This window comes from Chryseobacterium taiwanense, from assembly GCF_000813825.1.
GTDB classification, from domain to species: domain Bacteria; phylum Bacteroidota; class Bacteroidia; order Flavobacteriales; family Weeksellaceae; genus Chryseobacterium; species Chryseobacterium taiwanense.
Map to the genome: position 1 here is coordinate 1 of NZ_JWTA01000012.1, position 57,671 is coordinate 57,671.

The 57,671-nt window shown below is 33.8% G+C and carries 50 protein-coding genes and 1 tRNA gene (1 of these 51 running past the window's edge); 11 read left to right on the forward strand and 40 right to left on the reverse strand.

Translation table 11 applies throughout. The annotated features are described in order from the left end of the window. Positions 1–16 precede the first annotated feature (16 nt). The 5 genes from bglX to RM51_RS13375 form a co-directional block, all read right to left on the reverse strand. Positions 17–2,344: a beta-glucosidase BglX gene (bglX, locus tag RM51_RS13355; protein WP_039370465.1), complete on the reverse strand. Its 2,328-nt coding sequence runs from the start codon at positions 2,342–2,344 to the stop codon at positions 17–19. Positions 2,345–2,512: 168 nt separating this feature from the next. Next, the gene (locus RM51_RS13360) at positions 2,513–3,220 is read right to left on the reverse strand and encodes a carboxylesterase family protein (protein ID WP_039370586.1); all 708 of its coding nucleotides are present in this window, start codon (positions 3,218–3,220) and stop codon (positions 2,513–2,515) included. Positions 3,221–3,289: 69 nt separating this feature from the next. After that, positions 3,290–4,678 carry a glucoamylase family protein gene (locus RM51_RS13365; RefSeq protein WP_039370467.1) on the reverse strand — a complete coding sequence of 463 codons (1,389 nt, stop codon included), beginning with the start codon at positions 4,676–4,678 and terminating at the stop codon, positions 3,290–3,292. Between the two features lie 71 nt (positions 4,679–4,749). Continuing rightward, positions 4,750–6,174 (reverse strand): RagB/SusD family nutrient uptake outer membrane protein, encoded by a 1,425-nt coding sequence (locus tag RM51_RS13370; protein ID WP_052248506.1) that lies wholly within the window; start codon positions 6,172–6,174, stop codon positions 4,750–4,752. An 11-nt stretch (positions 6,175–6,185) separates the two neighbouring features. Then, on the reverse strand, positions 6,186–9,014 hold the full coding sequence (locus tag RM51_RS13375; RefSeq protein ID WP_084111129.1) for a SusC/RagA family TonB-linked outer membrane protein: 2,829 nt from the start codon (positions 9,012–9,014) through the stop codon (positions 6,186–6,188). 413 nt (positions 9,015–9,427) lie between these two features. On the opposite strand from RM51_RS13375, the gene RM51_RS13380 reads away from it, so the two are divergent. After that, positions 9,428–10,105, forward strand: a complete 678-nt coding sequence (locus RM51_RS13380) for a DUF4197 family protein (protein WP_039370473.1) — start codon at positions 9,428–9,430, stop codon at positions 10,103–10,105. A 41-nt stretch (positions 10,106–10,146) separates the two neighbouring features. Next, entirely contained in the window at positions 10,147–10,452 is a 306-nt protein-coding gene (locus tag RM51_RS13385) for a DUF493 family protein (protein ID WP_039370476.1), read from the forward strand. A 44-nt stretch (positions 10,453–10,496) separates the two neighbouring features. On the opposite strand, the gene RM51_RS13390 is transcribed toward RM51_RS13385, so the two are convergent. From RM51_RS13390 to RM51_RS13490, 21 genes are all read right to left on the reverse strand, one after another. Next, positions 10,497–10,847 carry an ArsC/Spx/MgsR family protein gene (locus tag RM51_RS13390; RefSeq protein ID WP_039370479.1) on the reverse strand — a complete coding sequence of 117 codons (351 nt, stop codon included), beginning with the start codon at positions 10,845–10,847 and terminating at the stop codon, positions 10,497–10,499. A 42-nt stretch (positions 10,848–10,889) separates the two neighbouring features. Beyond that, positions 10,890–11,504, reverse strand: coding sequence for a deoxynucleoside kinase (locus RM51_RS13395; protein WP_039370480.1), 615 nt, complete (start codon positions 11,502–11,504; stop codon positions 10,890–10,892). 25 nt (positions 11,505–11,529) lie between these two features. Further along, positions 11,530–12,447: a hypothetical protein gene (locus RM51_RS13400; protein WP_039370483.1), complete on the reverse strand. Its 918-nt coding sequence runs from the start codon at positions 12,445–12,447 to the stop codon at positions 11,530–11,532. A 108-nt stretch (positions 12,448–12,555) separates the two neighbouring features. Then, positions 12,556–13,584, reverse strand: a complete 1,029-nt coding sequence (locus RM51_RS13405; RefSeq protein WP_039370486.1) for a glutaminyl-peptide cyclotransferase — start codon at positions 13,582–13,584, stop codon at positions 12,556–12,558. A gap of 100 nt (positions 13,585–13,684) precedes the next feature. Then, positions 13,685–14,707 (reverse strand): glutaminyl-peptide cyclotransferase, encoded by a 1,023-nt coding sequence (locus RM51_RS13410; protein WP_039370489.1) that lies wholly within the window; start codon positions 14,705–14,707, stop codon positions 13,685–13,687. A gap of 36 nt (positions 14,708–14,743) precedes the next feature. Next, the gene (locus RM51_RS13415; RefSeq protein ID WP_039370492.1) at positions 14,744–15,127 is read right to left on the reverse strand and encodes a VOC family protein; all 384 of its coding nucleotides are present in this window, start codon (positions 15,125–15,127) and stop codon (positions 14,744–14,746) included. 1 nt (position 15,128) lies between these two features. After that, the gene (locus tag RM51_RS13420) at positions 15,129–15,596 is read right to left on the reverse strand and encodes an SRPBCC family protein (RefSeq protein WP_228375817.1); all 468 of its coding nucleotides are present in this window, start codon (positions 15,594–15,596) and stop codon (positions 15,129–15,131) included. Next, positions 15,589–17,202 carry a Na+/H+ antiporter gene (locus RM51_RS13425; RefSeq protein ID WP_039370494.1) on the reverse strand — a complete coding sequence of 538 codons (1,614 nt, stop codon included), beginning with the start codon at positions 17,200–17,202 and terminating at the stop codon, positions 15,589–15,591. Before RM51_RS13425 ends, RM51_RS13420 begins: the two co-directional genes overlap by 8 nt. 54 nt (positions 17,203–17,256) lie before the next feature. Further along, the gene (locus RM51_RS13430) at positions 17,257–18,261 is read right to left on the reverse strand and encodes a bestrophin family protein (protein WP_039370497.1); all 1,005 of its coding nucleotides are present in this window, start codon (positions 18,259–18,261) and stop codon (positions 17,257–17,259) included. A gap of 53 nt (positions 18,262–18,314) precedes the next feature. Beyond that, positions 18,315–18,989: a DUF2490 domain-containing protein gene (locus RM51_RS13435; RefSeq protein WP_052248507.1), complete on the reverse strand. Its 675-nt coding sequence runs from the start codon at positions 18,987–18,989 to the stop codon at positions 18,315–18,317. Positions 18,990–19,215: 226 nt separating this feature from the next. After that, positions 19,216–19,668, reverse strand: coding sequence for a VOC family protein (locus RM51_RS13440; protein ID WP_039370499.1), 453 nt, complete (start codon positions 19,666–19,668; stop codon positions 19,216–19,218). 77 nt (positions 19,669–19,745) lie between these two features. Beyond that, the gene (locus tag RM51_RS13445) at positions 19,746–20,288 is read right to left on the reverse strand and encodes an SRPBCC family protein (RefSeq protein ID WP_039370502.1); all 543 of its coding nucleotides are present in this window, start codon (positions 20,286–20,288) and stop codon (positions 19,746–19,748) included. Between the two features lie 10 nt (positions 20,289–20,298). Continuing rightward, complete coding sequence (locus RM51_RS13450; RefSeq protein WP_039370504.1) at positions 20,299–20,670, reverse strand: VOC family protein; 372 nt, start codon at positions 20,668–20,670, stop codon at positions 20,299–20,301. After that, a complete protein-coding gene (locus tag RM51_RS13455) occupies positions 20,667–21,071 on the reverse strand; it encodes a hypothetical protein (protein WP_039370507.1) in 405 nt (134 codons plus the stop codon). The genes RM51_RS13450 and RM51_RS13455 overlap by 4 nt, the downstream gene beginning before the upstream one ends. Positions 21,072–21,073: 2 nt before the next feature. Further along, positions 21,074–21,544 carry a hypothetical protein gene (locus RM51_RS13460; RefSeq protein WP_039370511.1) on the reverse strand — a complete coding sequence of 157 codons (471 nt, stop codon included), beginning with the start codon at positions 21,542–21,544 and terminating at the stop codon, positions 21,074–21,076. Between the two features lie 62 nt (positions 21,545–21,606). Further along, entirely contained in the window at positions 21,607–22,062 is a 456-nt protein-coding gene (locus RM51_RS13465; protein ID WP_039370514.1) for a DUF1569 domain-containing protein, read from the reverse strand. Positions 22,063–22,209: 147 nt separating this feature from the next. Beyond that, the gene (locus RM51_RS13470; RefSeq protein ID WP_039370516.1) at positions 22,210–23,418 is read right to left on the reverse strand and encodes an ABC transporter permease; all 1,209 of its coding nucleotides are present in this window, start codon (positions 23,416–23,418) and stop codon (positions 22,210–22,212) included. Positions 23,419–23,420: 2 nt separating this feature from the next. Next, complete coding sequence (locus RM51_RS13475; RefSeq protein WP_039370598.1) at positions 23,421–24,374, reverse strand: HlyD family secretion protein; 954 nt, start codon at positions 24,372–24,374, stop codon at positions 23,421–23,423. Positions 24,375–24,392: 18 nt separating this feature from the next. Continuing rightward, entirely contained in the window at positions 24,393–25,802 is a 1,410-nt protein-coding gene (locus tag RM51_RS13480; RefSeq protein WP_039370518.1) for a TolC family protein, read from the reverse strand. A 152-nt stretch (positions 25,803–25,954) separates the two neighbouring features. Beyond that, positions 25,955–26,440 carry a serine protease inhibitor ecotin gene (gene eco, locus RM51_RS13485; RefSeq protein WP_039370522.1) on the reverse strand — a complete coding sequence of 162 codons (486 nt, stop codon included), beginning with the start codon at positions 26,438–26,440 and terminating at the stop codon, positions 25,955–25,957. Between the two features lie 42 nt (positions 26,441–26,482). Next, positions 26,483–32,431, reverse strand: coding sequence for an alpha-2-macroglobulin family protein (locus RM51_RS13490; protein WP_039370527.1), 5,949 nt, complete (start codon positions 32,429–32,431; stop codon positions 26,483–26,485). Positions 32,432–32,449: 18 nt separating this feature from the next. Here RM51_RS13490 and RM51_RS13495 point away from each other — a divergent pair, with 18 nt between their 5' ends. From RM51_RS13495 to RM51_RS13505, 3 genes are read left to right on the forward strand one after another with little or no spacing between them, the layout of a single operon-like run. Then, positions 32,450–33,205, forward strand: coding sequence for a UbiA prenyltransferase family protein (locus RM51_RS13495; RefSeq protein ID WP_039370529.1), 756 nt, complete (start codon positions 32,450–32,452; stop codon positions 33,203–33,205). Positions 33,206–33,208: 3 nt separating this feature from the next. Continuing rightward, positions 33,209–34,288, forward strand: a complete 1,080-nt coding sequence (gene recF / locus RM51_RS13500; protein ID WP_039370531.1) for a DNA replication/repair protein RecF — start codon at positions 33,209–33,211, stop codon at positions 34,286–34,288. A gap of 1 nt (position 34,289) precedes the next feature. Beyond that, complete coding sequence (locus tag RM51_RS13505) at positions 34,290–34,583, forward strand: hypothetical protein (RefSeq protein WP_039370534.1); 294 nt, start codon at positions 34,290–34,292, stop codon at positions 34,581–34,583. Here the strand turns inward: RM51_RS13505 and RM51_RS13510 are convergent. The 3 genes from RM51_RS13510 to RM51_RS13520 form a co-directional block, all read right to left on the reverse strand. After that, on the reverse strand, positions 34,561–36,588 hold the full coding sequence (locus tag RM51_RS13510) for a recombinase (RefSeq protein WP_039370537.1): 2,028 nt from the start codon (positions 36,586–36,588) through the stop codon (positions 34,561–34,563). The genes RM51_RS13505 and RM51_RS13510 overlap by 23 nt on opposite strands. Positions 36,589–36,664: 76 nt before the next feature. Further along, positions 36,665–37,309: a monofunctional biosynthetic peptidoglycan transglycosylase gene (gene mtgA, locus RM51_RS13515; RefSeq protein WP_039370540.1), complete on the reverse strand. Its 645-nt coding sequence runs from the start codon at positions 37,307–37,309 to the stop codon at positions 36,665–36,667. Positions 37,310–37,351: 42 nt separating this feature from the next. Continuing rightward, on the reverse strand, positions 37,352–38,398 hold the full coding sequence (locus RM51_RS13520) for an ABC transporter substrate-binding protein (RefSeq protein ID WP_039370543.1): 1,047 nt from the start codon (positions 38,396–38,398) through the stop codon (positions 37,352–37,354). A gap of 59 nt (positions 38,399–38,457) precedes the next feature. Here RM51_RS13520 and RM51_RS13525 point away from each other — a divergent pair. Further along, positions 38,458–38,531 (forward strand) — tRNA-Arg (locus tag RM51_RS13525). On the opposite strand, the gene RM51_RS19300 is transcribed toward RM51_RS13525, so the two are convergent. The 5 genes from RM51_RS19300 to RM51_RS13545 form a co-directional block, all read right to left on the reverse strand. After that, entirely contained in the window at positions 38,497–38,745 is a 249-nt protein-coding gene (locus RM51_RS19300; protein ID WP_131667079.1) for a hypothetical protein, read from the reverse strand. The two genes, RM51_RS13525 and RM51_RS19300, sit on opposite strands and share 35 nt — an antisense overlap. 156 nt (positions 38,746–38,901) lie before the next feature. Continuing rightward, positions 38,902–39,318: a response regulator gene (locus RM51_RS13530; protein WP_039370601.1), complete on the reverse strand. Its 417-nt coding sequence runs from the start codon at positions 39,316–39,318 to the stop codon at positions 38,902–38,904. Positions 39,319–39,440: 122 nt separating this feature from the next. Continuing rightward, on the reverse strand, positions 39,441–41,693 hold the full coding sequence (locus RM51_RS13535; RefSeq protein WP_052248508.1) for a PAS domain-containing hybrid sensor histidine kinase/response regulator: 2,253 nt from the start codon (positions 41,691–41,693) through the stop codon (positions 39,441–39,443). Between the two features lie 2 nt (positions 41,694–41,695). After that, a complete protein-coding gene (locus RM51_RS13540; protein WP_039370546.1) occupies positions 41,696–42,832 on the reverse strand; it encodes an FIST signal transduction protein in 1,137 nt (378 codons plus the stop codon). Between the two features lie 11 nt (positions 42,833–42,843). Then, positions 42,844–44,187, reverse strand: coding sequence for a sigma-54-dependent transcriptional regulator (locus tag RM51_RS13545; protein ID WP_039370549.1), 1,344 nt, complete (start codon positions 44,185–44,187; stop codon positions 42,844–42,846). Between the two features lie 883 nt (positions 44,188–45,070). Between RM51_RS13545 and RM51_RS13550 the strand changes: the two genes are divergently transcribed. The 4 genes from RM51_RS13550 to RM51_RS13570 all read left to right on the forward strand — a co-directional run bounded on the left by RM51_RS13550 (position 45,071) and on the right by RM51_RS13570 (position 50,042). Then, the gene (locus tag RM51_RS13550) at positions 45,071–46,195 is read left to right on the forward strand and encodes a helix-turn-helix domain-containing protein (RefSeq protein ID WP_039370551.1); all 1,125 of its coding nucleotides are present in this window, start codon (positions 45,071–45,073) and stop codon (positions 46,193–46,195) included. Between the two features lie 158 nt (positions 46,196–46,353). Continuing rightward, positions 46,354–47,289: an alpha/beta fold hydrolase gene (locus tag RM51_RS13555; RefSeq protein ID WP_039370554.1), complete on the forward strand. Its 936-nt coding sequence runs from the start codon at positions 46,354–46,356 to the stop codon at positions 47,287–47,289. 29 nt (positions 47,290–47,318) lie between these two features. Next, positions 47,319–48,362: a serine hydrolase domain-containing protein gene (locus RM51_RS13560; protein ID WP_039370557.1), complete on the forward strand. Its 1,044-nt coding sequence runs from the start codon at positions 47,319–47,321 to the stop codon at positions 48,360–48,362. A 915-nt stretch (positions 48,363–49,277) separates the two neighbouring features. Next, positions 49,278–50,042: a response regulator transcription factor gene (locus RM51_RS13570; protein WP_039370563.1), complete on the forward strand. Its 765-nt coding sequence runs from the start codon at positions 49,278–49,280 to the stop codon at positions 50,040–50,042. A gap of 232 nt (positions 50,043–50,274) precedes the next feature. Here RM51_RS13570 and RM51_RS13575 read toward each other — a convergent pair whose 3' ends face one another. From RM51_RS13575 to RM51_RS13595, 5 genes are all read right to left on the reverse strand, one after another. After that, positions 50,275–50,793 carry a DUF2911 domain-containing protein gene (locus RM51_RS13575; RefSeq protein ID WP_039370566.1) on the reverse strand — a complete coding sequence of 173 codons (519 nt, stop codon included), beginning with the start codon at positions 50,791–50,793 and terminating at the stop codon, positions 50,275–50,277. 25 nt (positions 50,794–50,818) lie between these two features. Then, a complete protein-coding gene (locus tag RM51_RS13580) occupies positions 50,819–52,510 on the reverse strand; it encodes a sodium:solute symporter (protein ID WP_039370568.1) in 1,692 nt (563 codons plus the stop codon). Positions 52,511–52,610: 100 nt separating this feature from the next. Beyond that, positions 52,611–55,115 (reverse strand): PIG-L family deacetylase, encoded by a 2,505-nt coding sequence (locus RM51_RS13585; protein ID WP_039370572.1) that lies wholly within the window; start codon positions 55,113–55,115, stop codon positions 52,611–52,613. Between the two features lie 159 nt (positions 55,116–55,274). Beyond that, positions 55,275–55,922, reverse strand: coding sequence for a response regulator (locus RM51_RS13590; protein ID WP_228375818.1), 648 nt, complete (start codon positions 55,920–55,922; stop codon positions 55,275–55,277). Continuing rightward, positions 55,919–56,653 carry a sensor histidine kinase gene (locus tag RM51_RS13595; RefSeq protein WP_039370575.1) on the reverse strand — a complete coding sequence of 245 codons (735 nt, stop codon included), beginning with the start codon at positions 56,651–56,653 and terminating at the stop codon, positions 55,919–55,921. Before RM51_RS13595 ends, RM51_RS13590 begins: the two co-directional genes overlap by 4 nt. 287 nt (positions 56,654–56,940) lie before the next feature. On the opposite strand from RM51_RS13595, the gene RM51_RS13600 reads away from it, so the two are divergent. Continuing rightward, complete coding sequence (locus RM51_RS13600) at positions 56,941–57,147, forward strand: hypothetical protein (RefSeq protein WP_039370578.1); 207 nt, start codon at positions 56,941–56,943, stop codon at positions 57,145–57,147. Between the two features lie 112 nt (positions 57,148–57,259). Here the strand turns inward: RM51_RS13600 and RM51_RS13605 are convergent, their stop codons facing one another. Beyond that, positions 57,260–57,671: the 3' end of a hypothetical protein gene (locus tag RM51_RS13605; protein WP_039370581.1), read on the reverse strand. The gene runs 1,022 nt beyond the window's last position; only the last 412 of its 1,434 coding nucleotides appear in the window; the start codon falls outside the window, past its right edge; the stop codon is at positions 57,260–57,262.

Sequence of the window (57,671 nt, forward strand, 5' to 3'; positions counted from 1 at the left end):
TGAGTGGCTTTTTTATTTATTTTGTCCAGTTGATTTTTGAATGTTTCACATCGGAAGAATTGGTACCGATCATGATATCAAATTCTCCTGATTCCCAATCATATTTCAAGTCTCCATTATAGAACTTTAAGTTTTCAGAACTAATGTCAAAGGTAACTTTTTTAGATTCTCCTTTTTTTAACATCACTTTCTGGAAGCCTTTTAATTCTTTTACCGGTCTTGTAATACTTCCCACCATATCTCTGATGTATAACTGAACAACCTCTGCCCCGTCATAGTTTCCTGAGTTGGTTACTGTAACTGAAGCCTGAATGGTCTGGTTTCCTTTTGGATTTGCATTAGAAACCGTCATATCAGAATAATTGAATTTTGTATAACTCAATCCATATCCAAATGGATACAACGGAGTATTACACTCATCCATATAGTTTGAACGGAATCTCTGATATTCACATTTATCTACCAATGTCTGATCTAATGGACGACCTGTATTTTTAGCATTGTAATAAATCGGAACCTGCCCTAAACTTCTTGGGAACGTCATCGGTAATTTTCCTGAAGGGTTCACTTTTCCGAAAAGAACATCTGCAATTGCATTTCCTGCTTCTGAACCGGGAAACCAAGCATTCAAAATAGCATCAGGAGTATCTTTTACATTCGTTAACGCTAAAGGACGACCTGTGAAAAGAACCAGTGCGATTGGTTTCCCTGTCTTTTTCAATTCGTTTAATAAATCTACCTGAGATTGAGGAATTGTAATTTCAGTTCTTGAAGAAGATTCTCCACTCATTTCTGCTGATTCTCCGATTGCCAAAACGATAACATCTGATTTTTTTGCAACCTCAACCGCTTCTTTCAACAATTCTTCTTTTGAACGGCTATCTCTATCGGTTTTTTTACCGTGAGCCGCATAAATGTCTTCCAATTTTGCATCGTAATCAATATTCGCTCCTTTAGCTGAAAGAAATTTAACATCTTTACCATAATTTGCCTGAAGACCTTGCATTAAGTTAACTGAAATAGCGTGTTTTGTAGCTACGCTCCAAGTTCCGGCCATATTCATCGAATTGTTTACCAATGGTCCAATGACAGCGACCGTACCTGATTTCTTCAAAGGCAATACCTGGTTTTCATTTTTCATCAATACCATCGACTGAGCTGCGGTATTTCTTGCGATGTTACGGTTTTCCAGATTGTAAACCTCTTTTTCTGCCAGTTTTGCACTTCCGTATTTGTAAGGATCATCAAACAATCCTAAATCATATTTAGCTTCAAGGATTCTTCTTGCCGCCATATCAATTTCAGCCTGTGTAACTTTTCCTTCTGACAGAGATTTTTTTAATGTTGTTAAAAAACCTTCTCCTACCATATCCATATCAACACCTGCTTTCAATGCCAATGCAGAAACCTGCTGAAGATTTCCCATTCCATGATCCACCATTTCATTGATTCCTGTATAATCGGTAACAACAAAACCTTTGAATTTCCATTGATCTCTTAAAACATCGGTCTGTAACCATTTGTTTCCTGTTGCAGGAACTCCGTCAACTTCATTAAAAGAAGCCATTACAGAAGCTACCCCTGCATCAACTGCCGCTTTGTAAGGTGGAAAATATTCATTGAACATTCTCACGTGACTCATGTCAACCGTATTGTAATCTCTTCCCGCTTCTCCTGCTCCGTACAGTGCAAAATGTTTTACACAAGCTAAAATGGTATTTCCGATTGAAAGATCTTTTCCTTGGTAACCATACACCATATTTTTAGCAATTTCACTTCCTAAATACGGATCTTCACCTGAACCTTCAGAAACTCTTCCCCATCTTGGTTCACGGGAAATATCTACCATTGGCGAGAACGTCCAGTTAATTCCGTCTGCCGAAGCTTCTCTTGCCGCCACTCTTGCTGACTGCTGAATTAAGTTCATATCCCAAGAAGCCGCCAAACCTAATGGAATCGGGAATGTCGTTTCATAACCGTGAATAACATCCATCCCAAAAATCAAAGGAATTTTCAAACGGCTGTTTTCTACGGCAACTTTTTGAACGGCTCTGATCTTTTCGGCTCCTTTTATATTAAATAGTCCGCCCACTAAGCCCATTTCAACTTTTTTCCCAATATCTGAGCTTTTAGCCAAACCAGTGGTAAAATCACCTGAACTCGGTAAGTTTAGCTGACCAATTTTCTCGTCTAGTGTCATTTTAGACAAAAGATTGTCTACAAAGGCTTTCTTTTTAGCCTGATATTGAGCCGTCTGATATGATTGAACTGGCTTTGTTACCATTTCCTGTGCCGAAAACACAGGTGCCAATGCTAAGGTGGCGATTACAATTAACTTTTTCATAAATCTATCTTCTTTAATTATAGTTCTATTTTTTTGTTTTAATTTTTAATAATTTATTTTAAACACAAAGCTCGCAAAGGTTTTTCTTTATAATTATCCTGCTTATTTTTTAGTTCGCAAAGGCGTTTCACTCAGCAAAGACTTCCTGTTTGAAATATTTATACTAAATTATTTTTCTTTTCTTTTTGATAACATCCATTCATACAGTTTAGGATTTGAATAGGTTGAATCCCAAGAGTTATGGTTGTCATTTGGAAAGATTGTCAATTCTGCAGATGAATTCACCGGATGTAGCGCCTGATAAAAGTGAAATGCATTTTCAGGTAAAACTACATCATCCATTCCGCCATGAAAGATTTTCATGTTCAAATTCTTGTACTGATCGATGTTTGCATACATTACTCTATCTGTAGGTGCACAGACCGAAACTACAGCGGCAAACATTTCTGGATGCTCCATTGCCAGCTTCAACGTCCCCCAACCTCCCATAGAAAGCCCTGTAAGGTAAATTCTGGAAGCATCTATCTTGTATTTCTGCTGAATTTCTTTAATCAAATTATAAACAGTCACCGTATCCCACCAAGTGTTTTCCGGGCATTGAGGCGCCAAAATCGCCACAGGTTCCTTGATCAAATTTTTATATGTGAACGGACTGTGCGCTTTCACAACTTCCAGATTAGTACCTCTTTCTCCTGAACCATGAAGAAATACAATCAGCGGAACATTCCCTTTTACTTTCTGGGGGTAATCAAGAATGTAAGATATCTTTTCATGTCTTGTAACTTCTTTATTTAATTCTGCCTTGATTTCCTGAGCGGTTACACTCAACGAAAGTGGCAGAAATAAAAGCAGCAAATGGTTTAGTTTTAATTTCATTTTAAATATTTCAGGTTTTTGTGTGGTTTTGTTTAGCTTCAATTAAACAGACATTCAATTCTCAAAGAATTATTTAATGTTATATTTTTCAGATTTGAAACTTAGTTTCTTTAATCCCTGCTGAATTTCAGGAGCATTCATGAATAGCTTCCATAAAAATCCTGTTCTGTAGTTTTCAATCATCGGAGCAATCGTTCCCTGATCAATTGCTAAATACCTAGGCGTTGTCCAATTATTATAATTGATTGAAGTTGCATCATAAGGTCCTGCAGAACCAATAAATTCAGGTTTTTGAGTGTACATAAATCTCAGAAAATCCATAGATTCTTTTGGTGAATATGGGAAACTACTCAATGCCGCAGTCGGCGTGATTACCCCACGATCATTTTGTGGAAAATGTGCATCATACCCCACACTTCCGTCTTGATTCCTTGAATATCCTGCCGTTAATCCCCAATAATTCGGACCATACCCTTTCCATCCTTTTGGGTTTTCAACACAGTACTTATAATCAATAAGCACCTGATTTTTATTTAAATCAAAATAATTTTTAATCAACTTATCTGATAAGTTCGTCGGATCTAAACCAATATAAGAATACTGAGTCCAAAATAACGGTCCTCCGTATTCTTCGGCTCCGTTATGTTTTACATACATTGGAAGTCCATATTTTTCTTTGTCTGAAAGATAGGTTCCGTTTCTTGTCCAGCCTTTGTAATAGGTTTCAGCATCAATTGAATAAGTTGGTGATGAAGCTGCTAAAATGTAGGTAATCAAACATTCATTATACCCCTGCAACGGGAAGTTCATTTCCCATTGATATTCTGGTGACCAATGCCAGTAAAGAACTTTTTCACCGCCTTTTGTATACCAGTTCCATTGAATTCCTTTCCAAAGCTCATCACATTTTTTGGCAAGCGCTTTTTCTTCTGCATTTCCGTTTTTAAAGTATTCACGAACCATCAAAATTCCTGAAGTTAAAAAAGCTGTTTCCACCAGATCTCCACCGTTATCTTTTTTTCCAAAAGGAACCGTTTTTCCTGTTTCTCCATTGATCCAGTGTGACCATGCTCCTTTATGACGATCTGCTTTTGCAAGGAAATCCATCATATGGGTCAGTCTTCTTACTGCTATCTGTCTTGGAACAAAGCCTCGTTCAACTCCGACTAATATTGTAGCTAAGCCAAATCCTGATCCACCCGTTGTCACAACGTGTTTATCATTATCCGGATAGATATCATCTTCGTGATAACGTTCTCTTCCCAACATGGAATTGGGTTCCGCATAATCCCAAAAATACTTTAGGGCATCTTTTTGCACTCTGTCCATCAACTGCTCATCAGTAATATTGCTTTTTACAGCTTTTACTTTTGAAACTTCTTGTTTGGCGTTTTGGGTATTTTTGCAGGAAATAGCAAATAATGATGCTACAATGATGGGTAATATTATCCTTTTCATTGAATCTTTTTTAAGAGAATATAAAAGAAGAGGAGAACTTTCATTCTCCTCTAAAGTTTCATCTGTAATTATTAGTAACCAGGGTTTTGAACGAAAAGTCCATTACTTTGATTCATCGCATCCAAAGGAATTGGGAAAAGCTCATTCTTTCCTGTTTTAAATCCTTTAGGTCCTAAATAAGTAGCAGCCTGCCCTGTTCTTACTAGATCTGGAAATCTATCCATTTCCATTGCCAACTCTACTCTTCTTTCCTGCCAAATTGCATTTCTTAACGCTAACTGGGTAGAAGCTGTTGTATTTGGCAACTGAGCTCTAGTTCTTACCTTATTAATATTAGTAACAGCAACAGCTGTGTTTCCTAATTCATTCGCAGCTTCTGCATTGATTAATAGGATATCAGCAAATCTTAAAATTCTTAAATTTTGAATAGAACCATAGCCACAAGTACTATTATTTAAAGAGGTTGGAACATATACTTTTTGATTCCACATATTTCCCGCCTGAGGATCTCCTTTATGAATCAAATCTCCTTCAGGAGTTGTTTCTCCTTCTCTCAAAATAGTTAATTCTTTTCTGATATCTCCCGGCTCAAATGCACTTTCCAACTCTGTAGTAGGTGTAAAGAAGCCCCATCCAAATTGATTCCTTACCCCTTGAACCTCAGCATATTGACTACCTCCAAACGCAGCAGAACAATCACAATTCACTTCAAAAACCGATTCTGATCCAAACTCGCCAGCTGGTCTGAATAAATGATTAAAATCAGGATCTAAAGCATATCCCATTGAAATAACCTGATTAGAAGTCTCATACGCTTTTTGATAGTCTTTCATATAAAGGTAAACTTTTGAAAGCAATCCCAAAGCGCCTCCTTTGGTCACTCTTCCAGTCTCTGATGCAGAATAGGTCTGAGGTAAAACTGCAGCAGCAGCAGTAAGGTCTGAAACAATAAAGTTATAAACTTCTGCTACAGAGTTTCTTGGTTTCAAATAAATACCATCTGCCGGTAACCCATCATATATAGGAACTCCTCCGTAAATTCTTACCAAATTAAAATAGAAATAAGCTCTTAACATTCTAGCTTCAGCTACCAATCTATTTTTAAGCGTTTCATCCATTGCTATTTTAGGAACGTTTGTAATCACCTGATTCGCTCTGTTAACAGCTTGCCATTGACCAATCCAGTACCCTCTTACCCCATCATCACTTACTGTAAATGTAAAGTTATCATAGGCATTAATGAATGAGGCATCACCAGGATTAGACCCTTTTTCTACATCATCACCAGTTACTCCAAATACATATTGTGCAGGGAAACCTGTGTTTTCCCAACTTCTTAAAAAACTATAAATGGCACTAGTTGCCTGCACAGCGTCATCCTGTGTAGTAAAGAAATTTGATATATCTTTCTCTCCTTCATCTTTAATATCCACAAAATCATCATTACAGCTTACAATTAATGACAATATAGAAAGTGTTAAAAATATTTTTTTCATGATCTTTTTAATTAAAATGTTAAGTTCATACCGAATGTATAAATTGCAGAAATCGGGTAAATATTATTATCAATTCCCATCTGTACTCTATCAGTATTTGTAATCTCTGGGGAGAAACCGTGATATTTAAAGCTAGTCCAAGGATTCTGTGCACTCACATACAATCTCAATTTTGTAATTGAAAGGGCTTTAGCAAACGTCTTTGGTAAATTATATCCAACCTGAATATTTCTGATTCTGATATAACTTCCATCTTCTACATAAAAACTATTTGGTAAAATAATTGATTGATTAGATGTAATCATAGAGTTCGTATTGGAAGTTCCAGCTCCATGCCATCTGTTATTATACATATCTAAATCCCAAGTTTCATTTCCATAACGCTGTTCACGGTTATAGTTGTATATTTTATTACCAAATACACCTTGGAAATCAATCCCAATATCAAATGAATAAACATTAAAATTAACACCAAATCCATAAGTCCCTTTAGGAATAGGGCTTCCTAAGAATGTTTTATCTCTTGAGTCAATAATTCCGTTACCATCCTGATCTGCAAATTTAAACCATCCCGCTTTTGCTCCACTTTGTCCTGATGCTGCAGCTTCTGCATCTGTTTGGAAAACTCCTGCAACTTGATAACCGTAATAAGAACCCACTGCTTGACCTTCCTGCAATCTTACAATAGAATTTCCAAATAAACTAGCTCCAGTTTCTAAAAATGATCCACCGTATACTGATGTAATTTCATTCTTAAGTGATGCAAAATTACCATATACTCCAAAGCTAATATTATCATTAATCTTATTACTATAATTAACTGATACTTCAAAACCTTTGTTATTAAAAGAATAGGCATTGGTTTTATACGCATTCCAGTTACTTGCACCTGATACAGTTCCTTGAAAAACATTGTAAACAATATTTTTGGAATCTTTATCGTAATAAGCCGCATCAATTTTCAGTTTATTATTAAACAATGCCATCTCTAAACCAACATCTTTTCCTGTGGTAGTTTCCCAACCAATATTTGTATCTACAAATTGGTCTATAGTTGCAGCAGGGTAACCCGTATTTCCAAAATATGCACCTCCACCAATAATCGATACGTTTTGGTTGAATCCTCTACCTACATTAGGATTACCTAATTCACCATAACTGGCTCTAAGTTTCAATAAATTGAAAACATTTTGCTCACTCATAAAATCTTCTTTAGATATTACCCAACCAGCACTAACTGCAGGAAAAGTCCTAGATCTATCAACATTAATTTGTGAACTGGCATCTCTACGAATAGAGGCATTTAATAGATATTTTCCTTTGTAATCATAATTAACTCTTCCGAAGAAAGATTGAATTCTTTGTTGATCTTGATCAACACCGGAAACAACATTATCATCTCTATCTATACCGCTTACATATATAATATCCGTTCCGTTTGCAATGTTTAAAGAACCATTTGTTCCATCATAATGAACATTTTTTGCTGAACTATAATCTTGAGATAAAGTAGTTCTTGTTCTTGAAAAGCCCGCAAGCACTTCTAAATTATGATTTCCTAAGCTTTTTTTCCAAGTAATCGTATTATCCCAAACGTAATTTCTATTTCTAAAATTCCTTGTAATCAAAGATGAAACACCTTGACTAGCTGCTGGAAGATAGGTTTTAACTGGAGTATATTCGTATTGACTAGGGCTATAATTATCACTAGAATAACTAATTCTAAATGTAAAGTCTTTCAAAAACTTCAACTCTCCCCATATATTATTAAGCAATCTCTCCTGTCTCACCTGAGAACGATAAAGATCAAGACTAGCTCTTGGATTAGCAGTAGAGTATCCATTAAAATATTGATAATCTCCCGTATTGGAGTCCATTACTGAAAATATTGGAGGAGTAATAAAAGCTGTTAACAGAGGATTCTGTGCTACGTCAGTACGCATCTTGGAAAAACTGAAATTATCTCCAATGGTAATATTGTCCGTTATCTTATAACTAAGGTTTACTTTAGTATTAAATCTATTAAAACCACTTCCTGAATTAATTCCCTGACCTGCAGCTAGGTTTCCTTCATCCTGAAGATATCCTACACTAGCATAATAATTAAGTTTTTTCCAACTTCCTGTTGCAGAGAAATCATTAGAGTTGATGATACTTGTACGGAAAATTTCTTTGAACCAATCCGTATCAGCAGGATAATCAGCTCTTGAAATAGACCCTACACTAGAGCCATTATCATTCATCAACTTCTCATTGTACAATTCTATATATTGATCAGAATTGACCATCTTAGGAATATTCGTTACTTTTTTAATTCCAAAATAAGAATTAAAGTTATAAACAGGTTTTCCTTTCCCCGTTTTAGTTTTGATGATTATAGCTCCATTTGCTGCTTGAGCTCCAAAAATAGCCAAAGATGAAGGATCTTTCAAAACACTCATTGACTCTATATCCTGAGAACTAAGATAGGATATATCAGTAGTTATCATTCCATCTACAATGAATACTGTATTTCCTGTTAAAGAACCAACACCTCTAATATCTACTCTGGGAGAACCTCCGGGAGTACCCGAATTTGTAATATTTACCCCTGCCAATTTCCCTTGAATTGAACTGATTGGATTTGCATTAGGTTTATCTGCCAAGTCTTTTGCAGAAACAAGGCCAATACTACCTGTTATGTTTTCTTTTTTCTGAGATCCATAACCAATGAGTACCACTTCCTCAATTTTCTGTTCCTTAGTTACAGAATCTTTTTTAGGAGTAACCTGCGCATTGACATTCATACCAAAGTATAGAACAGCAATGAGACATGAATACTTTAAATCACGTTGTTTCATATAGTTTAATTTTATTCGTACAATCAAGTCAGGATAAAAACGTATTGTTTTTATGGTCTTTTATGGAAAATTCTTAATTCTCAAAAAAAGACATTATTCAAAAGTAAAAAAATATCTTAAACAATGTTAAAGTTACTTAAAAAATAATATAAATCACAATAATCAAAATAAAAACTTAAAAAAAATATTAAATCTTTAAATCATTCATTAAAAAATAACAAAATAATTAAATTATCCACACCACCAAAAACATGGAAAATCCATAAAAAACACCTAAAAACGACTATCAATGCTTCTTTTTTAAGCTTTAAGAAATTTCTCTGATCAAAAAGGGAATAAATACTGTTATTTTTTCGTTAAATCTTTACCTTTGGTGCAGTATTTGGAAACACTAAGAATAATTTAAAATATCAATGAAAAAATACATTATAGCCGCGAGTTTAATAATAGGAACAGGAGCAATACTCTCTACGATTACTCATTCTTGCACTTCTTTAGCGACAAGTGATTTAGGATTATCTATCATCAAGAATATTTTGTTGAATGGTATTGATAAAGGAGCAGGAATCTATGGAAACAGAGAGGCTTTTCTTCAAAATAATCTTGTTGACAAGGCTTTACCAAAAGAGTTAAGAGATATTAATGCTACTTTGGAGAAAATAGCACCTTCATTGGTAAAAAAAGAAAGAGAATACATTGCTGATGCAGCTGTATTTACCGTAAATATATCAAAACCAATTCTTCAAAATGCCGTTCACAGTCTGAATGCGCAGGATGTCACTAGAATCATCCAAGGAGAAAAAGGTACAGCAACGCTTATTCTAAAGGAAAAAACTTCTCAGCAGCTTATTACCGCTATTTCTCCTAAGGTAGAGGAAGAGCTTAATAAATACGGAATTGTAAAGACCATTAATACTGCTTTATCAGGAAGCAATCTATTAGGAAGCCTTTTAGGAGGAAATAAATCGAGTGTAAATGCAGGCGGATTAAGCACTTTAGCTTCTGAACAACTGGTAAACGGACTCTTCAATATTATTGAAGATTATGAAATTCAAAACTCTAAGTCGCTTTTAGGACCACTTGGTAAATAGAAAAAAAATTGCTATATTTATATATAACTTTATAACTGCAGATGGACATATTACAAGGAAATCAACACGCAAGCCCTGAAGATTTTTACAAGTCTTTAAAGGCTAAACTGGAAGATCATCACGATTTTCCGGAAGATTATTTATTCAAATTTATCATTCCTACAGATCAGTCGAAACTTACGGAAATATATAGGGTTTTTGACGGCATTAAATTTACACTGGGAAACCGTGAAAGTAAAAACGGAAAATATACAGCCTGCAATATCAATGCATTTGTTTTAGATGCTGATCAGGTAGTTGCGATCTATCAAGAGGTTGCGAAAATAGAAGGAGTAATCTTATTATAAAAAGAAAGTCAGCGTAAATGCTGACTTTTATTTTTTCGATCTTATTAAGCCTTCTCAACAAAGCTTTTCACATTTTCAAAAGGTCTTCCTAATATTGCCGAAGAACCTTTTATTAAAATAGGACGCTGAATCAGAGATGGATTCTTTGATAACACTTCAATCCAAGCATCATCAGAAAGCTGTTGCCCCACAAAGTTATCCGTATACAATTTATCTGTTGCCCTTATAATATAGGAAACATCTTTTCCTAACTTCTTCAAGACTGTTTTAATCTCTAAAACACTTAACGGCTCATTAATAATATCAATAACTTCAAACGGAATATTATTCTGTACTAAATAATCTACTGCCGCATTTGATTTTGAACAATTCCCGTTATGTAAAACTTTAATCATCTTTTCTGTTGTTGCTGTATGAAACTATTGCTCAATTAACTTTTAAAACAAACCATTTAGTTCGGCTTCTATTTTTTCCAAGATAATACCAAAGTCTTCCGGTTTTTCCACAAAATCCAAATCATCCACTTCTATAACAAGCAGTTTTCCTTCAGTATAATTAGAAATCCATTTTTCGTATTTCTGATTCAGTTTTGAAAGATATTCAATACTGATAGATGCTTCATACTCTCTCCCTCTTTTGTAGATTTTCTTTACCAGATTCGGAACATCAGATTTTAAATAAATCAATAAATCCGGAGCAGAAACAAAAGATTTCATTAGATTGAATACCGAAGCATAGTTATTGAAATCCCTGTCCGAAAGAAGATTCATATCATTCAGGTTTTCTGCAAAAATATGGGCATCTTCATAAATCGTACGATCCTGAATAATATTTTTCCCACTCTCTCTGATCTCTTTTACCTGACGAAATCTACTTCCCAGAAAATAAATCTGTAAAGCAAAACTCCATTTGCTCATATCTGCATAAAAATCTTCCAAATAAGGATTGTGATCTACATCTTCAAACTGAGCATCCCAACCATAATGTTTAGACAACATCGTAGTTAAAGTCGTTTTTCCGGCTCCAATATTTCCTGTAACTGCAATATGCATCTTTCGTATATTATTTAACTGATGATTATAAATGTTCTACACCCAATGACTGAACTTCTGAAACTTCTTCGATGAGTTTTATTAAATCCGGCTGCTCTTTTTTATCTTCAGATTCGTCAAGATTTTTATTCTCTTTTTGTATAGGTTCCGGTTCTGTTTGAGGTTTAGGTGCTTTGTTATTTTCCAGGGTGTAAAGATAAAGTTTGTTGGCTTTGATTTCAAAATAAGCCAGTGTGTTTTTATCCACAATTTGCGCATCGGGATCTTCAAAAATCTTAACTAATTCTTTACCTGAATTATAGCTGAAAATCGTATTTTTAGCGATGATCATGATGACATCGTTTTCTCTTCTGAAACGTTTTCCGTTTTCCAGATCAGCTTCAAAAAGCTTTTCAAACCTGAGTGTAAAGACTCTGAATTGCTTTTTAGTCAAAACATATACTTTATTATCGAATACTAACAGATCGATAAGATCGTCGAAATTAGCATCAAAAGGATAAGAATTGATGGTCGTTTCATTTCTGAAGTTGTACTGCAAAAGACGTTTTGTACTTTCATCCATCAACCAGATCTGCTGCAGATCTTCAGCATAAGCATATTTTATAAAGCTGAATTTTTGTTTGAAATCTATTCGCTGTATTTCGTTCAAATTCTGATCTACAAATTTCAGTTCCTGAGCATTTTCAGAAAATAGAGCAACACTTAAAGGATTTTGAACGTTTTGAGGTTTAAAAGGTACGGTAAGCATCATTTTCCCGATCTGCTTTCCGGTAGAATCGTATTTTGTAAAACTAAAGTCTTTGTTTTTATAAATATACAGGTTGCCATAGTCATCAGCAAGCATATCTCCTGCTTCTTTAAGCTTTAAGCTGTCTAACGGAAGAATTTTCTGCGCAGACAACGAACAGAACAAGAAAAATAATATAATCTGTAAAAACTTCACTCAGTTTCTTTTAATACGGTAATATACTGAAAAAATCTAACTCAAAAGATTGTCAAAGGTACTGGAATCATTTTTAAGATTCACTACATTCGGCAGAATCATTTTATGTTAATTTTTTATAGCGACTTCAAAAGTTTTTGACCAGTTTTTCCCTGTAACCATCATATTTTCTCCTTTAAAGGCAATTCCGTTCAGTACATGCTCAGTGTTTCCCGCCATATTATCTTCGGTCATTTTTGTAAAATCAAATTTCCCCACAACTTCTCCGGTATTAGGATTAATTTTTAAAATGACAGGTTTAAACCAAACATTCGAATAGATAAAACCATCATGATATTCCAGTTCATTCAGTTTGTCATACATCTCTTTATTTCCCACAACAGAAACTGTCTTTACCACTTTTGAAGGATCATTTACATCCAGAAAATATAAATTACTGGAACCATCTGTTGCAATAAGATTTTTTCCGTCGTAGGTCAATCCCCAACCTTCTGCAAGTGCATTGGGTAAAGGAAATTCTGAAATCTTTTTGAAGGTATTTTTATCATAAACGAATCCTATTCTGTTCTGATAGGTAAGCTGATAAATTTTATTTCCTATAATGGCACAACCTTCAGAGAAAATATTGTCTGCCTGCTTTTCAGTAATAATCGGATTTGTACTTCCTAAAGTATATTTTATAAGCTGAGAAGAACCTTCAAGTCCATCGCTTTCGTACACTGTGTTTCCTTCCAAAAGAAATCCTTCAATAAAACCATTTTCATCATGCGGATATTCTGCTGTTACTTCATAAGCAATGTTCTTCTCCTGATTTTTTGTAAACACATTGATGGTAGCATCCTGATTCAATGTTTCTCCACTTTTCGTTTTGATGATAAACGTAACTTCATTTTCTCCTAATTCAAAAAACTTAGGATCAATATTCAAGGCCGAAGTTTCTTTATCTCCAAAGCTGATGGTAATGGTTTCTGCATTATCTGTAATTTCTTTCGGAAGCGTCAATTGATCTCCAAAATAGTAGCCTTTTGATTCCATAGAATCGTTATATCCTTTTAGGGAACTTCGCATTTTGTCTTTATTGTTACAAGACGTGAGCAGCATGATTGATGCAAAACAGACTAACAGATTTTTTTTCATTGAATTTTTACTCTTTATTCAAAAATAGTGTTTTTCTATCACTAAAAATAGCGCTCCTAAGGAACGCTATCATTATATTTTAAAAATACTTATTGCTTTATTATTTAATAGCAACTTCGTAAATTTTCGACCAGTTTTTACCGGTTACCAACATATTGTCTCCTTTGAAAGTAATTCCGTTTAATACATCATCACTTCCTTTCGTGTTTTGCTTGGCAATTGCTGTAAAATCAAATGTCCCAACCACTTCTCCGTTTTCAGGATTAATTTTTAAGATAATTGGTTTTTGCCAAACGTTTGCGTAGATAAATCCGTTGTGATATTCAAGCTCGTTTAACTGATCGTAAGCCTGAGAACTTCCTGCAACAGCAATTGTTCTCACCAATTTTGAAGGATCATTCGGATCTAAAAAGTATAAAAGTTTACTTCCGTCAGAAGCAATCAGGTTTTTACCGTCATACGTCAATCCCCAACCTTCTCCCAATACATTCGGATAAGCAAATTCTTTAATCAATTTTAAAGTGCTTTTATCATAGATATATCCTTTTTTACTCTGCCAAGTCAGTTGGTATACCTTGTCTCCTACAATCGTACTTCCTTCAGAAAAATCTTCCTGAGCTTGTTTTGTAGAAGCAAGAGGTGTCGTAGTTCCTAATGTATATTTCAAAATCTGTGAAGAACCGTTCTGTCCGTCACTTTCATAGATGGTATTTCCTTCAATCTGGAAACCCTGTACAAAGTTTTTAGGATCATGAGGATATTCTGCTACAATTTGATAGGCAATATTTTGTTCAGGATTTTTTGCAAATACGTTGATGGTTGCATCCTGATTCAAAGTTTCTCCGCCTTTCTTTTTTATGTTAAAAGTGACGGCATTATCTCCTAATGTAAAAAATTTCGGATCTATTGTTAAATCTGAGGTTTCTTTGTCTCCAAAGCTTATAGAAACGCTTTCTGCATTGTCTGTAATTTCTTTCGGAAGGCTAAGTTTATCTCCAAAATGATATCCTTTAGCTTCCATAGAATTGTTATAATCACTTAATGTATTTAAGATTTTTTCATCTTTGTTACATGAAGCTAATAACAAAATTGCAGCAAAACCTGCTATTATATTCTTTTTCATTGAATTTCTAAATATTTCCCCCAAAAATAGCAAAATTTATTCCGCTTTTCTAATTTCTTCAATATGTTGACCAAATTGTAATATATATCCGTTATTATCATAGATCGCGAACTCTCTCATTTCCCAGTCAAAAGTTTCTATTTCGTAACAGATCTTGGTTTTTGTTTTCAAATCTTCCCAAAGCTCATTTATCTGATCTACTGTAAAATAAAACGAACCTGTAAAACCAATTCTATTAAAGCTTTCATGTTGATTCGGTTTTGTCAACATGATTTCTACTCCGTTTTTTTCCAATGAAGCCCATTCCCAATCTTCATTTCTTTCCTGTAGGGTAAAACCTAGGATTTGGGTGTAAAAACCAATCGTATCATTGAAATCTTCTGTCCATAATATCGGACGAAGTGCTTTAAATTTTGACATCTTAATTTTCCAGATAAGGTTTTAAACTTTGTTTAAGAATTCCGTTCCAGCCGTCTGCAAAGGCTTCTCTGGAAAAATTAGCTCCTAATTCTTTCAGATGATCAATATCATCATGAATAAGGGTGACAGAAGTTTCTTCACCCTGACTATTCAATTCCCAGGTTACGGTTGTGATTCCGTCTGACAATTCAGGATAAGACCAAGTATGTTTTAATTTTTTATTAGGGATTATTTCTAATATCTCGCCTTGATGATGGTATTTCCGTTCTTCTCCCGGTTCATAGAAATTAACAACCTTCCCTATTTCCAATTCAAAATCGGAAATATCAAAATACCATGATTTCATTTCATTTTTGTCTGTCAAAGCTTTCCAGATTTTTTTAACCGGAGCTTTTATTTTATACTGAACTATAATTGGGATACTCATTATCTTCTTATTTACTGTTTCTTTTGTGAATTCTTTATCCATGAGAAAAGCCCGTAATTTTAGCTTCATCAAAATCAAGCTGCATTTCAATAGTCCTCATTACGTGATCATCAAATATTTTCTCACGTTTCAATCGATGAAGTTCATTTCTTTGCGCCTGAATAATCTGTCTCATGACATCTTTATTTTCATTCATTGCCGTCACGTAATCGCCTGTTGTTGCCATACATTGCACTTTATCTGCCATCATCATCATTTCGTTTTCCAGCTTATGTTTTTGATGTTGTACAAGGCTGTTTTTTCCAGCTAATTCAGAGAAATCATCATCCAGTTTTTGCAAAGCCGTTTCTTTTAATTTTCTCATTAAAATGACTTCCTGCTTTTCTTCAGGCAACTCACTTCCTGCATCGTCTATTTTTAAGAATTTTAAAATCGGAGTAAGAAGCAATCCTTGCCCCACCAAAGTAATCAATATAATGACAAAAGTAACGAACAGGATAATATTTCGGTGTGGAAAAGCTTCTCCATTCGGTAAAAATGCCGGAATAGATAATGCTGCAGCTAAAGAAACTACGCCTCTCATCGCTGCAAAACTTATAATAAAAGGTTCTCGCCAATCGGGTTTTGGAACTTTCAACCTCAGTTCTTTTGAACAAAGTCTTGGGAAATACATGACCGCATAACTGTACAGAATTCTGGTAAATATAATCGCTCCTCCAATTATAATACTATAGAAAATACCTTCAGAAATGGTATAATCTTTCATTCCTTCTACCACAATCGGCAATTCTAACCCAATAAGGATGAAAACAATGGTGTTCATTAAAAAAATCAGCACGCTCCAAACATTTCCGGACTGAATTCTCGAAGTATGGCTTAAATAACAATGGGAGTTATAAGACATCAGCAATCCACCTGCAACGACAGATAATACTCCTGAAAAATGGAAATGTTCTGCTGCCACATACATGATGTACGGAACAATCAGAGTGATAATGGTATCAATATTTGAGTTTGACGGAATAATTCTTAACAATGCTCCGAAAAGTAGTCCAGATCCTACTCCAATCGCAATTCCACCAATTGCCATGGTGAAAAAGTCTTTTACCGCTTCTCCAAAAATGAATTGTCCTGAAATAACAGCCGCTAAAGCAAATTTGAAAACAATTAAACTGGAAGCATCATTAATCAAACTTTCTCCTTCCAGAATACTGGTTATTTTTTTAGGGATTTTCATATGTTTCAAGACTGAAGTTGCAGCGACTGCATCGGGCGGAGAATTGACACCTCCTAATAAGAATCCCATGGCTACAGTAAGCCCCGGAATAATTGATGATGAAAGATACGCCACCACAATGGAAGTTAGAAACACCAACCCGAAAGCCATAGAAAATATCTGCTTTCTCCACTTATGAAAATCCTGCCACGAAGTAAACCACGCTGCTTCAAATAAAATGGGAGGAAGAAAAATAAGAAAAACCAAATCGGGTTCTATTTCAATATGAGGCATTCCCGGAATAAGGCTTATTAAAAGTCCTGCAATTACCAGAAATATAGGATAAGCCACTTTCAGCTTTTGCCCTATCATTACCAATATCATCACAGACAACAATACCGCGATTGATATTATGACATAATTGTGAATCATTTATTTATATTTTATGAATGAATATTATTTTTAAATGTTTGTATTTCAGCAAACCTAAAGTACAATATTATTTTTTGGAGCTAATGGAGATGGAAGGTCTTTTTCATCCAACATATCTCTCATATCAATTTCTATGGTTCGGCTGATCTGTGTAATCGGAACATCATTCGGACTTCCTTCAAAAGGATTCACAGAGGCTTCTCCTACACTGTCCAATGTATGAAAACACCAAGTTACCAATAATGAAAAAGGAATATTAAACCATAAGGTAAATCCTTCTAGAATAGTTCCGTCGCCTAGTTTATCAAATTCTTTCAGCAGCCCGAAAGGCACGAAGACAATAAACAGTAACAAAAGATAGGTTGTGATGGAAGAGAAATTTCGTGGATACGGAAAATTTTTAATTCGCTCCGCTTTTCCCTGGTTGTCGGTAAACTTTATCAATTGCTGATTGATCTGAGCCCATTGAAAATCATTGATCTCTCCGTTTACATACGCCTGTGATAGTTCTTTACTCTGTTGTGCCATCAGCTGCGTTGCCCGGTTTTTCTTACTTAAAATATATTGAAGTTCATCTTTAGTAAGGTATTTTTCAAGCTCATCTTCCAGTTTTGATAATTTCTCAGGAATATCATATTTTTTTGAATATTCATCAAACTGGGCCGTATTCATATTTTCCCAAGCTCTGGATTCCCGCAACTGAAAACGAAGCGCCGTAAGCCATGCATAATGACGCAGAAACATTTCCTTTACTTTATCCTGATTTTTTGCAGAAAGTGAATCTCTTAGAATATAGCCAAAACTTCGGCTGTCGTTGATAATAGCTCCATAAATTTGTCGCGCTTCCCAAAGCCGGCTGTAACTTGCATTATTTTTAAACCCAACAATAAAAGCAACAGCAGTTCCCATAATTGCAATAGGTTGCCACGGAAATGAAAGAAAAGTACAACCTAAAAAGTACAATACTGTAGGAATTGCCGATAATACCATCAACCAAAGAATACTTCTCTTGGTCCAGACAGCAAATTCACGGGCTCCGAATCTTTTTCCTGAATGCATAATTGTTTATTGGTTTTTAATTTTTTATATCATTGTTTTCTGAAAAAAACTCTTTAGTCTTTCGTAAAAGGAATATTATTATAAAATCCGATCTGAATCTGCCCTCTGTTTCGGGTTTCCTGAATCTGATTCATATATCCGGCTTCAATTCTCATATTTTTATTAATTACATATCCCAACGCTCCATAGACACGGTTTCTGTCAAAAGTAGGACTGTTAAAGTGCAGAAAAATCTCATTATACACAGATCCATAAAAGGTCTTAGGCAGCATCTCTTTATTATTGATCGGAATATTCAATCCTAACAGATATCGGAACCTCATCCTGAAATCATCCTGTAAAAAACGTTCTTCTAAACGGTATCGATGCTGAATATTAAAACGCCCGAACTTCTGCTTTGTAATATACTGCTGGAAAATACGGTGTTCTACATTTTCCGTTTTCTCTCCGTTTACATACGGTCGGCTCAATATAAAACCATAGCCTAATAAAACGTTATTATTATTTTCCGTTAAATCGTACCCAATTCCTGTACGGATTAAAAGCTGTTCCAGATCTCCGCCTGCATCAAAGTTTCGGTATTGAATCTCATTATGAAAGTTCAGCTTTTTACTTATTTTATTGTTTCCGAAATACATATACCAAGCTCCCAAATCACTTTTCTGCGCATATGAACATGTAGTTCCTAACATCAACAAGCTTGCTGCCCATATTTTTAAAATCTTCATTTCTCTATTTTTTAATTATTAAAATCTATCGAACCAATAAAATTCAATATCAATTATCAATAATAAGAAAAATATATTTTTTATAAAAATTTTCTTCTCTGTTTAAAATCAGCTTGAAACTTTATACTCAAATTTAAAAATTTTTGGAGTGCAGTGGATATAAAAATGAAAACCGACAGTAGCTGTTACCGTCGGTTTATATTTCTATTCTATTTTCAGAGTGCTCCTATGGATGTTGCTGCATTTTTGCAGGATCATCATAGTTTACCATCCAGCCAATCCCGAATTTATCTGTAAACATCCCGAAATAAGCTCCCCAAAATGTATCTGCCATTGGCATAGTCACCGTTCCTCCTGCTGAAAGACCTGCAAATAATTTATCTGCTTCTTCTTTCGATTCTGCATTAATAGAAATTGAAAAGTTATTTCCAGCTTTAAACTGAGAAGCCCATTCACCTCCTGTATCGCTTCCCATCAAAACTGTTTCTTTAGAAATCGGAAGAGAAACGTGCATAATTCTGTTTTTTTCTTCTTCAGACATTTCTCCGCATTCTTCTGATGGAGGCATTTCTCCAAAAGTTCCGATATATGGATATTCTCCACCAAATACTGATTTATAAAAATCGAATGCTTCTCTGCAGTTTCCATTAAATGTTAAATAAACGTTTACTGACGCCATAAATGTATTTTTTTAGTTTAGTTTTTGTATCAATTTTGAAATTCAAAAATCCTGAATACAAGATCTGAATATATAATTTATTGTTTTTCTGATAAGCTTTTCAGTCTTGAAAGACCTTTCTGATAATCTTTTCCAATAGCTTCTTCCATATTCATAAACAGCTTCATCAGTGTAAAAGGATAAGGAATTTTTGAAGTAAATCCCCAAGTTGCTTTGGTTCCATTTCCTTCAGGAACGATCGTCACATAGGCATCCGCTTCACTTTCATAAGGAGTCAGAAACTTAATCTGAGTATCAATTCTTTTATTGGCTTCATCTACTTTTTTCACTTCCTGACAGCCTTTTCCAGCATTTTCATTTTTACTTTCCCAACATACTTTTTCTCCCGGAAGACCTGTTACTCCGCTCCATTCTTTTTTCATGTTCGGATCAAGATCATTCCACGAGCTCCACACATCCATTGCTTTCAGTGTTTTGGTATTTTGCCATACTTTTTCAGCAGGAGCATTAATGGTTATTGATTTTTCATATTTGCAGTCTCCGGAAACGAATGCTGCAGCAATAAGAATTACAACAGGGATGATAGCTAAAACTATAAGAACTCTTTTAATTATTTTCATTGTTTCCTCTTTATCTGTGCTGATCGATTAAAATCATATTTCCGTCCGGATCTTTAAGGAAAATATGTTCAGGACCTTCTGTTGCTTCGTCTGCTTCTTTACTCAATTCCACCCCTTGACTTTTTAAATGTTTCTGAATATCACGAACATCGTCAAAAGCTTCAATGTTTTGTGCATTCTGATCCCATCCCGGGTTAAAAGTCAGCATATTCCCATCAAACATTGCCTGAAAAAGACCAATTAAATGATCTCCATTTTTCATAATAAGATAGTTATGTTCCATACTTCCGCCCATAGAACTGAAGCCTAGTTTCTCATAAAAGTCTTTTGATTTTTGTAAGTCTTTCACACTTAAGCTCACTGAAAATGCCCCTAATTTCATCCTTTATTTTTATTTAAAGCTAATTTATATCCTACTAAAACCAAACCCCAAACTGCTATTCCCAATACCCAAAACCAAGCCGGAGTCGGCAAAAGAACCATATTGTAGATGGTAAAAAACAGAAAGATAATTCCGCAAATCATTGCAGCGGTCGGTTTGTTATTATTGGCCACTTTCGTTGCAACAAACCCTGAAAGTAAAGCTCCCAACGCATAACCAAGAATGACAATAAATTTCCCCATGAAAGGTAAATTGTCAACATAAGCTTTGAATCCTTCAATATCATCGAGTTTCATACCTGCAGGAAACGGGTACAATGAATGTCCCAGTCTTTCCATCAGCCAAATACCGATAGAGCCTACTATAATTCCGGCAATAACGGCTAAAATTCTTCTTACCATGATTATTGATTTTTTATTCGGGTTTTAAAATCTAAACTTCCATCGTAGCTTTTCCAGCCACCAATCAGCTCAATATATTGTCCTTCGATTTTTTCGGTAGTTTTATTCCATTTGAAAGTATAGATAAATTTCCCCTGAAAAAGCCCGGAATGTTTCCCTTTGTTTTCTTCGGCCAATTCGTAAGTTCCGTACACCGTTCCGCTCTTTTTATTGTCTTTGTACTTGGTAATGGTAAATTTGCCTTCAAACTTGGCATATACTTTATCTACAAGAGAATATCCGGAAACAAAATATTCCTGATCATTTTTTTTATTCTGTTCTGAAATATTAATTTTCAGCTTGATAGCTTCTTTGTCGTTTCCAATAGTTCCCAGATAAGGTTTACTGTTATTTAACCAAACAGATGAGATATCTGGCATTTGAGCAAAGAAGAAATTGGAAACAAGAATGAGGAATAGTAAAGTTTTTTTCATGTGTTTTAAATATTAAATTGAATATAATTTTAGATGATCCTCAAAAAAATTCCTGGTAATATTTACACGCCGAATTGTGCCAAATGATGGTTCAGATGTTTTGCAAACATATTATTCCATTCCTGAGAAGATAATTTACCAAAAGAATGAGATTCTTTTCCATCAAAAGCAGAAGCACCCAACTGCTGAGTTTTTTGAATAAACCCAATCAGTCTTTTCTTTTCATCTTCAAAATTCTTTCTTCCTTTAACGATGAATTGCGGCGCTGTAGGAGAATCTCTTGGATATGATTTTTCACCTACTACTTTAGGCTTTACAAATCTTTTTAGAATAAATTTTGCAATAGCCCCAGGTTTTTTATGTTTTTCCGGCTCATAAACCATCTCATAAGACACGCTACAATGTGCTAACATTTGATCAACCGTCATTCTTCCCCAAAGACCGTGAGTGTCTTCTACAAGGTTATTTATCCTATCAATATAATTCTGAGCATCTTTGCTATCAAATACGTTTTCCATAGTTCATGTAATTGTTGAAAAACAAATATATCAGTTTTTTCTTATGCTTTTAAATTATTTTTAAAAATACCATCAAACAACTGATAAACAATTGTTTAAATTCCATTTTTAATATGATATAAAATATGAATTATTCTGTAATTGGATTTATAAATCTTCATTTTCCGAAATAGAATCCTGCTCTATATTTTCTGGTTTTATGAATCTGAAAATCAGCCAAAGTTTGATCTTCAGCGCAATCCATCCCAAGATAATATACACGATTAAAAGAACGCCTAAATGCTGTAAATAGGGATAAGTAAGCTCTACAGAACCTTTTTGTATTAAAAGAATTTTAAAAGCCTGTAAAAAAGGGGTCAAAGGAATAATATTCGCAATAAACTGTACAAAAGCAGGCATTGCATTTAAAGGCCATGTAAAACCACTGATGATAAATGCAGGAGAAGCAATGACCATTAAGATCTGTGTTGCTTTCAACGAATCCGGAATTAGTACACTTACCAGAACACCTAGGAAAGAAACCGATCCTACAAAGAAGCTTGTAATAAGGATAAAATTGAGAATTCCCTGCGGCATAGGAACTTTAAAGATCATGTGCATGAAATAGTACATTCCTACGATCAGGATTGAGAACACCCATATCGGAATAACTTTGATAAGCATTGTTGGAAAAGCCCATCTTCTCATTTTACTATATTCTTTAATGAAAGTCCCGCCCTGAAATTCTGAAGCAAAACTTACCGCCATTGCCAAAAGAATCACCTGCTGTAAAACTACCGCCAACATTGCTGGCCACATGAAAATAAGGTAATTCCCGGTCGTATTGAAAAGGGTAATATAATTGGCTTTAAAAGGTTCATATTGAGTCGCGGCTTTCGTCGCAGGCATTCCTGCTTTTTGAAGTGCTTTTATGGAAACTCCAGCCGAAAATGTTCCAATCGTTAACTGTAATGCTTTAGATGCAAAATTGGCAGTCAAAACATTCCCTGTATTCACATATACATTAAGCTCTGGATATTTTTTCTGAAGTATGGATCCCTCAAATTTTGATGGGATAATGACAACCGCAGCGGCTTCGTATTTGATGACCTCATCCTGCATGCTTAAAGGCTCCTGCAAATACCGGATTACTTTAATACTTTTGTTGTCTTCCAGCATTTCTGTAAGCTGATTTGATAAAGGGGTGTTATCTCTATCAATCACTAATACTGGTGTATTTTCTACTTTTCCGCTTTCATAAACAAACCCCAACAAGGTAGCATAGAAAACCGGAGCCAGAAAGAAAACGGTTCTCAATGTAGAATTTCCAATAAACAACCGGAATTCTCGTTTTAAAAGTCGGAAAAACTCTTTCATATTTATTTCAGAATAACGTTTGAATTGACTAGAAAATTTTTCGCTTTTCTCATATCTGTTGGCTTGACCTTAATTTCATAAATAGCGTCCTGCAACTGATAATCCGGATACGCCGTGGTAATATCTGCATATCTCGTTAACTGTTTGATATACAAAATTTTTCCTTCCAGATTTTCTTTATTGTAAGTAACCTCCATATTCACAGTCTGCCCTTGTTTATATTTTGAAATTTGGCTTTCAGGAACTGTAAATCGAAAAAAGGTACTGTCAGGAATATAGCCATTAAACAATGCAAAACCTGCAGTTGCCAATTCTCCGGTGTTCAAACTGATGGTTTCAATTTCCATGTCATTGGTTGCGATCACATATCTTTCGGAATAGGCTACATTTGCTTCCTGTAAAGCTCCTTTAGCCTGAGAAGCCTGTCCTGCTGCCATTTCTACTTTTTCGAAACGGGTTCCTCTTTCTACGTCATCCAATTCCGCAATCACAGCATCATATTGTGCTTTAGCACCCTGCATTTTGGCATACACCTCATCATAAGCCTGTGGTGACATCAAACTGTCACGATACATATTGGAAGCTCTGCGAAAAGACTTTTGCGCAAAATCATACTGTTCTTTCAAGCCTTTATATTTTGCCTTCAATTGTTTTAGCTGATCTGCAGTTGCCCCGTTTTTAGCCATTTGTTCCTGTGCGGTTGCAGCACTTACTGCGCCTTGAGCCTGAGCAATTTTTGCCGAAACTTCCGGTACATCCAGCAAAGCCAACGTATCTCCTTTTTTTACGGTTTGACCTTCTGTAACGTATATTTTTAAAATTCGCCCTGTCACTTTCGGAGCAAAGGAAATCACTTCTTTTTTAGTTTTACCTTCTGCAACATTCAATTCATTTTTTTTATTGCAGCTTCCTAACAGAAGCAGAACAGCAAACAAGAGGGATATATGTTTTTGCATCATCTTGGGTTTAAATCGTTAGTAAAATTTAGTGATATCCAATTCCTGAGTAGATCTCATGAGCTCTATTCCTGCTCTTCTTTGGTTGAAAATCGCGTTCTGATATTCCAGTTCTACAAGTTCCAGATCATTTTCTGCATCTATAAGCTGAGATGATTTGCTCATTCCGTATCTGAATTCTTTTTCAGCCTGAGTCAATGCATTTTTTGCCAACTCTTTTTCTTTCGCTTTTAAAGCAATCTGAGCGGTTGCGATGTCATAATTGGTTTGATTATTCGCTAAGTTTAAGGTCAATTTTTTTAAAGCATCTTCTTTTTGATTCTGAAGAACTTCCTTACCTATTTTGGCGGTCTCTTCCGCATGTTTTCCCTCTTTACCGTCAAAAATTTCCCATTTAAAGCCTACACCAGCAGTAATTAATGGTAGAATATTAATATTCGTAGGTTTCCAGTCTAATTTCGCGCCTCCGTATCCAAGTTCAGGAATCGCAGGAATTATATTTTCAGAGGTTTTAATTCTGTTTCCATATAATCCAATATAGTATGCAGAAGCCATTAACTGAACTTTAGGAATCATCCATGTTCTTTCTGCTTTTATTTTATAATCTGCCGCTACAATACCGTGATTTAAAGCCTGAATTTCTGCTCTCTGTTCAATCCCTTTTTCTGCAGCCATTAATTCTACAGGTTCTAGTGCAGGTTCAATGAGTTGTAAACGTTCTTTACTGATACCTGTAAAAATGTACAGCTGAGTAAGGAGAAGTTCTTTTTTTCCTTCGTATTCAACAATTTTAGCGTTTAAAGTCGCTTGAGCCAGTTCAATTTTTTTATGATCGTAAGGCGTAATCAAACCATAACCTAGCGCTTTATCTGCCGTTTTTCTATTGATATCCAGTCTTTTTTTGCTTTCATCCAATACTCTTTTCGACTGATGGATTAAGGCTAACTGATCGTACGCTCTTGAAACATTGGCTATCACCTCATCTTTCGTTTTGGTCAACAATATATCTTCTGATATTTTCTTTTCTTCAATTGCTTTTTTCAGGTATTTTACTTTTCCACCAGAATACACCAACATTTTCGCATCGGCTTTGGCAATTCCAGAAAACCCTGAAATATTCAAATTGTTATTAAAATATCCTTTAGGAATTTGAATAAAAGGAGCTAAATTAATTTCCGGAGAGGTTAAACGAACTGTTGCATTGAGATAACCGGCTTGCCCACTCATTTCAAGAGTAGGCAGAAAAATATCTTTCAGTTTATGCTCATCGAGATCGGTAAGTTTGTTTTGGGTAATTTGCATTTTGAGATCAGAATCCCGAACCATTGCACTGTCTAAAAGCTCTCTGAAATTCGGAGCAGACTGCGCCCAACCGAAAGTTGGAAACAATAAAAAACCAAACGTAAAAATCAATAAATTGTTTTTCATAGTTCCTGTTTCTAACAAATATAATACAAAAAACTCTTAAATCCCAGAATAAAATTCTATAAATAGTGAATTTAATTAAAATTAATATTAATCGTTATTCACAAAAAATCCCCACAAATATTTGTGGGGATTTTTTCTTTATAAATAGTCATTTATCTTTGAACTGCTTTTTTCATTACATCGGGTTTAAGAACTCGGTAACGAACTTCCATATCTTTTGGAACGTAGAAAACTAAAGGTAATTTACTATTATATCTTACCGTTTCAGGCTGAAGAGAAACAAATTTTTTGGTCAGTTTTTGATCCGGACAAGCCATCAATGTTCCGCCTGTCTCTCCTTTTGATTCTACTTCGTAATAATTGTATCCCCAACCTTGAAGATCCTGATTATTCACTTTTCCCATCAGGAAATGCTTGTTACAGTCTAACATTTTTTCTACTCCAACAAAAAACTCAACTTTTAAATCGCTTTCATTTTTTGCAATAGGAAGCTGGATGTATACTTGCTTAAATCCTTCTTTTGCTTTCGGGAACATTTCAATCTGTAATTTCTCAAACTTTTCAGCTTTCTTCTGAGCAAATGTATTTACTCCCACAAACATAATCAACCCAGCAATAATTGTTTTTGAAAATTTCATATTTTTTGTATTTAATTTTTACTAATTCTTTAAAGCCAAAAATCATTCCAAAATCTGCACATTGCTTCCTTTTGTGTGACTATTCATCTGCGGAGCATAATAATTCTGCATAGTCGTAATCCCATTTGAGAACTTTCCTGATGCATTCGCAACATAATCATATTCGAAAACATATTTACCTTTTGGCATATATTGAATATAGAAATTTGTAGACGCATCTTTAGTAGATTGATAATATCCTAAATTGTTTTTCCACTGATACCCTGAAAGCACATCTATAGGCTCAAATCCCGCCGCTCTCATATCTTTAATATGAATAAACTCCATAGGACGGTCTGTGTTCAGAATCATTTTAACAGTTACTTTATCTCCTACTTTTAATGGTGTTTCCGGTGAGATTTTTTGCAATTCTTCACCGTTCACTGTCTTTATTTTTTTATACAGCTCTTTGGTGATAGAAATATAATTTTCAGAAGATTTTATCTTATCCAAATCCTCATAATATTGCCAGAAAAATCCTCCCTGAACAATTCCAGGCCCTGGTTTTGTTACGGTTACAGTTGCCAAATTTTTATCCACAGCATCAGTTTTTACAGATGACTTTACATATCCTGTTGCCTGAGTTTCCGGCTTCAGTTCTTTGCCGCCCCAAACAATGGTTGCTTTATCACTTTCAGTACTTGTCCATGATTTTCCGGAATTTAAGATGGTGAAAATCACTTCTGACGTTCCTCTTGAACTACCCCATGAATTCACTTCTTTTTGGGTGATCAGCCAAATTTTCATGTCTTCAATGAATTTTTGATCGTTTGGTTGTAAGGTATTGAAAGCTTCCAATGCACCTGCTTGGTTCACCACTTTAGAACTGAACCAACCCCAATCATCCAAATTTTGTTTCCAGTATGCTCCCTGAGTTTTTGAATCTACGGAAGTTTCCTTTAAATAGGTTATTAATTTATTGGAAACATCTTTCAATCCATAATCATTCATCAGCAGAGCCGCTCTATGCAATCCGAAGAATGTGAAATCCGTAATTTTTGCAGTTTTTGCTTTTTGTTTCAGTAATGATTTCAAAGTAGCTCCTTTACCTTTTAGTGGATATAGTTTTTCCCAGTAATTTCGCGTATCCAGATAATCTATAGCCCAGTTGCTCCAGACATTATCTTTCTTTGCATCCCAATATTTGCTGATCTCATTGTCTATATATGTTACCAAATCCTTAACCAATTCTTTCTGTTCTGCGCTTTGATACTCTTTCGCATTATCTTTCAGCCAGACATTGATTTTTCCTAAGTTTTTCAAAATATACAACGACATTGAATAAGAACTCGGATAGCCTTGATACCACGAAAAACCACCATCCGGATTTTGCAGTTTTTTGAAATCATCCCAGTCTCCCTGAATTGTATTCCGCATCGTATTGACATCAAATAAAAGTGAAAGTTTCTGCATTTGTTCGCCTTCATTTTTACTTTCCAGTACCCAAGGTGTTTCTTCCAATAACAAAAGCTTCAATTCCTGATTTTTTTCAAGATTTGAATTCAATAATCCTTTGTTCTGATATTCTTCAAAAACGGTTTTCATTTTCGGATTGGCTTTAAATATTTCTGAAGCCAACACATCAGCAAACCATTTATTAAAGGTCACATCAGCTGAATTATTCTGATCATTTTTAAGACTTGGAAGCGCAAACATGATTTCCCAGATCGGATTAGTTGTCAGCTCTAAAGTATTTGAAACATTGGAAATCGTTGTCGAAGTCGCATTTTTAAGATTATCCAGCTCGAAAGTTTTTATTTCTCCTTCTTTCACAAAAATTGGTAAAGCGTCTGTCACCAACATTCTGTTTGGTAAAACAGCAACTGCTTTTTGTTCTCCATCAGAATATTGTCCGGCTTTTGCTACAACTTTCAAAATGATTGAAGAAACATTATTCGGAACTTTTATCTTCCATGTTAAAGCAGTATTTCCGTTTTCATCTAATGAAAAAGCCTGTTCTCTATTATAACCAGAAACCGCCGTTAATGTTCTTAATCCAAATTTTTCTGAAATATCTTCATTGGTAAATGCATCAAGAATTTGTAACTGAGCAGAACCATTCAGTTTTTTGTTCGTTAGATTTGAAAGTTTAGACTGAAGATTCAGTTCATCTCCTTCTCTTAAAAATCTCGGATAGTTTGGCGTTACCGAAAATTCTTTCTGAGTCACCACTTCTTTTTCCAATGTTGCAGCTCTTGCATCTTTGGTATGGGCAAGGAACATCAGCTTCCATTTTGTCAATGCTTCCGGAGAAGTAAATTCAAAGCTTACATTTCCTTCAGAATCTGTTTTCAAGTCCGGATAGAAGAAAGCGGTTTCGTTTAGATTCTGACGGACAGGAACTTTATTTAAAAGTTCATCATCTTTATCAAGAACACCATCTCCATCTGTATCATCATAAATAACGTCCGTATATTCTTTTTTCTCTTCTTCCGTTAATTGTCTGCCTGAATTAAGAATATCAATAGCAGCATCATCCATTCTTACAGATTGTAATCTCATCCTTGTTGATTCAGCAGTTTTTGCAGCTTTCATTGGAGCTGGAACAACATTATTCTGTATTGATACACCTGCTGCTATCCCTTGTAAAGAATATAATACTCTTGTATCAAACCATTCAAAACCTGGAACTTCTACTTGCCTTCCATTAAAATATTCCATGTTTTTTTGATAATACTTCTGACTTAGATATTGTCTCATATCATAAGAGGTTACACTTGAAGTTGGTACATAGAAATTATACCAATTAAATCTATTGACAGCAAATTTATCCAGAGACATATCGTACATATTGGCCAAAACTTCTGCATTGATTTTCTCCTTATCACCTCCTAAAACTTTTACAGACCATTTTTCCTTTGAATTGGGCTGAATTTTATCTCTAAAAGTAATAGTCTCAATTTTTAGTGCTTTTTCTTCAGCATCTTTTATGGCAAGATTTACGGATGTCGTCTGAACATCATTAAACGCAACAATCTGAAATTGTACATTTAACGTTTTTCCATTATTCTCTTTTGGAATTTCTGTAGTATATTCTAAAATTCCATTTTTAAACTGATGAACCTCTGAAATTGTTTTTCCTGATCCGTTCTGAATAAAAACATTTACCAAAGCATCCGGAATTGAAGAGTAAGCATACAAAACAGCTTTTTCGCCTCTTGCAAATTCTTTTTTGGAACCTAAAACCGTAAGGAATGTCTTTTGATAGCTTGGTAAAGAATTTTTATTCCACACACTGAAATTTTGAACCGTTTTTATGGTGTCTTTCCCCTCAATATTATACAATTCAAGTTTATAAATTCCTGCTTCTAACTTTCCAAGATCAAGAGACTCTTCATTATGAGTCGTTCCATTCAGAATAGTAGATAGAACTTTAAAGTTTTCCTCTTTATCATTTTTATCATACAGATCATGCGGGAATTTGCTTATGAATTCTTCTTTTGAGAATTTAGGTACATCCTGAACTTCAGATCTAAAGTTATTTCTAAAAATTCGGTCAGGAGACTGCAGTTTTGAAAGCTTTACCTGATACGATTTTTTAAGAATTTGTTCATTGTAATTTTTTGTATCTACTTTTACTTTCACGTTTTCATCTGAGAAAACATTCTCGATTCTCTCAGCTTGAATGTAGTGAGAAACCGAAGCCACTTTCAGTTCCGTATCTGCTGTTTGAGTCTCACCGTTAATATCAGTTACAGATGCATTAATTTCATAATTATCAATCTGAATTCCGTCTAATTTTTCATCTTTTTTAAGATCCAGCTTAATGATAAATTCTCCTTTTTCGTTAGTTTTTGCTTCTCCTAAAATCGAATTTTCATTGTCATCATTTTGTGGATACCAGCTAAAATATCTCCAACGAATATTGCGTTTTCTGATTTCATAATTTACCGTTGTATTACTTAAAGCAACTCCGGAAAACATCATTGCTTTTCCTTTCAGGCTGATCGTTTGTCCGTATTTGTACTCCTCTTTTACAGGATCAAACGTAACTTCAAACTTTGGTCTTTTGTATTCTTCCACCCTAAAGTTATAATATTCATCATTTTCTGATGTTCTTAAGTAGAATGTTCCATTCAATTTACCTTTCGGAAGGATAAAACTTCCATGATAAGAACCAAATTCATTGGTCGTAAACGTTTGTGAAGAAACTTCCTGACCATTGGTGTCTGTAAGTGTAATTTTTTGTTGTAATCCGGCAATCACAGATTCAATTTCTTTGTCACGCTGTGTATTGATGACTTTAAAATAGACCGTTTGCCCAGGTCTGTAAATGGCTCGGTCTGTGAAAATCTGAGCTTTAACACTCTTCTTATCTTTATTTTGATTGGCTGTATTAACTGGTCTATCCCCTAGAATTTCCATCATCTGGAAATCATTTGTTTTTGGCTGTCTGATCAAGAAAGTTCTGTAATACCCTTTATTGGTGGTTTCCGGGAATCTGAAAACTCCTTTATCATCGGTTTTCCCCTCTGTTTTTGTTAATGTTTTATTAGCAACAAATTCATAAAAAGAAATATTTTCATTAATCGCAGGTTTTCCATTCTCACTGTTAACTAATTTCAATTCATCTGACAACTGTCTCCTATTATCCGTCTTTGCCTGATAAATAATTTTGTGGTCTGAAACCAAAAAATAAAAATCTTTTTCAGTTTCAGAATCCTTATCATTAATTCCGGAAACAGCATATTCCACAACATAAATTCCCGAAGGAAGCGGATTTATTTCCAAAGATGTTGTATGGGTTTTAAAATCTTTAGGATCATCTAGTTGATAGGTTTCCTTTCTAACGAGTTTCTTTTTAATCTTACTAAATGTGTTTAGATAAGAATTTTCTGCATATTGTAAGAAAGATGTCAAATCATCTTTCACTTCATAAATAGCAATTGAAAAAGCTGGAACATTTTTGTATTCCGCTACAAAATGAATCGGTTTATTACTTTGCGTCTCTTGTTCGTATTTGATCGTTAAAGAAGGATTCAGAATTTGATTTTCCTTATTTTTAATATTATCAATAAACTTAGATTTCGGATATTGAGCTTTTGCCTGATTGATATATACAAAAGCTTCTTTTTGTTTGTTCTTATTGATCAGTTCTTCTACAATATCATCAATAATCAACACTTTATAATCACCATTCACCTCAGATTTCAAAAGAGTTTGAAGTTGCTCCAACTTATCTTTGCATCGGTTAAAATCACAGTTATCCTGTAATTTTTTATGCATAAAATATAATTTGGAGTTTTCTGTATTCTGAGCAATTAATTCGTCATAAATCCCATTAACAGTACCATGATTTACTTCCAGCTCATTTTTAGTAAAAAGATCATTGCTCGAAAGAAAATCTATTTTTTTTACTGAATACCAATCCCATAAAGTCGGGAAATAGGAAATATAATCACTATATGAAAAAACATTTTCATATTTTTTAAGAGCTATTTTTCTCATTTCAGCTTTTTGCTGGTCAAGCTCCTGATAATTTTTATTCAGATAATTTTTAAAATCAAGCGTACTCCAGATTTCAATTTCAGAAGTATCCTGAGAATTAAGATTAGTTCTGCTACGGATTTGCCATGAATGTTCTCTATAATAATCCATGAGAAAACCGTTTAATAAGACCTCAAAGACAATCTTATCTTCACCTTTTAATTGTTTCTGAGCACCTTGAAGTTTTTTGAAAAGCTGACTTACAGAATCGTTTTTATCATCATCACTTGCCTGATTTATGATGCTGAATTCTCCTTTTAAAGACTGTATAAGCTGTAAAATATTATTTTCTTTCATCGCCTGTTTTTGTATATCTAAAATGATGGGAAGACTCGATTTGTATATACCTTTCTGAGAATTAGCAGATACTTTTTTCCATTGATCATCATAATATTTCTGAGCAAAAGCAACAGAAAAGTTCAATAGGAAAAGCAAAAGCAGAAAAATCTTGGAATTTTTTTTCATAAATGTTATTTTTGATAAATGAACCTTTTAAAAATACTGAAAAAATCCGTCATCGACAGTCAATTGTATGTGTCTTTAATGGGAACTCTTTTTGCAGTGTTTTTCATGGAAGAGCAAAATACATTCCGTTTGCCGAGTGTTGTTTTAATTTTCATTACCTATTTCAGCGGTTATCTTTATACGAAGTATCAGCAAACTAAACATTTTTTTAAAATTCTTATTCTAAATGGTATTGCAGGGATTATCTGTGCATTTCTGATTTATCATAATCATAATGAAATACGATTGGTAAAATGGTTTGTGATTGTGGTTTTAGGACTGCTTTACAATAGTTTCTTTCTCGATGTTTATATTCGTAAAATTCCACTTTTAAAAGTATTTTATGTCGGGTTGGTTTGGGCTTTAGTCAACTGTTGGCTGACTCTGCCTGAGTTTAATTTCCCTATTTTTTTTATCAGCTTATTTTTTATTACGGCATTGGTTTTACCCTTTGATATTCGGGATATGAAGCGAGATACGGTTCAGACTTTTCCTATGCTAATTGGAGTTCAAAACACGAAATACATTGCTTATCTACTTATTTTTATAAGTAATCTTCTTTCTGCATTGTATCTGGATTCAGACTTTGCTATTTCATTTTTTCTCTCAAGTATCATCTCTTATATTTTAATCTACTTTTCTGAAAATGAGAGAAGTGATGCTTATTTTTCATTCGGAGTAGAAACCTGTTCTGCACTTCCTTTTTTATTTTTACTAATAATGGAGTATTTTTGACAAATGATTATTAAGAAACTTTCCCTGTACAATTTCAAAAACCATTCTGAAAAGAAATTTGAATTTTCTCCGCAAATCAATTGCTTTGTAGGAAATAATGGTGTGGGGAAAACCAACCTTCTGGATGCACTTCATTATCTTTCTGTGGGTAAAAGTTTTTTAGGAAACACCGATCTTAATAATATTATGAAAGACGAGGATTTCTTTACGATTGATGCTGAAATCCAAAGTAATGACAGTGAAGACAATATCAAAATCCTTCAGCCTAAAGAAGCCAAAAAAGTCATTAAAAAAAATGACAAAAGCTATGATAGAATGGCAGATCATATCGGATATTTGCCGAGTGTGATGATTTCACCTTATGATTCTAATCTAATTTCAGATTCCGGAGAAAGCAGAAGAAAATTTCTGGATTCTATGATTTCTCAAACCGATTCGGAGTATCTTTTTGATTTAATTCAATATCAAAAAACAGTTCAGCAGAGAAATGCCTTATTAAAATATTTCGCTAAAAATCGTGTTTGGGATAAAGATTCGCTGGAAATTTATGATGATCCGATTTCTAAATTCGGAACCAAGATTTTTGAAAAAAGACGAACTTTTGTTGAAAAACTCAACCCGATTGTCCAGAATTTCTATCAGATTATTTCCGGAGGAAAAGAAACAGTTTCTGTCATTTATGAATCCCATTTACTGAATGATTCTTTTGAAAATCTATTAAAAGAAAGCGTGGAAAGAGACAGAATGCTGACTTACACTTCAAAAGGAATTCACAAAGATGATCTTCTTTTTGAAATGGATGGTGTTTTGATCAAGAAGATAGGTTCACAAGGACAACAAAAATCCTTTTTAATTTCTCTAAAACTAGCACAAATGAGTTTGGTGAAAGAATTAACGAATAAAACTCCTATTCTTCTATTAGACGATATTTTTGATAAGTTAGATGATCACAGAGTTTCTCAATTAATTGAATTGGTCAATCAGGAAAACTTCGGACAGATCTTTATTACCGATACTCATAGAGAACGTACAGAAAGTGTGGTGAAAAAGATTAATGAAGAGAGTATAATTTTTGAGATATAATATGAAGAAGAAAAAACGCGAATACCAATCCTCAGAGCTTGTAAAGTCTTTTGCAAGAATTCATGGTTTTGAAGGTAAACTTGTCGCTTTTGAAATCAAAGATTTCTTGGAAGAATATCTTGATGAAAGTCTTTTCCGTGAAATAAAAAGCGTAAATATTGAAGACCGTTGCGTGATTATAAAAATCAATTCCCCTTTATTGAAACATGATTTTCAGCTTCGTAAAAGCTTTTTCTTGAAAAAATTCCAGGCTCAGTTTGGGGAAGAAAAATTTAATGATCTTCAGATTTTGTAATGGTACTGTTTCTTAAATCATCTGCTTTCTGATCCAATTTTGAACGTAACGGGATAAAGAACCTCAACGGATTTTTCAAAAAGTATCTGAAGATTTCTTTATAGATCTCACTTACCTGACCAAAGTTTAATTTTCTTGATCTGAATGCCAAAAACATGGAAAGTGTAAAGCTTACCAGAAAATTAAAGAATCCAATAAGGAAAACCGTCACAAAAGAAAGCCAGAATGTATAGGAATCTACCGAAAAATCTTTTCCATAAAGACCTAAAGCAAAGTTTCCGGCAGCAAAGGTAATATGGCGAATATCTAAGTCTAGTCCTAAGAATAATCCTACAGGAGCTGTAGCTCCCAAAAAGACCCCAAACCAAAAATTGGATATAATTCCCGGCCAGTTTTTAGCATAATATTTTGAGAGGCCTTTCGCGAATTTCTTTCCAAAGAATTTTCTGAGAGACAAGTTTTTGGCAATACGCTCCGGAATCTGATAGAAGACAGAATTGTTCCCGATATTTCCCGAAATAATCCCCGAGATAAAAAGATAGAACCCTGCAATACTCGCATGCAAAATCGCTTTTGATTTAAACGGATCAAGATCCTTCAACAGTTTATCGGATCTGTCTATCGCCATATTCTGAGAGGTAAAAACATCTAATCCATAAATAATGATCAATGCAATCGGAAATGAAAGTAAAACGTTTCCAACAAAAGCAATAAACTGGCTTCTGAATAACTGGGAAACAAGATGGGCAAATTCTGTATTATTTCTTGTCCTTCCTCCTTCTTCCGAAAGTACCTTGGTCATCGTTGCTGCCGTCATTGCAGGTTGCTTGGTCGCCAATGTGAACCCCATCAGATAAATCATGACAAATCCCATTGCATAATTCATCGAGTATAAAAAAGCATGGAAAAAATCACTTCCGGGAAAATATCCGTAAAGCATTTTTAGCACACACAAAGCACCTACAATGATCCCTCCTCCACTGGCTTTGTAGAACATTTTCATATATTCTTTTCGGGAAGAGGTAATATAATGACTTCCGGTTTCTGCCGTATGATTGGTGATGAGATGGGAAAGCAACCTTGTACTATCGTTAATAAGCTCAGAAATATTATTCTTGTGAGATTTATATCTTAAAATATTAAATATCAATTGCTTAGAATTAATAAAAATATCTTCATCTTTATCAATTACTAACAACTGAACAATCTCATAAATTCTATTGGTCTGTTGACGGATTTTAAGCAAAGACTGGTTGATTTTACCTGAAATACCGTATTTGGAAGAGTTTTTAAAAGCAATCGTTACAAATTCCAAGCATTGTTCGGCATAAATTTTTATCTGCTTATATCGGCTGTCTTTGGAATGAAGCTGAAGCTCTGGATTCTTTTCAAGTTCTTCGGCAAGTCCTTCCAATTCGTTTTGCAGTGCCAAAAACGGATTATCAAAATTCCTGTATTGTGGAGCCATTCTCACCACCTCAACTTCCATTGCCATTCCTGTCACACGCCAAGAAAGAATGTTCATAGCAAAGAGCAATTCTTTCTTTACCAAAGGCTTTACAATAAAATCTGAAGCATCAAGCAGATTTAGGAATTCGTCAACTTCATTTTCAGGAAGGTTCTGAAAGTATTTCAGGTCTTTTTGTGGACTTAGACTTACATTATCAATCATATACCACACCGTATTTTCATTTTCTACAGGTGGCAGAACTTTATTTAAGATTCGTTTTTTAAGTTCCGGAAAGAAAGAATTTTCAGATAAGATATTAGCTTCCGTCAACGATAAATTAAAAGGTCTTCCTTGAAAAATATTATGGATATAATATTTAAAGTTTTCTGTGAATTGAGGATTACTTTTAAAAAAGTTGAGTACATCCGTAAAGTCTGTCCTTTTTATGCTCTCTAAAAAGTCTGCAAAAGGCTCTAGAGAAAGGGTTTCGTTCTTAAAGGAAAAATATTTTTTAAGAACAGACTCAAAGTTTGTGCTGGAATTAAAAAGCTTCATTAGTACAAAGATACTAAACTTGTTTCAACTTCTTAAAAACTATAAGAGATACCTTTCCTTTATATTTTAACAGGTCTTACTTCAGACTTACATTTCTCATCTGTCTCATAATCCAGTTGTGTTTCTTTCTCAAATATGCGGAAGGATTTTTAGGATCATATTTTTTCGGATTTGGAAGAACAGCCGCAATCCAAGCCGCTTCAGAAGTTGTAAGATCTTTTGATGATTTTCCAAAATAATATTTTGAAGCAGCTTCTATCCCGAATACTCCTTGTCCCATTTCGATAGAATTCAGATATCTTGCTAAAATAACATCTTTACCCCAAGCTTTTTCAATAATAAAAGTATAAATAGCTTCCAGTCCTTTTCGAAACCAACTTCTACCCTGCCAAAGGAAAATATTTTTTGCGGTTTGCTGTGAAATTGTGCTTCCTCCTCTTATTTTTTTCCCTTTTTCATTATGCTCCATTGCTTTTTCGATAGCAGAATAATCAAAACCATCGTGCATAAAAAATTTCTGATCTTCAGAGGCAATAACAGCTTTTTTTACCCTGTCTCCCATTTCATCATAAGAAATATAATCTCTTTGAAGTTTTCCATATTCGAAAAGACCTCCGATCTGTGTAATGGTAATAGGCGGATTAAAAAATCGTCCCCAAACGATAAATAAAACGTTCAGAATAAGAATGATAAAAATAATCTGTTTAATTTTTTTCCACATAAGTTCTAAAAAAGAAAGACAAAAGTAAATAAATCTGTTGAGTTATTGTAACTCTTTCATGTAAGTAAGTTGATAATCGGGTAATAATTCAGGATGAAAAATTTTAATATAATCTTTCAGTACCCAATCTGCTCTTACGATACCGCTTTCGAAGAAATCATTGGCTTTTTCTTTTTCTCGACCTGCAATTCCATAAACATAGCCTTTATTAAAAACATCCAGTTTGCTGTAAAAAGGATTCATATTCAGCATCTCTTTCTTAGAAGTATGGCTTCCCGCGTTTACCCAGTATTTAACTCCTTTAGCTGTTGAAAATACTTGCTCAAAGCTCATCGTTACCGCTTTTTCTTCATTGTTATCTTTAAGAATATACTGAGCATTTGCATCTGAAATATAATTAGCCACAGAGGTTTTCCCTCCCGGAAGATACCAAACATCACCATACATTTCATTAGCCAACACCAAAGGCTTTTCTGTTGATTTTAAAGCCAATTGTTTAAGCTCATTATAATTTTTCTCTATTTCCGCATATTCAGCTTCAGCTTTTTGATCCATTCCCAACAGTTTTCCGAAAAGCTTTATGTATGCTGTTTTCTCCAACGGTTTTTGCTCCATATATTCATCCAAAAATATGACCTGAATCCCATTGTTCTTTAGCAATTCATAAGTATTATCAAAACTGGCAACATGATTGGTAAAGATTACATCAGGTTGTAAGGAAATAATTTTTTCCACATCATATTTCTGCTCATTCCCTACATTTTGAATACTCCCTTCTTTGATTTTTCTTTGAATTTTTTCAGAAAAAATATATTCCGGACTTGAAACTCCTACAATTATATATTCAGCTCCCAATTCAGAAATATATCCTGCCATACTTGCATTTAGCAATACCACTTTCTTAAAGGGAATCTGACTTTTCTTAAAATCATAGGTAAACTTGCCTGATTTTAGCTTTAAAACATCTCCATCTTCATTATACTGTACATATTTTGAAATAGAAATCCATTGAGAGGATGAAATTTTTGGGTCTCTTTTACAAGAGATTAGCGTACAAATCGCAAATATTAGAAAAATTCTCAGTTTCATCTTTCAAAGAAAAGAAAAAAGCGCTATATTTGCAAACCTTTAAACAACAAGGTAACAACGGGCTCGTGGCGCAACTGAATAGCGCATCTGATTACGGCTCAGAAGGTTACAGGTTTGAATCCTGTCGAGCTCACAAGACCGACATTTGAAGATTTCACTCTTCGATGTCGGTTTTTTTCATTTCCTAATCCGTTGTTATACTGGTAGATACATTGAGCAACAATATTCATTTTAGGTGTTTGAAAACTTTTTCCGTCAAATTCGACTTTTTGGGGAAATATCAAACACCCAATCATTCTTTTTGTTTGAAGATCTCCCTGCTGATAAAGGTTTACAAGGTTTTTCATCCCGTCAAGTGTATTTTCTATTTTTGTTTTGGTTACTATATACTTAAATGTACCAGTCTTATTTTTACACTGAAAAATCAATTATACTTCTCTATAAACGGATGATATGAAAAGTATTTTTAACATACGATTTAAAATAAAATGGAAAAGAATTTTCTAAAAACCTTTTAGCTTGTCTTGTGATATTTCTTCTTTAATTTTTAAAATTTTCTCAGTAGCTTCAGTTATTTTCTCACAAACATTCGCATCTTTCACCAGATAATCGAAAGCACCATACTTTAATGCAGTCACCGCCATATCAATATTTTCTTGTGCGGATACCATAATTACGTAAATATTCGGATCATAACGTTTTATTTTTTTCAAAACTTCAAACCCGTTCAGGTCTTCCATATTATGATCCAGAAAAATAATATCAGGCTTTTGATAAAGTTCGTCCAGGCATTCTTCTCCATTGCTGAATGAGGTAATATCCTCGTAATGAAGATTTTTAAGATACTGCTCATAGACTGTAGCACAAAATTTATCATCGTCTACAATAAAGAATTTTAAATTTTGATTATTTATTTCCATTTTTTTTATTTGAAAACTATATTTCCATTTACATGCCCTCATATAAACAACTGAAAATCAATATTTTTTTAAATTTAAATTTTCCAAAATATGGAATCTGTCTAAATTTTGGAAAATTTAATTTATTTAACTTTTTTCTGTAACTGTTCAATTACATGTGTAAGAGTAAATTTTATATCTTCAAACAATGGATAAAGTTCAGAAAAATGACTCTTTTGTTCTTTAGCATTAATTTCAAGCTCGGCTACTTTCTCGCGAATTGAATAAATTCCGAATCCTTCAATGCTAGGTTTTATTTTATGTATCAATCTTGAAATTTCTGCATAGTCTTTCTCATCAAATGCCTTATCAACTAAAGGAATCGTTTCCCTGATCTGATTAATAAATATAGACAGCATCTTTTGAATAAAATCTTCATCACCTCTACCTAGTGCTTCAATACTACTTAAGTTGTAAAGTTTTGGCGCCCCATCATGAACAGCTTCTATCGTGGAATTTTTAGTATACTTATAAATAATCTTTAACAGCTCTTCTTCATTAAAAGGCTTTGTTATATAATCATTCATCCCAACGGACATACATTTATCTATTTCTGTCTTAAAGGCATTAGCTGTAAGCGCTATAATTGGAGTATCAAGCGCGAACTCAGTTCGAAGTATATTAGTTGTTTCAATACCATCTAATTCAGGCATTTGTATATCCATTAAAATGATATCAAATTTTTCTTTTCGTAGAATATCGATCGCTATATTACCATTATCAGCCTTAGTAACTTTACATCCAAAATACACAAGAGAATTCTCAGCGACAAGTTGATTAATTTCATTGTCCTCTACCAGTAAAACATGTACTCCTTTTATTGAAGGAATATCATTCTCCTCTATACTTTTTACAGAAGCTTTTTCTGTACTTTTTTCCAGAGTTAACCTTATTGTGGTTTTTGTCCCTACATTCTTCTCGCTTTCGATCTCTATTTTTCCTTTCATCAGAGTAACCAACTCTCTGGTGATTGCCATACCTAGGCCTGTACCACCATATTTTCGTGAAACAGATCCATCCTCCTGATTAAATTTCTTAAATATATTTTTTACATACTCTTCACTCATACCTATTCCTGTATCAGAAATAATAATAGAAATCGTCTGATAATTAGGAAAGTCTTGTAGTAAAGTACAATCTACTGCAATCTCACCATGGTCTGTAAACTTTAAAGAATTCCCAAGAATATTGTAGAGAATCTGTTCTATCTTTAAAGAGTCTCCTTTAAATTCCGGAGAAAGACCATCAGCAAAATTTGTCCTTAGCGCTATCTTTTTCTCTCTTGCCTTAGATTCGAGAATCGTAAGCACATCATGTACACTCTTTTGTATTGAAAAAGAATGCATATCTAAAGACATTTCACCTGACTCAATTTTTGAAATATCCAGAATATTATTAATAATAGACAATAAGTGCTGTGAAGCATTATAACTGTTCTCAACAAATTGACTTTGAGTTGTACTTAGATCAAGTCTTTTGAGCTCTCTCAAAAAGCCAATGATCCCATTGAGAGGTGTTCTAATCTCATGACTCATGTTAGCCAGAAAGACTTCTTTTGCTTTTGAAGCCTCTATTGCTTTTGTCTTTTCTTTTTTTAAGTCTTCTTCTAATTTTTTCTGATCTGTAATATCGAGATGAATACCTATAGAACCTAAAAGATTCCCATGATCATCATAATTGGGTGCTCCGCTTATTGCCCACCATCTTATTTCTCCTCTTTTATTTTTTACAGGAAGCTGATACACGTTTGAAACTCCATTTTTTCTTAATTCGATTTGTTCTTGTACAAACTGATGATTATTGTCCCCATATACAAATAACTGGGAGGGATTTTTGCCAATTAATTCATCCGGGTCATAACCGGATACATCACAAAAACTTTGATTGGCATAGCGGATTATTTCGTTATTGTCTACTTCCAACAATCCCAAATTCATATTGGCAATCATGTTTCGGTATTTTTCCTCTTGTCTTTTAATATTCTCTTCAGCTCTCTTACCTTCTTTAATCTGTTCTGCCAAATAAAGAGACAATTCTTTCAGATCCTCGTTTTTTTTCTCTTCAATATTTGAATCAAGAAGTTTCAAAGAGTCGTAAAGATTAGAAATAGATTCATGCTTAACTACATTTTCCTTCTTCAAATTATCATATAATTCTTTGTACTCTTCTTCATTCTGTCTGAAAGCGTGATCCATAAGCTCTTTATCGCGTTCAAAAGATCTATAGGACTCATTAACAGCATTAATAAAATTACTGAATTGAGGGTGACTTTTACAATCTTCTGTAAGATATTTATTGATCTGTCTTTTTAGCAAACTGTGAAATACTATTTCCATATTTATTCAATTTCATTTACGGTGGTAATAGTTATGGTTTGATTGTGCAACACACAATCCTCAAATGACTTAAGTGGTGATATTTCTCCATAAGAATAAAAACCTGTCAATATTGTTTCACTTCCCAATACATCTCGAACGATTTCTATTTCCTCAGCAACCCGTTCTCCAAGAACAAGTTTTCTTCCAACACAGCTAACAATAATTCCTAAACTGGGTCTAGAACTTATTTCCAAACACTTTTCTGCGGCATCATTAGCAGCATCGATTAATCTGTCCATATTGGCTTTCATAAATCTTACTTTACTTCCTTCCGGCAAATCTCCAGCAAAAATCATATTGCCTTCATCATTAATCGACAAAATAGTCCTCACGACATGATCCGAAGTTTCCGAAGTTTTTAAAGAAAGTGGAAAAAATAATGCAGAACTAGGCAGTTCTTCTGCATATTTCCCCAGATACTTTTTATACAGATCCAACGCATTTTTATTATCTATTTCATAAAGTACATTATATTGAGATTTGGTCACCGTTCTTTCTAAACCGAAACTTTCCCATCCTCCGTAAGATGAGTGAGAAAGTTCTAACTTATCTCCATAAAATCCAATTGCAACAATTTTATCTGATGAAGGAATTTGGTTAAGACCCACTACTGTTTTCTCGAACTTATCACTATCTCCAGCAAGACCGCCTGAGATTAGAACTTTGTCCGGTCGTGCATTATTAAGTCCTTCTACCAGCTGACTTCCATTAACCTTACTTCCATCTGATAAGACAAATACCCATTTAAGATGATCACCAGAAAGATTTTCTATAAGCTTATTTCCTGCTTCAAAACTATTCTCAAAATCATTAATATCTATTTGCGTCGTTCTGATTTGCGATGATGAAAATTCAAGTATTGTTACTGATACTGTATCATCAAAAACTTCATTGCTAAAAATTTCACCGGAAGACGATGAAAGAGCAATATCAGCCCTAGGAAATTTATTTTTAATTTCAGAAAAAAATGCAGGATCTTCTAATATATTTCGGGCACCATATCCTAATACCAAAACAGCATCCTGGTAATCTATACCTTTATCATTTCGTTCAGATTCCCATTTCCCATTTATGTAAAGTAACTTTGCAACTTTCATGATAATTCTTTTTAATTTGTTTTTGATACACTATTGATTACATTATAAACTGTTGATTTTCCTATATCTAAAATCTTTGCCGTCTTAATTACATCATTATTATTTTTTTTTAGAAAATGAAGGATAATATCTGTTGTATATTGTTTCAATGTTTTGTGCCCGGTAAGAAATGCTTCAGAGTCCTTTTCAAGATTATAAAAACTGATATCATCACCTTCTATCTCATTTCCTTCCGCCATCACGCAAGCAAGATCTATAACAGATTTCAACTCTCTTACATTTCCTGGAAAACTATATTTTAAAAGTTTCTTTTTAGCTTCGGATGATAAATTACGTGCCTTAATTTTATTCTCTCTCGAAAAAGAATCAATAAAATGTTTTGCCAAAATCAAAACATCCTGATCTCTGTCTCTAAGCGGAGGTAATTCTATTGGAAGACCTACAATCCTATAATACAGATCTTCTCGAAAATTTCCTTTCTGAACCTCAATTGCCAAATTTTTATGCGTTGCTATAATCAAACGAATATCAAGTTTAATTTTTTGAGTTCCCCCTACCCTGATAATCTCTCTTTCCTGTAATACACGAAGAAGCTTACTTTGGAGATTAAAATCCAATTCAGCAATTTCATCCAAAAAAATAGTTCCTCCGTTTGCTTGCTCAAATTTTCCGATTGATCGATCATTAGCTCCCGTAAAAGCTCCTTTTTCATGCCCAAAAAATTCGCTTTCCATGAGATCTTTAGGAACTGCTGCCATATTAACAGCAACAAAAGGTTTATTTTTTCGACTAGAATTAAAATGAATTGCTCTGGCAACAACTTCTTTTCCAGTTCCTGTTTCTCCGGTAATAGAGACATTAATATCTGAGTTAAGAGCCTTACCAATCTTAGAAAATAAAGTTTTTAAGGATTCACTTTGTCCAATAATTGTTTTCTCGAAACTATATTTTTTCTCAAGCTCTTCCTTTAAGTCTTCAACTTCCTGCTTCAATGAAATATTTTCCTTGAGGCGAATAATAGCACTCCACAAAAGTTCTTTAGTATGGTCATTTTTAACAATATAGTCTTTTGCCCCCTGTTTAAGAAAATTAATTGCAACTGAAATATTCTCTTGACCACTAATAACAATTATGGGCAGATCGGGATACACATTTTTTATCTGTTTAAAAAGTTCATCTCCCTGTATATCAGGTAAACCAAAATCAATACAGATGAGATCCGGATTATGATACAACTCGGAAAGGCAATCTTTGGCAGTATTATATAAAAAAACATCATAATCAGGATTAAGCTGAAGATGATACTTAAGCATTTCTCCAAAAAAGGGATCATCATCTACTAAGAATATTTTCATTATGGTATTAGTTGATATTACTAAAATAGTGTTTTTTATTTATTCATATATGAATTACTTTTGATTTATTTAATTATGTCTTCTATACAATAAATTCGTTTCTAGAAGGTGTTGAACTTCTCAATCTTTTGTAATTTATTTAAATAAACCAAATCATATAGTATTAAAAAACACCCATCTAACAAAATAATTTAAAACAACTGAAACTTATTCTTTCTGAAATTGGACATTCTTAATTGTTTGAATATTTTAATGATAATCGAATATAAAAATAATACCTCAAAAAATAAGAATCATTTCTAAGGTCATCTACATTACGTTTTTGGCTTAGACACTGAGCAGATTATTACAGCACTCGAACAATTTGATAATACGGATTATTTATCTCTTATCCATTCAAGACATGGCTTGTAATGGAAGTTATCTTCTACAATTTAAGCTCTAAGTATCATAATCTGAAGTATAAAAATTAGAAAATTTGTGAGAAAAATCTAAGATTGGAAATTAGATCTCTATCATATTCTTTGTAAAATCTTCGTGCAAAAGTAAAAGACAATCGAAGTTAAATGGGTACCAATAAGGTCAATCTACATTTTTTAATACTCAAAATTATTTTCCTTATAGTTTAAAGTATATGAAAATTACTAGATAAAAATGAGCTTTCTAATTCTTTTTTTATTTGGCTCAAATGAAGCAAATCATCTATAAAAGTGTTTGAAGATACGCTCGTCTTGGTCACAAATACCAAAATGGCTCAATTTAATCCAGATTGAGCCATTTTTTTGTTCCTGATTCTAGAATAACAGTCCTTTTAATATTTGAAAAATAATTATTGGCAATATTTTTCTTTACTACTTATATTCTATTTTTGTAAAAAGATTAAATGGATAAACTCAATTTTCTGGAAGTTATTGCTGCGATTGCTGTTTTTGTATCGCTGCTGCTTGCCGTATTTTTATTGACGGCAAAAACGGAAAGGAAACTAGAAAACAGATTATTTGCAGCATTCCTTATCATTAATGCCATTGATATCAGCGGACTTTTTATGCATCTTTTTACTGATAGTTATAATCTGAAAGCTTTCAAAATATCTGCTTATTTATTAGTGATGCCTCTTTTTTATCTGTACGTTAATGCCGTTTGTTATTCTGATTTTACCTTAAAAAGGAAGCATTTACTGCATCTTATTCCGTTCATTATTGCCAATTTAATTTTAGTTCCAAGACTTTTTCTGGCAGAAGGTGCTGCTAAAGAATCTTTCTTTAAAGAGATGTGGCATTCTCCTGAAATGTTTATTTATCAGGCAATAGCGGAACTACAGTATTTCTTTTATATTATTGCAGTATTCCTTATCCTTAAAAAATATAAGAAGATTTATCTTGAAAATTACACCAACCCAAACACTCTTCTATACAAATGGCTGTCTCAGCTTACAATGATTTTCTTATTCATCCACTTATGTATTATTATAAAAAACATTGTAAGATACACTCAGGATAGAGATTTATTTATATGGTTGAATATTGTTGCTGGTATTGTATTTTTATTGACTGCCTGTTGGTTTATATTAAAGGCTTTAAATTATCCCGAACTTTTCCGCAGAATTGATTCTACCTTACAACCGACAGACAATTTTACTGAAGCTTTGGAAATTGAAAATAAAACCGATGAAATAAAAAGTTTCCAAATCCAACAGCTTAAAAATTTTATGGCTGAAAAAGAACCTTTTTTAAATCCCTCTTTAACCATTCAGGAATTGGCTGGCCAGGTGAACATTCCAGTTCGTGAGTTGTCTGTTTTAATTAACCATCACATCAATCAGCATTTTTTTGATTTTGTGAATGAATATCGTGTTAAAAAAGCAATGACCATTCTGAAAGATTCCACGAAAAAAGATTTAACAGTTTTAGAAATCTTATACGAAGTAGGTTTCAATTCAAAATCTTCATTTCATACTTATTTTAAAAAATATACAAATCAAACGCCAACAGAATTCAGAAGCAGTTGATAATTAAACAATTGTAAATACTCGAACTTTACATTACAGATAGTCGGACTCATTTTAAACAATAAAATGAGTCCGACTTTTTTACACGGACTTTTTTCAAAACTTTCCACAGCATATTTGTACCAATAAATTTAAACTCAAATTAAAATTTAAAAACTATGAAAAAAATAAGTCTTTTTATCTTCACTCTTTTATCAATATTTTATTTCGCACAATTAAATCCTGTAAAAACGGACACTCTTTTAACCGTAGAAATTGGCGGGATAAAACAAGCAATCGAAATTAAAACAGACAATACTAATAAACCAATTCTGCTATTTTTATCAGGAGGTCCGGGAAGTTCAATGATGAAAAATGCGGATTCTTTCACTCATATTTTAAAGAATCAATTTACCATTGTTCAATGGGATCAGAGAGATGCTGGAAAAACATTGGAATTGAATCCTTCATCGGTTCAACCGTCAGTAGAACTGATGGGAAAGGACACGTATGAAGTTATTAATTTCCTGCTCAAGACACTCAATCAGAAAAAGCTTTATTTATTAGGGAGCTCTTGGGGAAATGCTTTAGGTTTTTACATTGTCAGAAATCATCCCGAATTATTACATGCTTATTTTGCTGTTAATCCGGTAATCAGTCAACTTGCAAGCGAGAAAGAATTGCTTAAAACTTTAAAAAGTCATTTTAAAGATAACTCTGTTGCGATGCAAGAATTGTCACAAGTACATTTTCCTTTTACTAATGATGAAGAAATGTTTTACTTAAGAAAATGGCTTTTTTACAAAGATGGAAAACAATATGTAACAAGTGACGATTTCAAAAAAGGTTTTCTTCAATGGTCAAAAACCTGGTCAGCTGCCTGGAACGAAGTGATGAAAATTGATTTGCCAAAAACTTTAAAGAAAGTTAATTGTCCGGTTTATTTCTTGGTTGGTAAAAATGACATTCAAACTTTAACTTCCATTACAGAAAAATATTATCATGAAGTGAGAGCACCCAAGAAAGATTTATTTTTATTTGAAAACTCGGGACATCAAATTCATAAAGATGAAGCTGCAAAATTCCAAAATACAATCATTAAAACATTAGATTAATATCTTCCATTCAGCTATAAATTATTACAATGAAATATTCAGTTTTTATATTATTTTTTGTCTTATTTGGGTGTAAAAGTGTTCAACAAATCAATCAACAAAAAGTTGAAAATGCAATTACAAAAAATGCGCTTCAGTTGTTAGAAGATAAAAGATTTCATTCTGTGTCCATTGCTGTGCTTAAAGATGGAAAATCCACCATAAAACATTTTGGAGAATTAACGATTGGAAAAGGTAATAAACCCAACGATTCTACATTGTATGAATTAGCTTCTGTGACTAAGACTTTTACAGGTTATGTAGCCGCAAAAGCCGTCCTTGATAAAAAAATAAATTTAGATGATGATATTAGAATTTATCTTGATGAATCTTATCCAAATTTGGAATTTAAAGGTGAACCAATAACAATCAAACATCTCATCACGCACACAAGTGGATTTCCCAACATGCCTCTAAAAAGTGAAAACAAAGAGGCTTTTTTTGAAGGATTAAAACTCATCAAAATTGAAACAAAACCCGGAGAAGTATATTCCTATTCCAACACAGCTCCAGAGTTGACAGCATACATTCTTGAAAGAGTGTATCAAAAATCTTTTGAAGAATTGGTAAGTGAATTTGTGTTGAAACCCAATAAAATGAGCCAAACCAAGTTTACACTCAATGAAAATGACAGAAGAAGATTGGTAAAAGGCTACAATGATAAAAACGAGTTAATGCCCAACTTCACTAGAACTTTATGGGGCGGGATTTCTGGATTGCACTCAACGACTACGGATTTAGTGAAATATATGAGATTACAACTTGACCAATCAAATCTTATTGTAAACGAATCTCATAAAAAATTATACAAAGAAGGTACTGATTTTTGGGAAGGTTATCATTGGTACATCATAGAAAATGATAACCAATTAATCTATAGACATCACGGAGGTATATATGGAATGCAGAATTGGTTTGTGATTTATCCTAAACAAAATATCGGAATATCCATATTGACAAATACAAGCTTTGATGAAACAGGAAAAATTTTAGAAAAAGTTGTGGATAGTTTGTATGACGATATTATTAAATAAATAGTCTTTAAAATGAAGAATTTTCGAGCTAAATTCAAATTTATAAATTACTATTTAAAACGTTCAAAACATTATATATATCTGCTAATAAATGGCTTTGATAAGGTTCTGTTGAGCTCACCAACAGTCAAATGGCGTCAACTAAAAATAATTGACGCCATTTATGTTTAGAGTGAGTGAAAATATTTCACTTCTTCTGAAATGGTAAAATTAAATTTTTCAAAATCAGCAGGAACATGACGATTGCCAAAACAAAGGATGGTAGATTATCTTTTTATTTTCTTAAGCAGAAATATAATGAAGTTCAAGAATAGAGTTATGATGGTAAGAGTAAGGAAATACCCCTTTAGAATTGTAGTGGATGAAGAAAAACAAATGGTTTTGGAACTGATAATTGGATAGCTTAGAAGCATATTTATAATCGAAGTATCTTCCAGAAAATCAAATATTCCCGCCAAAAGTGGCAAAAAAGCAATAAAAAATAATATCTGAGACTTAATTTTATTTTTTACAAGCAGTCTTATAATGAAAATTGTAAATGTTATTACATAAAAGATGATGAAGGGTATATCTGCGAAAAGCTCAAGATAAAGATAAGTAGATCTTCCCGCCTCACCTAACTGTTCCATTAGAATGCTAACATCAATCAGGTTATATCTATTAAACTTTGTATCCAACAGCTCCCCTCCGCCTATTTGCTGTTGCAAGTTCGGAATAATAAAAAAAGTCATCACACTGAAGATTGACAACAATGGAATTAAAAACAACCAAATATTAGTGTTAAGACAAAAGTTTACAATTTTTTGTTTGATATTTTTCATTGTTAAAATTATTATTGATAAAAGATTAAATTACCATAGATTTAGTAACTTTGACAAAGATAAAAAGGGCTTATAACATGAAAAATAGTAAAAAATGACCATTTTTTCAGTAATTAACGATGAGATTTCAGAGCCCCTTTTTGACCAGGCGTTTAAAGGTGAGCTTGACCCTAAAATGTCATTAGAGAAATATAGGCATGTTGCATTTATATTTTCAGTACTACAAAACTCTACGGCAATTCTTACAGATTTAAGATCCAAAGAAAAATATGTTTATCATGGAGGGCTATCTCTATATTTTGGTCTTGCAGAAGAAAAGGCCAGCTCCATTCAAAGTTCAGTTGCAACTGACAATATTCTGCCACTTATTCATCCTGATGATCTTAGAACCAAACATCTTTTGGAGCTCAAATTATTCCATTTTCTAAAAGATAAAAATTCAAAAGAGAGGTTGAATTACCATATTATCCTCGGTATAAGGGTTTTAAATAAAGAAAAACAATATATTCCGCTTGAGCTCAAAATATTCTATGCTTCATCTACAGACAGCATCCAGCTCATTTTATATCAGTATAGTTTTAGCAGCATTGTGAATAATCCATCTGCACCCGTAATCATTAATTCCAGTAACGGTCAAATTCTATCCGATAATAATTTCAATACCAAGAAGATCCTTACCAAAAGAGAAATAGAAATATTAAAAGAAATATCAATTGGCAAAGCGAGCAAAGAAATTTCTCAAAGACTTTTTATTAGTAAGAATACGGTGGATCGCCATAGACAGAACATTATGGAGAAACTTAGAGTAAAAAGTGCGCTTGAAGCATGTCATATAGCAAGTATGATGGGTATTATTTAGAATTTTGACTTCAATTACATTCTATTCTGGTGAATATACTTTATACATGAGCCAAACAGTCAGGCTGATTATCCTACACTGAATGCGACGTTGAAAGGTTTGGAAGAAAAATTAAGAATTATTGGAATTAATACAAAAGGATTAAATTCATCCAATTGAAGTTTATAATACATTAAAAAAGTAAAACAAAAAATCCCGGATTAACCAGGATCTCAATTTCTTATATTTAAATTTATTTTATCTCTACAGGCACTGAGATTTTATCCCAATCCATGCTGAATCCATTTTTGTTTATTTTATAAACTAAAGTTTCTTGTGTTGCCGGTAAAGCTTTAGTTTTCACCTCAACACGTAAAGCATCTTGTGATTCCTGGTATTTGTAAGCGCCCCATTGTTTTGATTCTTTGTTAAAAATCGCAGTCCAAGTTCCGCTTTCTTTTGGGATTAAGAAAAAGCTGTATTTGCCTGCAGGAAGTTTTTTCCCTTGAACAGTAATATCTTTATCCGTTGTGAAAGTAGTCGCATCGTTTGCTCCTGCACGCCAAACTTTATCATAAGCTTCCAGACCTCCCCAGATTGTACGTCCTTTCACAGACGGACTGCTATAGGCAATTGTAATGGTGGCATCTTTAATTTTTCCTGTGGCAGTAGCGGGAGGGCTTGCAGGTTTTTTAGCTTCCTGTGCAAAGGCATTAAATGAAATTGTCATTGTTGCAACAAGGACTGTGGCAGATTTAATGATCGTGTTCATACTATTTTTGTTTATTTATTGTCCGTTACGAATTTACGGCTTTCGGCTTATAAAATAATAACCCGATCGCAGAAAATATAATAACCGCTGCTGCTCCAATTACATTAAGCCAAAGGAATGAAACAATATCGAACTGATAAACGGCAATTACCGCAATTTCAGACAAAATTGCAGAAACAAATACATTCGCTCCATTGATTTTTTTATAGTAAAATGCGACCAGAAAGATTCCCAATATCGGACCGTAGAAAAGTGAACCTAATACATTCACCGCTTCAATAAGAGAACCCATTTGCGTAGCAAACATTGCGACACCAATTGAGAAAACACCCCACGCTAAAGTGTGTAAACGGCTATATTTCAATTCTGTTTTGTCATCTGGAATTTCTTTTTTAAATATTAAATGAACATCTTTTAATGAGCTGGCTGCAAGGGAATTCAACGCAGCCGAAATGGAGCCCCAACTGGCCAGAAAAATAACGGCAAACAGCAAACCGATCATTCCGACAGGCAAGGTATTTTTTACGAAATACAGGAAAATGTAATTCGTATCCGTTTTCTCAGCATTAAAGTTTGATTTATTAATAGCTTCTTCTACCCTTCCGTGAAGTGCTTTTACTTCGGTTTGTGTGTCTTTAAAATCCTGAATCGTTTTTGTGAGTTGAGGAGAATGAGTTTCTTTCAGCTTTAAAATTTCTTTCGATTCTGCATTAAATTTTAATTGCAAATCCCGATGTTCTTTTTCAAAAACGGCAGCCTGTGCAGGTTGTTTTTCTTTTAAATTCTGATAAGATCGTTCGTTAAAATAAATCGGAGCCGGTTTCAAAGAAAAGAAAGCGAAAAGCAATGCACCAATCAGCAAAATCGCAAACTGCATCGGAATTTTAACCAGTCCGTTCAACAACAAGCCCATATTAGCATTGGTATTGTCTTTTGCCGTAATATATCTCCCGACCTGACTCTGGTCCGTACCAAAGTAAGAAAGTGCCAGAAAGAACCCGCCAATCAACCCACTCCAAATATTGTATTTATCTTTCCAATCAAATTCTGTGGTGATTACATTTAGCTTTCCGGATTTTCCCGCCAGATAAAGTGCGTCATTAAAGCCAATTCCATTCGGCATATTTTGAATAAGCAAATACCCAGCAAAAGCCATTGTTCCTAAAATAATGAGAAACTGTAATTTTTGAGTGTGAGCGATCGCTTTTGCACCACCAACATAGGTGTAAATCAATAGAATTCCACCTGTTAAAACATTCGTCAGATAAATATTCCAGTTTAAAACACTTGATAAAATGATACTCGGAGCATAAATACTGATTCCCGTTGATAAACCTCTGGAAAAAAGAAAAAGCAGTGAAGTCAATACCCTTGTCTTTTTATCAAAACGGTTTTCTAGATATTCATAAGCGGTATAAACATTTAAACGTTGAAAAATCGGGATGAAAGTGATACAGATAACAATCATCGCCAAAGGCAAACCAAAATAATATTGAACGAAACGCATTCCGTCCGTATAAGCCTGTCCCGGCGCTGAAAGAAATGTAATCGCACTTGCCTGAGTCGCCATAATCCCGATCAGCACAATGTACCAAGGCATTTTGTTGTCTGCTTTCAGGTAAGATTCGTTGCTTTTTTGTCCACGACCGATGAACACGCCGTAGACGACCACTGCAACCAATGTAAAAATAAGAACTGCCCAATCTATCGTACTCATGCCCAGAATTTAGTAAACAAATAATAAAATACGATTTGAATAACTAATGCAAATGCCAATAGTATATACCAAGTATTCCAATTTTTAAGTTGATTATTCATTAGTTTTTCTGTGCAGATAAAAAGTTTAAAAATAATCGCGCTGCACCAACATTTCCCGCAGGTAACTGTCTAAAAAATGCCAACGGTGTATAGATGAAATTACCTTTTCCATATTTTGCGTATAAAGTTGATCCCTGCAAAGGTTCTTCACCTGTATCGTGCATTTCAAAAAGCGGTTCATACGCTGCGTCCCATTTATCAGGGAAATAAGCGCCCCGTTCCTGTACCCAACCTTTAAAATCATCCGCAGTAATTTTATTCGGGAAGTTCAGTAATTTATGATTTGGATTTAAAAATTTAACCTCAGCATTTTCTTCGGTAACACGCTTATTGGCAATCGTAAAATTGTACATTCCCAATTGGTCAATCGTTGTATCCTGATTGGTATTATACTGCATCACCAAATTACCTCCGGCTTTTGCATAAGACCATAAAAAAGGCATCCAACGACCCAATTTTTTCTCTGTGTTATTGGCACGAACTCCCAATACGATAGCATCATATTGCGACAGTTTGTTTTGACTACCGTTTCCACCAGACTCATCTAAGTTGCCATAAAAATCTTCATCTTTCAAAATATCAACCTGAATTCCTGCAATACGTAAAAACTCAGGAATGAAATCTCCTGCACCTTGTACATAACCCACTTTTTTAATCTTCGACTGAATATCACCTTTCATCACTGCTACAGTGGCAGGTGTAAAATATTGTAAGGAAGGTAAATGCGGATACTGAATTAATACCTGTTTTTTATTGTAAGTGATTCCATCAGCAACAAAATTGGCATCCAATTGCAACTGATTTGATTTTATTGAAGCAAGTTTGGCTTTTGGAATGACATAATCAATGGTAACATCTTTTCCATTAATTGATTTTAAATCACCACCGCCTAATTGTTCTCCATTATATAACAAGTTTACTTTTCCATTATTAAACTGTTTATTTGAATTAATCTTAAAATTTAAACTCAAACGTAAATCTTCATTTTCTTTTACTAAATAAAGCGATTGTGTAAATTTAAGTTCTAATGCAGGAACAATACGCAAGGCTTCAACCACATCACCACGAACGGGATCCAATTTTTTGAAAGATAAAGGCAATTTAACCTGAAACTTTTCCGAACCGATTTTTAAACCTAACAAAACATTTAGTGGTGATTCTGCTTCAGGCAAACCGACTAAAGTATCATTCGGAACGGAGAAAGTGGCTGCGTTTACAGCTGGTTTTGCCAACCAATATGGCTCTGTAAGCGCTGCATCTGCAGGAATCTGAATATCATGCTGAATGGTAATTAAAGAATCTTTTGATAATTTTCTGTTGAAATTTTCTGACTGACTTAGCCATTTTACATCTTCTAAAACAACAGGATTTGCAGCTCTTGAAATTAAATTTAATTTGAAATTATAATGATCTCCGGCAACAGCTTCAGCTTGATTGGTAACCACTTCACCCATAAACCCAGCACAGCTTAAAATGATGTTGTCAAGAGATTTAATTTTATCATTTTTTAAATCTGAATCTTTTAATGCCATTACTTTTTTTCGCAAAGCAAGCAACGCAGGTAAGCTATGGTTTGGTTCGTTGAAATTAAAATCTGAAATAATTTTATCTAATGATTGATCAATGTCTGCATTTCCAGTTGAAGTCCATGTTTTAACGACTCCATCGAAAAGTGTTGCTTTGGCTGGTTCACCCGCAACATGAGAAAAATATTCAGTTTTGATACCGGCTACAGACTGTGTTCCTGCCCCCTGGCTTTTATGTAAACTTCTGCTTAATCCTGCCAATTCACCATATCCCATTCCCAATTGCGCATCATATTGTCCAACGGTAACTTTCAGCTGATTTTCAGCGGTTGTATTGTTGCTACCAAATCGGAAAGTATTCCACAATACACGTTTTGGTTGCCAAACATTCACATATTTTAGCTGATCCGGGAATGCCGTTTTATCGCCTGCCAATTTAAAAGCTTTTTCTGCAACCACAGCCGAAGCTGCATGTTGTCCGTGTCCTGCCGCAGCAGTAGGAGGAAAACGACAAATGATAACATCAGGACGGAATTGACGGATTATCCAAACGACATCAGCCGTTATGCTATTTTCGTCCCATTGCTTAAAAGTATCGGTCGTATTTTTAGAAAATCCGAAATCAATTGCTCGCGTAAAAAACTGTTGGGCACCATCTAACTTTCTTGCTTCTAAAAGTTCATGCGTTCTGATTAAACCCAATGCGGCACCTTGTTCTGTACCTAATAAATTCTGACCACCATCGCCTCTGGTTAAAGACAAATAGCCCGTTTCTACATTTTGGTCGTTGATTAACCAAGAGAGCAATCCCGTATTTTCATCATCGGGATGAGCCGCAAGATATAAAACTTTAGGGAGATGTTTAAGTGTTTTGAGTTCTCGATAAATTTCAGATGATTTTGAAGGTCGAACCTGCTGAGCCGAACAAAAAACCGTATAAAAGCTAAGAATAGATACAGTGATTACTTTTTTGAACATTTGAATTTGCTTTGCGGGGCAAATATAAGTAAATCGTTTTTCTTTCAACCTGAAAAGAAAAAGCAATCAGCAACTCCAAATGTTCTATTATATTCTTTGTAAAATCTTTATCTGAAAGTCAAAGAAAAAGATCACAATCAATTTTTTTTGATAAAATATTTACTGATTATAGAGCCTAAGAATCTCCACTAATTCGGGTAAAGATCGTATTTTCAGCTTCTCAAACAACCTGTTTTTGTAAGTACTGATCGTCGATGAATGGAGATTAAGTTGATTAGAAATTTCTTTGAGAGGAAGACCTTCAGCAAGCTTATTGGCAATTTGCAATTCGCGGTCTGATAGTGCTTCAAAGGGAGAATTTTTTGTAGCGCCGTTTAAGGATTCTAAAAAAATCGCTTCTTTTATATTATCACTGACATATCTGCCCTTACTCAGCATTGCTGTTAAAGCAGTCTCAATTACTTCACTGGAGCTTAGTTTGCTTAGGTAGCCACCAGCACCCATTTTTAGATAACGCATCCCATACAGCTCTTCATCCTGTGAAGAAAATATTAGAATTTTTAATGCAGGTTGGTGAATTTTTATATAATCTATTGCTTCCTGAACACTACCATTAGGCATATTCACGTCCATAATGGCCAGATCAAATTCTTCTTTCTGAATTAATTTGTACAGTGATTTATAATCTTCTACTTCTGAAATGATGGCATCGGGTTTGAATCGTTTAATTGTTTGTATCAAGCCCATCCGGACGATACCATGATCATCTGCTACAACAATGCGAATGTTTTCTTTTAAACCCATCATTCTATAAATTTACGTAAAAAAAGGGAAACCGTAGTCCCTTTATTTTCAGCGGAAATAATCTGGATATTTCCATACAGCAAGGATATAAAATTTTTTACAATTTTCAAACTTAATCCAACGCCTTTCTCGCCCGAAGTTCCCAGGAATATAGGATTACCATAAGTGTAGATTCCTGATAGATACTTTTCATTCATTCCTGTTCCGGAATCAATTATAGAAAGTACAACCTGATCACCTTCTGTAATCACTTGTAAATAAATATCTTGATCCTGAAAGGAATATTTTACCGCATTGTTGAAAATTTTATCTAAAACATATTCAAGCAATATGCGATCGCTGGTAAGAAATGCATTCTGATCTCCCTTAAAATAAAATTTAATGTTTTTTTCTTTTAATTTAGCAGCGTATTTTTCTTCCAAATAGTGGAAAAGATCCGTCACCATGATTTTAACGGGTTTAATCTTAAATTCCCCGTATTGTGTTTTTAGCCAGGAAATGCTGTCCTGAATAGTTTGCAGATTCTTCTGGGCATCTCGTTTTACCTGTGGCAAGAAATTAAAAAAAACTTCTTCATCTATATTCTTTTGCTCCAGCTCTTCTACAAGCAGCAGAAAGGTTCCAAACAGTTCTTTTGAGTCATGAGACAATATCGAGATCAGTCCGTTCTTGAAATTGATTTCGTTTTCCAGTCTTTTGATTTTTAATTGAAGTTCGTTGATAAAATCATTCATAAATTAATTATCAAAGGTTTTAGAAGCCAGCTGCTTGAATTATTTTTTTGAAAGAAGGCGGAATTACACACGAATAAAAACATCTACTTCAGGCCTTTCTTCCAGAAGGTAGCAAGTTATAAAAAATATCATATTAGTTAAAAAAAAATCAAATGGGATTTACCTGAAATAATAAATGTCCTATTTTATCTTACTAAAAACAGCTGTATCCGGAATGATATTTCCGTAGGATTTCGACTCTGGTAAACTATTTACTGACATCGTCTAAAGTGGATAAAAGACGGAACATGAGAAAGTATCAACAGATTACTGATTGCAAATGGCTGAATGATACAAGACAAAAAAAGCAGTCTGAAGTAGCAATAATTGATAGCCAGACAACCAATATAAAAAGGGAGTTGATGAAGGAAAATCATCAGAGGAAGAAAACGTATCTAATCGCGATAGTTCAAGAAATCTTCTGGACAGTTTTATGGTTTCCGTCAATTACATGATGGAACCACAGCCATAAATTACTGACAAAATACCCTCAGAAAACAAACTATTGGAAGGCATATGTCGATGGACATTATTGCTACTAAAGAGAGAACATTTCAAAAAGTATGGTTAAATTGCCGTAAAGCTATAATAAACATTGATAGAGTAAGTCGTATTTTCTTTCCCTACCAAACTTTGGGCACTCGCAGGTGATATGGTATATCTTATGTTCAATCCTTTGTCCAAAACCGGAGTTCCGTTAAAGAGTATTTTTTGAGGAGTTTTAGATAAGACAGCATTTACAGAACTTCCATCCACACCAATTTGTAAAATATTTGAATTAATGCTGGTCTGCAAACCGCCTTTCTTGAAATAGTTTTCGTCTGATTTTACATAAAGTTCAAAACTTTCATTATTGGACAACATTATTTGGTTTGGAATCATTTGTGACTGACCATCGGTGTACTGGGAAGCAGTATTAAAATTGAAGTTTACATTACGCCCGGAACTGGGGATGGTGATTTCCGACAGAGGAAGCACC

Bases quoted from the DNA above. Each gene is read 5' to 3' on its own strand.
- RM51_RS13360 (WP_039370586.1), bottom strand. From the start codon at position 3,220: ATGAAATTAAAACTAAACCATTTGCTGCTTTTATTTCTGCCACTTTCG.
- recF (WP_039370531.1), top strand. From the start codon at position 33,209: ATGATTATTAAGAAACTTTCCCTGTACAATTTCAAAAACCATTCTGAA.
- RM51_RS13405 (WP_039370486.1), bottom strand. From the start codon at position 13,584: ATGAAAAAAAATCTGTTAGTCTGTTTTGCATCAATCATGCTGCTCACG.
- RM51_RS13550 (WP_039370551.1), top strand. From the start codon at position 45,071: ATGGATAAACTCAATTTTCTGGAAGTTATTGCTGCGATTGCTGTTTTT.
- RM51_RS13440 (WP_039370499.1), bottom strand. From the start codon at position 19,668: ATGGCGTCAGTAAACGTTTATTTAACATTTAATGGAAACTGCAGAGAA.
- RM51_RS13465 (WP_039370514.1), bottom strand. From the start codon at position 22,062: ATGGAAAACGTATTTGATAGCAAAGATGCTCAGAATTATATTGATAGG.
- RM51_RS13495 (WP_039370529.1), top strand. From the start codon at position 32,450: ATGAACCTTTTAAAAATACTGAAAAAATCCGTCATCGACAGTCAATTG.
- RM51_RS13510 (WP_039370537.1), bottom strand. From the start codon at position 36,588: ATGAAGCTTTTTAATTCCAGCACAAACTTTGAGTCTGTTCTTAAAAAA.
- RM51_RS13590 (WP_228375818.1), bottom strand. From the start codon at position 55,922: ATGATGGGTTTAAAAGAAAACATTCGCATTGTTGTAGCAGATGATCAT.
- RM51_RS13435 (WP_052248507.1), bottom strand. From the start codon at position 18,989: ATGAAGATTTTAAAAATATGGGCAGCAAGCTTGTTGATGTTAGGAACT.
- RM51_RS13540 (WP_039370546.1), bottom strand. From the start codon at position 42,832: ATGAAAGTTGCAAAGTTACTTTACATAAATGGGAAATGGGAATCTGAA.
- RM51_RS13560 (WP_039370557.1), top strand. From the start codon at position 47,319: ATGAAATATTCAGTTTTTATATTATTTTTTGTCTTATTTGGGTGTAAA.
- RM51_RS13575 (WP_039370566.1), bottom strand. From the start codon at position 50,793: ATGAACACGATCATTAAATCTGCCACAGTCCTTGTTGCAACAATGACA.
- RM51_RS13420 (WP_228375817.1), bottom strand. From the start codon at position 15,596: ATGGATAAAGAATTCACAAAAGAAACAGTAAATAAGAAGATAATGAGT.
- RM51_RS13380 (WP_039370473.1), top strand. From the start codon at position 9,428: ATGAAAAAATACATTATAGCCGCGAGTTTAATAATAGGAACAGGAGCA.
- RM51_RS13600 (WP_039370578.1), top strand. From the start codon at position 56,941: ATGAGAAAGTATCAACAGATTACTGATTGCAAATGGCTGAATGATACA.
- RM51_RS13415 (WP_039370492.1), bottom strand. From the start codon at position 15,127: ATGTCAAAATTTAAAGCACTTCGTCCGATATTATGGACAGAAGATTTC.
- RM51_RS13480 (WP_039370518.1), bottom strand. From the start codon at position 25,802: ATGAAAAACAATTTATTGATTTTTACGTTTGGTTTTTTATTGTTTCCA.
- RM51_RS13545 (WP_039370549.1), bottom strand. From the start codon at position 44,187: ATGAAAATATTCTTAGTAGATGATGATCCCTTTTTTGGAGAAATGCTT.
- RM51_RS13430 (WP_039370497.1), bottom strand. From the start codon at position 18,261: ATGCATTCAGGAAAAAGATTCGGAGCCCGTGAATTTGCTGTCTGGACC.
- RM51_RS13555 (WP_039370554.1), top strand. From the start codon at position 46,354: ATGAAAAAAATAAGTCTTTTTATCTTCACTCTTTTATCAATATTTTAT.
- RM51_RS13585 (WP_039370572.1), bottom strand. From the start codon at position 55,115: ATGTTCAAAAAAGTAATCACTGTATCTATTCTTAGCTTTTATACGGTT.
- RM51_RS13505 (WP_039370534.1), top strand. From the start codon at position 34,290: ATGAAGAAGAAAAAACGCGAATACCAATCCTCAGAGCTTGTAAAGTCT.
- mtgA (WP_039370540.1), bottom strand. From the start codon at position 37,309: ATGTGGAAAAAAATTAAACAGATTATTTTTATCATTCTTATTCTGAAC.
- RM51_RS13570 (WP_039370563.1), top strand. From the start codon at position 49,278: ATGACCATTTTTTCAGTAATTAACGATGAGATTTCAGAGCCCCTTTTT.
- RM51_RS13385 (WP_039370476.1), top strand. From the start codon at position 10,147: ATGGACATATTACAAGGAAATCAACACGCAAGCCCTGAAGATTTTTAC.
- RM51_RS13445 (WP_039370502.1), bottom strand. From the start codon at position 20,288: ATGAAAATAATTAAAAGAGTTCTTATAGTTTTAGCTATCATCCCTGTT.
- RM51_RS13455 (WP_039370507.1), bottom strand. From the start codon at position 21,071: ATGGTAAGAAGAATTTTAGCCGTTATTGCCGGAATTATAGTAGGCTCT.
- RM51_RS13460 (WP_039370511.1), bottom strand. From the start codon at position 21,544: ATGAAAAAAACTTTACTATTCCTCATTCTTGTTTCCAATTTCTTCTTT.
- RM51_RS13450 (WP_039370504.1), bottom strand. From the start codon at position 20,670: ATGAAATTAGGGGCATTTTCAGTGAGCTTAAGTGTGAAAGACTTACAA.
- RM51_RS13595 (WP_039370575.1), bottom strand. From the start codon at position 56,653: ATGAATGATTTTATCAACGAACTTCAATTAAAAATCAAAAGACTGGAA.
- RM51_RS13365 (WP_039370467.1), bottom strand. From the start codon at position 4,678: ATGAAAAGGATAATATTACCCATCATTGTAGCATCATTATTTGCTATT.
- RM51_RS13535 (WP_052248508.1), bottom strand. From the start codon at position 41,693: ATGGAAATAGTATTTCACAGTTTGCTAAAAAGACAGATCAATAAATAT.
- RM51_RS13395 (WP_039370480.1), bottom strand. From the start codon at position 11,504: ATGCATATTGCAGTTACAGGAAATATTGGAGCCGGAAAAACGACTTTA.
- RM51_RS13425 (WP_039370494.1), bottom strand. From the start codon at position 17,202: ATGATTCACAATTATGTCATAATATCAATCGCGGTATTGTTGTCTGTG.
- RM51_RS13530 (WP_039370601.1), bottom strand. From the start codon at position 39,318: ATGGAAATAAATAATCAAAATTTAAAATTCTTTATTGTAGACGATGAT.
- bglX (WP_039370465.1), bottom strand. From the start codon at position 2,344: ATGAAAAAGTTAATTGTAATCGCCACCTTAGCATTGGCACCTGTGTTT.
- RM51_RS13390 (WP_039370479.1), bottom strand. From the start codon at position 10,847: ATGATTAAAGTTTTACATAACGGGAATTGTTCAAAATCAAATGCGGCA.
- RM51_RS13520 (WP_039370543.1), bottom strand. From the start codon at position 38,398: ATGAAACTGAGAATTTTTCTAATATTTGCGATTTGTACGCTAATCTCT.
- RM51_RS13475 (WP_039370598.1), bottom strand. From the start codon at position 24,374: ATGCAAAAACATATATCCCTCTTGTTTGCTGTTCTGCTTCTGTTAGGA.
- RM51_RS13470 (WP_039370516.1), bottom strand. From the start codon at position 23,418: ATGAAAGAGTTTTTCCGACTTTTAAAACGAGAATTCCGGTTGTTTATT.
- RM51_RS19300 (WP_131667079.1), bottom strand. From the start codon at position 38,745: ATGAAAAACCTTGTAAACCTTTATCAGCAGGGAGATCTTCAAACAAAA.
- RM51_RS13410 (WP_039370489.1), bottom strand. From the start codon at position 14,707: ATGAAAAAGAATATAATAGCAGGTTTTGCTGCAATTTTGTTATTAGCT.
- RM51_RS13370 (WP_052248506.1), bottom strand. From the start codon at position 6,174: ATGAAAAAAATATTTTTAACACTTTCTATATTGTCATTAATTGTAAGC.
- RM51_RS13490 (WP_039370527.1), bottom strand. From the start codon at position 32,431: ATGAAAAAAAATTCCAAGATTTTTCTGCTTTTGCTTTTCCTATTGAAC.
- eco (WP_039370522.1), bottom strand. From the start codon at position 26,440: ATGAAATTTTCAAAAACAATTATTGCTGGGTTGATTATGTTTGTGGGA.
- RM51_RS13375 (WP_084111129.1), bottom strand. From the start codon at position 9,014: ATGAAACAACGTGATTTAAAGTATTCATGTCTCATTGCTGTTCTATAC.
- RM51_RS13580 (WP_039370568.1), bottom strand. From the start codon at position 52,510: ATGAGTACGATAGATTGGGCAGTTCTTATTTTTACATTGGTTGCAGTG.